Source organism: Nocardia sp. NPDC059180 (assembly GCF_042754945.1).
GTDB lineage: Bacteria > Actinomycetota > Actinomycetes > Mycobacteriales > Mycobacteriaceae > Nocardia.
The window spans coordinates 55102-107072 of the sequence record NZ_JBHZBU010000003.1; the positions used below are offsets into that span (position 1 = coordinate 55102).

At 65.7% G+C, this 51971-nt stretch carries 55 protein-coding genes, 1 tRNA gene and 1 other RNA gene (1 of these 57 running past the window's edge); 42 read left to right on the plus strand and 15 right to left on the minus strand.

All coding sequences use genetic code 11. The features are described 5' to 3' along the window. On the minus strand, positions 1 to 549 hold the 5' portion of the coding sequence (locus ACFXNW_RS10705) for a helix-turn-helix domain-containing protein (protein ID WP_379417435.1). Its footprint begins 303 nt before the window's first position; only the first 549 of its 852 coding nucleotides appear in the window; the start codon lies at positions 547 to 549; the stop codon falls past the left edge of the window. 143 nt (positions 550 to 692) lie between these two features. Between ACFXNW_RS10705 and ACFXNW_RS10710 the strand changes: the two genes are divergently transcribed. After that, entirely contained in the window at positions 693 to 1286 is a 594-nt protein-coding gene (locus ACFXNW_RS10710; protein WP_379417436.1) for an NADPH-dependent FMN reductase, read from the plus strand. A gap of 61 nt (positions 1287 to 1347) precedes the next feature. Next, positions 1348 to 2133 (plus strand): histidinol-phosphatase, encoded by a 786-nt coding sequence (hisN, locus tag ACFXNW_RS10715; RefSeq protein ID WP_379417437.1) that lies wholly within the window; start codon positions 1348 to 1350, stop codon positions 2131 to 2133. A 108-nt stretch (positions 2134 to 2241) separates the two neighbouring features. On the opposite strand, the gene ACFXNW_RS10720 is transcribed toward hisN, so the two are convergent. After that, the gene (locus ACFXNW_RS10720; protein WP_379417438.1) at positions 2242 to 3213 is read right to left on the minus strand and encodes an SMP-30/gluconolactonase/LRE family protein; all 972 of its coding nucleotides are present in this window, start codon (positions 3211 to 3213) and stop codon (positions 2242 to 2244) included. A gap of 268 nt (positions 3214 to 3481) precedes the next feature. Between ACFXNW_RS10720 and recQ the strand changes: the two genes are divergently transcribed. From recQ to ssrA, 7 genes are all read left to right on the plus strand, one after another. Next, positions 3482 to 5350, plus strand: coding sequence for a DNA helicase RecQ (recQ, locus tag ACFXNW_RS10725; protein WP_379417439.1), 1869 nt, complete (start codon positions 3482 to 3484; stop codon positions 5348 to 5350). A 151-nt stretch (positions 5351 to 5501) separates the two neighbouring features. Continuing rightward, positions 5502 to 6641 (plus strand): metallophosphoesterase, encoded by a 1140-nt coding sequence (locus ACFXNW_RS10730; protein ID WP_379417440.1) that lies wholly within the window; start codon positions 5502 to 5504, stop codon positions 6639 to 6641. Between the two features lie 80 nt (positions 6642 to 6721). Next, entirely contained in the window at positions 6722 to 6961 is a 240-nt protein-coding gene (locus ACFXNW_RS10735) for a hypothetical protein (RefSeq protein WP_379417441.1), read from the plus strand. A gap of 250 nt (positions 6962 to 7211) precedes the next feature. After that, entirely contained in the window at positions 7212 to 7703 is a 492-nt protein-coding gene (locus tag ACFXNW_RS10740) for a MarR family winged helix-turn-helix transcriptional regulator (RefSeq protein ID WP_379417442.1), read from the plus strand. Further along, on the plus strand, positions 7696 to 9339 hold the full coding sequence (locus ACFXNW_RS10745; RefSeq protein ID WP_379417443.1) for an MDR family MFS transporter: 1644 nt from the start codon (positions 7696 to 7698) through the stop codon (positions 9337 to 9339). The genes ACFXNW_RS10740 and ACFXNW_RS10745 overlap by 8 nt, the downstream gene beginning before the upstream one ends. A 107-nt stretch (positions 9340 to 9446) precedes the next feature. Next, positions 9447 to 9923, plus strand: a complete 477-nt coding sequence (gene smpB / locus ACFXNW_RS10750) for an SsrA-binding protein SmpB (protein ID WP_379417444.1) — start codon at positions 9447 to 9449, stop codon at positions 9921 to 9923. A gap of 88 nt (positions 9924 to 10011) precedes the next feature. After that, positions 10012 to 10381, plus strand: a transfer-messenger RNA (tmRNA) gene (gene ssrA, locus ACFXNW_RS10755). Positions 10382 to 10418: 37 nt separating this feature from the next. Here ssrA and ACFXNW_RS10760 read toward each other — a convergent pair. Beyond that, positions 10419 to 11582 (minus strand): tyrosine-type recombinase/integrase, encoded by a 1164-nt coding sequence (locus ACFXNW_RS10760; protein WP_379417445.1) that lies wholly within the window; start codon positions 11580 to 11582, stop codon positions 10419 to 10421. Between the two features lie 787 nt (positions 11583 to 12369). On the opposite strand from ACFXNW_RS10760, the gene ACFXNW_RS10765 reads away from it, so the two are divergent. The 6 genes from ACFXNW_RS10765 (at position 12370) to ACFXNW_RS10790 (ending at position 18002) form a co-directional block, all read left to right on the plus strand. Then, positions 12370 to 13170 carry a bifunctional DNA primase/polymerase gene (locus tag ACFXNW_RS10765; RefSeq protein WP_379417446.1) on the plus strand — a complete coding sequence of 267 codons (801 nt, stop codon included), beginning with the start codon at positions 12370 to 12372 and terminating at the stop codon, positions 13168 to 13170. Beyond that, positions 13170 to 14486: a hypothetical protein gene (locus tag ACFXNW_RS10770; RefSeq protein WP_379417447.1), complete on the plus strand. Its 1317-nt coding sequence runs from the start codon at positions 13170 to 13172 to the stop codon at positions 14484 to 14486. The genes ACFXNW_RS10765 and ACFXNW_RS10770 overlap by 1 nt, the downstream gene beginning before the upstream one ends. Before the next feature lie 239 nt (positions 14487 to 14725). Further along, positions 14726 to 15211 (plus strand): hypothetical protein, encoded by a 486-nt coding sequence (locus tag ACFXNW_RS10775; protein WP_379417448.1) that lies wholly within the window; start codon positions 14726 to 14728, stop codon positions 15209 to 15211. A gap of 458 nt (positions 15212 to 15669) precedes the next feature. Beyond that, positions 15670 to 16986, plus strand: a complete 1317-nt coding sequence (locus tag ACFXNW_RS10780) for a phage major capsid protein (RefSeq protein WP_379417449.1) — start codon at positions 15670 to 15672, stop codon at positions 16984 to 16986. 116 nt (positions 16987 to 17102) lie between these two features. After that, a complete protein-coding gene (locus ACFXNW_RS10785; RefSeq protein WP_379417450.1) occupies positions 17103 to 17630 on the plus strand; it encodes a hypothetical protein in 528 nt (175 codons plus the stop codon). 156 nt (positions 17631 to 17786) lie between these two features. Further along, a complete protein-coding gene (locus ACFXNW_RS10790; protein ID WP_379417451.1) occupies positions 17787 to 18002 on the plus strand; it encodes a hypothetical protein in 216 nt (71 codons plus the stop codon). A 558-nt stretch (positions 18003 to 18560) separates the two neighbouring features. Here ACFXNW_RS10790 and ACFXNW_RS10795 read toward each other — a convergent pair. Next, positions 18561 to 19766, minus strand: coding sequence for a helix-turn-helix domain-containing protein (locus tag ACFXNW_RS10795; protein WP_379417452.1), 1206 nt, complete (start codon positions 19764 to 19766; stop codon positions 18561 to 18563). A 438-nt stretch (positions 19767 to 20204) separates the two neighbouring features. Here ACFXNW_RS10795 and ACFXNW_RS10800 point away from each other — a divergent pair, with 438 nt between their 5' ends. The 5 genes from ACFXNW_RS10800 to ACFXNW_RS10820 all read left to right on the plus strand — a co-directional run bounded on the left by ACFXNW_RS10800 (position 20205) and on the right by ACFXNW_RS10820 (position 24430). Further along, positions 20205 to 20375: a hypothetical protein gene (locus ACFXNW_RS10800; RefSeq protein ID WP_379417453.1), complete on the plus strand. Its 171-nt coding sequence runs from the start codon at positions 20205 to 20207 to the stop codon at positions 20373 to 20375. Positions 20376 to 20992: 617 nt separating this feature from the next. Next, the gene (locus ACFXNW_RS10805) at positions 20993 to 21334 is read left to right on the plus strand and encodes an Imm21 family immunity protein (protein ID WP_379417454.1); all 342 of its coding nucleotides are present in this window, start codon (positions 20993 to 20995) and stop codon (positions 21332 to 21334) included. Between the two features lie 155 nt (positions 21335 to 21489). Beyond that, positions 21490 to 22620 carry a tyrosine-type recombinase/integrase gene (locus tag ACFXNW_RS10810; protein WP_379417455.1) on the plus strand — a complete coding sequence of 377 codons (1131 nt, stop codon included), beginning with the start codon at positions 21490 to 21492 and terminating at the stop codon, positions 22618 to 22620. Beyond that, a complete protein-coding gene (locus tag ACFXNW_RS10815) occupies positions 22617 to 22979 on the plus strand; it encodes a helix-turn-helix domain-containing protein (RefSeq protein WP_379417456.1) in 363 nt (120 codons plus the stop codon). Before ACFXNW_RS10810 ends, ACFXNW_RS10815 begins: the two co-directional genes overlap by 4 nt. Then, positions 22976 to 24430 (plus strand): hypothetical protein, encoded by a 1455-nt coding sequence (locus tag ACFXNW_RS10820; RefSeq protein ID WP_379417457.1) that lies wholly within the window; start codon positions 22976 to 22978, stop codon positions 24428 to 24430. The genes ACFXNW_RS10815 and ACFXNW_RS10820 overlap by 4 nt, the downstream gene beginning before the upstream one ends. Positions 24431 to 24513: 83 nt before the next feature. Here ACFXNW_RS10820 and ACFXNW_RS10825 read toward each other — a convergent pair whose 3' ends face one another. Further along, entirely contained in the window at positions 24514 to 25098 is a 585-nt protein-coding gene (locus ACFXNW_RS10825; protein ID WP_379417458.1) for a hypothetical protein, read from the minus strand. A gap of 134 nt (positions 25099 to 25232) precedes the next feature. Between ACFXNW_RS10825 and ACFXNW_RS10830 the strand changes: the two genes are divergently transcribed. Beyond that, complete coding sequence (locus tag ACFXNW_RS10830) at positions 25233 to 25442, plus strand: Imm21 family immunity protein (RefSeq protein ID WP_379418093.1); 210 nt, start codon at positions 25233 to 25235, stop codon at positions 25440 to 25442. Between the two features lie 91 nt (positions 25443 to 25533). Then, positions 25534 to 26457, plus strand: a complete 924-nt coding sequence (locus tag ACFXNW_RS10835; protein ID WP_379417459.1) for an ADP-ribosylglycohydrolase family protein — start codon at positions 25534 to 25536, stop codon at positions 26455 to 26457. Positions 26458 to 26718: 261 nt separating this feature from the next. Here ACFXNW_RS10835 and ACFXNW_RS10840 read toward each other — a convergent pair whose 3' ends face one another. Beyond that, on the minus strand, positions 26719 to 27900 hold the full coding sequence (locus tag ACFXNW_RS10840; protein WP_379417460.1) for a serine hydrolase domain-containing protein: 1182 nt from the start codon (positions 27898 to 27900) through the stop codon (positions 26719 to 26721). A gap of 341 nt (positions 27901 to 28241) precedes the next feature. Between ACFXNW_RS10840 and ACFXNW_RS10845 the strand changes: the two genes are divergently transcribed. Then, complete coding sequence (locus tag ACFXNW_RS10845; RefSeq protein WP_379418094.1) at positions 28242 to 29111, plus strand: DUF5995 family protein; 870 nt, start codon at positions 28242 to 28244, stop codon at positions 29109 to 29111. Positions 29112 to 29168: 57 nt separating this feature from the next. Here ACFXNW_RS10845 and ACFXNW_RS10850 read toward each other — a convergent pair whose 3' ends face one another. The 3 genes from ACFXNW_RS10850 to ACFXNW_RS10860 all read right to left on the minus strand — a co-directional run bounded on the left by ACFXNW_RS10850 (position 29169) and on the right by ACFXNW_RS10860 (position 31713). After that, a complete protein-coding gene (locus tag ACFXNW_RS10850) occupies positions 29169 to 29567 on the minus strand; it encodes a hypothetical protein (RefSeq protein ID WP_379417461.1) in 399 nt (132 codons plus the stop codon). Between the two features lie 363 nt (positions 29568 to 29930). Next, entirely contained in the window at positions 29931 to 30128 is a 198-nt protein-coding gene (locus ACFXNW_RS10855; RefSeq protein WP_379417462.1) for a hypothetical protein, read from the minus strand. Between the two features lie 238 nt (positions 30129 to 30366). Next, the gene (locus ACFXNW_RS10860; RefSeq protein ID WP_379417463.1) at positions 30367 to 31713 is read right to left on the minus strand and encodes a lipase family protein; all 1347 of its coding nucleotides are present in this window, start codon (positions 31711 to 31713) and stop codon (positions 30367 to 30369) included. Positions 31714 to 31902: 189 nt separating this feature from the next. Here ACFXNW_RS10860 and ACFXNW_RS10865 point away from each other — a divergent pair, with 189 nt between their 5' ends. The 10 genes from ACFXNW_RS10865 to ACFXNW_RS10910 all read left to right on the plus strand — a co-directional run bounded on the left by ACFXNW_RS10865 (position 31903) and on the right by ACFXNW_RS10910 (position 37529). Further along, entirely contained in the window at positions 31903 to 33105 is a 1203-nt protein-coding gene (locus tag ACFXNW_RS10865) for a PucR family transcriptional regulator (RefSeq protein WP_379417464.1), read from the plus strand. Between the two features lie 216 nt (positions 33106 to 33321). After that, complete coding sequence (locus ACFXNW_RS10870; RefSeq protein WP_379417465.1) at positions 33322 to 33882, plus strand: RNA polymerase sigma factor; 561 nt, start codon at positions 33322 to 33324, stop codon at positions 33880 to 33882. Continuing rightward, positions 33873 to 34544, plus strand: coding sequence for an Asp23/Gls24 family envelope stress response protein (locus ACFXNW_RS10875; RefSeq protein ID WP_379417466.1), 672 nt, complete (start codon positions 33873 to 33875; stop codon positions 34542 to 34544). The genes ACFXNW_RS10870 and ACFXNW_RS10875 overlap by 10 nt, the downstream gene beginning before the upstream one ends. Continuing rightward, positions 34541 to 34912 carry an Asp23/Gls24 family envelope stress response protein gene (locus tag ACFXNW_RS10880; RefSeq protein ID WP_379417467.1) on the plus strand — a complete coding sequence of 124 codons (372 nt, stop codon included), beginning with the start codon at positions 34541 to 34543 and terminating at the stop codon, positions 34910 to 34912. The genes ACFXNW_RS10875 and ACFXNW_RS10880 overlap by 4 nt, the downstream gene beginning before the upstream one ends. Further along, positions 34912 to 35229 carry a hypothetical protein gene (locus ACFXNW_RS10885; protein WP_379417468.1) on the plus strand — a complete coding sequence of 106 codons (318 nt, stop codon included), beginning with the start codon at positions 34912 to 34914 and terminating at the stop codon, positions 35227 to 35229. The genes ACFXNW_RS10880 and ACFXNW_RS10885 overlap by 1 nt, the downstream gene beginning before the upstream one ends. Positions 35230 to 35390: 161 nt before the next feature. Continuing rightward, positions 35391 to 35879, plus strand: a complete 489-nt coding sequence (locus tag ACFXNW_RS10890; protein ID WP_379417469.1) for an Asp23/Gls24 family envelope stress response protein — start codon at positions 35391 to 35393, stop codon at positions 35877 to 35879. Positions 35880 to 35912: 33 nt separating this feature from the next. Next, positions 35913 to 36101 (plus strand): hypothetical protein, encoded by a 189-nt coding sequence (locus ACFXNW_RS10895; RefSeq protein ID WP_379417470.1) that lies wholly within the window; start codon positions 35913 to 35915, stop codon positions 36099 to 36101. Next, complete coding sequence (locus ACFXNW_RS10900; protein WP_379417471.1) at positions 36098 to 36424, plus strand: Asp23/Gls24 family envelope stress response protein; 327 nt, start codon at positions 36098 to 36100, stop codon at positions 36422 to 36424. The genes ACFXNW_RS10895 and ACFXNW_RS10900 overlap by 4 nt, the downstream gene beginning before the upstream one ends. Then, positions 36421 to 36957 (plus strand): DUF6286 domain-containing protein, encoded by a 537-nt coding sequence (locus ACFXNW_RS10905; RefSeq protein ID WP_379417472.1) that lies wholly within the window; start codon positions 36421 to 36423, stop codon positions 36955 to 36957. Before ACFXNW_RS10900 ends, ACFXNW_RS10905 begins: the two co-directional genes overlap by 4 nt. After that, positions 36954 to 37529, plus strand: coding sequence for an alkaline shock response membrane anchor protein AmaP (locus ACFXNW_RS10910; protein WP_379417473.1), 576 nt, complete (start codon positions 36954 to 36956; stop codon positions 37527 to 37529). The genes ACFXNW_RS10905 and ACFXNW_RS10910 overlap by 4 nt, the downstream gene beginning before the upstream one ends. Positions 37530 to 37553: 24 nt before the next feature. On the opposite strand, the gene ACFXNW_RS10915 is transcribed toward ACFXNW_RS10910, so the two are convergent. Then, positions 37554 to 38057, minus strand: coding sequence for a GNAT family N-acetyltransferase (locus ACFXNW_RS10915; RefSeq protein WP_379417474.1), 504 nt, complete (start codon positions 38055 to 38057; stop codon positions 37554 to 37556). Positions 38058 to 38167: 110 nt separating this feature from the next. On the opposite strand from ACFXNW_RS10915, the gene ACFXNW_RS10920 reads away from it, so the two are divergent. Beyond that, positions 38168 to 38911, plus strand: coding sequence for an NAD-dependent deacetylase (locus ACFXNW_RS10920; protein WP_379417475.1), 744 nt, complete (start codon positions 38168 to 38170; stop codon positions 38909 to 38911). Positions 38912 to 38924: 13 nt separating this feature from the next. On the opposite strand, the gene ACFXNW_RS10925 is transcribed toward ACFXNW_RS10920, so the two are convergent. Both ACFXNW_RS10925 and ACFXNW_RS10930 read right to left on the minus strand, forming a co-directional pair. After that, on the minus strand, positions 38925 to 39872 hold the full coding sequence (locus ACFXNW_RS10925; protein WP_379417476.1) for an AraC family transcriptional regulator: 948 nt from the start codon (positions 39870 to 39872) through the stop codon (positions 38925 to 38927). A 137-nt stretch (positions 39873 to 40009) separates the two neighbouring features. Continuing rightward, complete coding sequence (locus ACFXNW_RS10930; RefSeq protein WP_379417477.1) at positions 40010 to 40960, minus strand: helix-turn-helix domain-containing protein; 951 nt, start codon at positions 40958 to 40960, stop codon at positions 40010 to 40012. 507 nt (positions 40961 to 41467) lie between these two features. Between ACFXNW_RS10930 and ACFXNW_RS10935 the strand changes: the two genes are divergently transcribed. Next, positions 41468 to 41767, plus strand: a complete 300-nt coding sequence (locus ACFXNW_RS10935; RefSeq protein ID WP_379417478.1) for a hypothetical protein — start codon at positions 41468 to 41470, stop codon at positions 41765 to 41767. Here ACFXNW_RS10935 and ACFXNW_RS10940 read toward each other — a convergent pair. Both ACFXNW_RS10940 and ACFXNW_RS10945 read right to left on the minus strand, forming a co-directional pair. Further along, a complete protein-coding gene (locus tag ACFXNW_RS10940; protein ID WP_379417479.1) occupies positions 41734 to 43032 on the minus strand; it encodes a D-arabinono-1,4-lactone oxidase in 1299 nt (432 codons plus the stop codon). The genes ACFXNW_RS10935 and ACFXNW_RS10940 overlap by 34 nt on opposite strands. Before the next feature lie 66 nt (positions 43033 to 43098). Beyond that, a complete protein-coding gene (locus ACFXNW_RS10945; RefSeq protein WP_379417480.1) occupies positions 43099 to 43773 on the minus strand; it encodes a TetR/AcrR family transcriptional regulator in 675 nt (224 codons plus the stop codon). Between the two features lie 113 nt (positions 43774 to 43886). On the opposite strand from ACFXNW_RS10945, the gene ACFXNW_RS10950 reads away from it, so the two are divergent. Then, positions 43887 to 45386, plus strand: coding sequence for an MFS transporter (locus tag ACFXNW_RS10950; protein WP_379417481.1), 1500 nt, complete (start codon positions 43887 to 43889; stop codon positions 45384 to 45386). A 61-nt stretch (positions 45387 to 45447) separates the two neighbouring features. On the opposite strand, the gene ACFXNW_RS10955 is transcribed toward ACFXNW_RS10950, so the two are convergent. Further along, positions 45448 to 46737 (minus strand): lipase family protein, encoded by a 1290-nt coding sequence (locus tag ACFXNW_RS10955; RefSeq protein WP_379417482.1) that lies wholly within the window; start codon positions 46735 to 46737, stop codon positions 45448 to 45450. Positions 46738 to 46943: 206 nt separating this feature from the next. Between ACFXNW_RS10955 and crcB the strand changes: the two genes are divergently transcribed. From crcB to ACFXNW_RS10985, 6 genes are all read left to right on the plus strand, one after another. Next, a complete protein-coding gene (gene crcB / locus ACFXNW_RS10960; RefSeq protein ID WP_379417483.1) occupies positions 46944 to 47372 on the plus strand; it encodes a fluoride efflux transporter CrcB in 429 nt (142 codons plus the stop codon). 93 nt (positions 47373 to 47465) lie between these two features. After that, the gene (locus ACFXNW_RS10965) at positions 47466 to 47828 is read left to right on the plus strand and encodes a fluoride efflux transporter FluC (RefSeq protein ID WP_379417484.1); all 363 of its coding nucleotides are present in this window, start codon (positions 47466 to 47468) and stop codon (positions 47826 to 47828) included. 47 nt (positions 47829 to 47875) lie between these two features. Beyond that, complete coding sequence (gene pgm, locus ACFXNW_RS10970; protein ID WP_379417485.1) at positions 47876 to 49516, plus strand: phosphoglucomutase (alpha-D-glucose-1,6-bisphosphate-dependent); 1641 nt, start codon at positions 47876 to 47878, stop codon at positions 49514 to 49516. Continuing rightward, complete coding sequence (locus ACFXNW_RS10975) at positions 49506 to 50849, plus strand: MFS transporter (protein WP_379417486.1); 1344 nt, start codon at positions 49506 to 49508, stop codon at positions 50847 to 50849. Before pgm ends, ACFXNW_RS10975 begins: the two co-directional genes overlap by 11 nt. Positions 50850 to 50919: 70 nt before the next feature. Next, positions 50920 to 51621 carry a DsbA family protein gene (locus tag ACFXNW_RS10980; RefSeq protein ID WP_379417487.1) on the plus strand — a complete coding sequence of 234 codons (702 nt, stop codon included), beginning with the start codon at positions 50920 to 50922 and terminating at the stop codon, positions 51619 to 51621. Between the two features lie 98 nt (positions 51622 to 51719). Continuing rightward, a tRNA-Ala gene (locus ACFXNW_RS10985) sits at positions 51720 to 51792 on the plus strand. Positions 51793 to 51971: the final 179 nt, after the last annotated feature.

Sequence of the window (51971 nt, forward strand, 5' to 3'; positions counted from 1 at the left end):
CAGGGTGGCGACCAGGTGGTCGGCGACGCGGTCCCAGTCGGGGTAGAAGACCTTGGCGCGCGGATCGGTGAAGGCGAAGCCGGCCAGGTCGGGCAGTTCGTCGTCGAGCTGTCCGGAGCCGCGCATCAGCGTGCGGTAGCCCTCGGTGCAGGCCAGGATCTCGGTGAGCCGGTTGACCACGATCGCGGCCGCCGGTTCCAGCTGCTCGAGGATCGTGCGCACCATCGGCCGCAGCTCTCGGTTCGGTTGAGCGCCGCCCATGCAGGTGAATCCGGAATCGGCCTTGGTGAGCCGGTAGAGATGGACGCGTTCACTCGCGGTGAGGTGCAAGACATCAGCCAGCGCCGACAACACCGGGGGTGAGGGGTTGCGGTCGCGGCCCTGCTCCAGGCGGGTGAGGTATTCGACGCTCACACCTGCCAGCGTCGCCAGCTCCGAGCGGCGCAAGCCAGGGGTCCGGCGCCGCTGACCGGTGGGCAGGCCGACCTCGGCGGGGGTGACCGCCTCGCGCCGAGTGCGCAGGAACAGGCCCATTTCGTTGGTGCTCACTCGCTAAAGGTAACCAGCTTCCCCGTGCGGAGGGTGGCCCTCGCACTACCACCCTCCGCGCGGTCTTCATCGGGGTCCGGATCTCGAACAAGGTTGTTACCGAGCGACCGCCACGGTCGCACTTCGATCAGAAGGAGAACGACATGACCTCGCCACTGAAGCTCGCGGTGATCATCGGCAGCGTCCGGGACGGACGGTTCGGCCCGGTGGTGGCGTCCTGGTTCGCCGGCCACGCCCGCGCCCACGGCGGATACGACGTCGACGTGATCGACCTCGCCGATTACGACATCCCAATGGCACTGCCAGCCGTCCCGCCGGCCATGAACCCGGATCCGGAGCGGCCCGCCGGGATGACCGAACTGACCGAGCGGCTTTCGGCTGCCGACGCGTACGTCATCGTGACCCCCGACTACAACCGCAGCTTCCCGGCCTCGCTCAAAGCCGCCATCGACTGGCATTTCACCCAGTGGAGCGGCAAGACCATCGGGTTCGTCGGCTACAGCGGTGGCAGCGGGGGGCTGCTCGCCATCGAAGGCTTGCGGCAGGTGTTCAACGAACTCGACGCCCACACCCTGCGTGAGTACGTCTCGTTCCCGCGCTACTACTTGCTCTTCGACGAGAACGGGTCGCTGCGTGATCCGGAGGAGTCGGTGGGGGCGGCGCGGACGATGCTGGATCGGCTGCACTGGTGGGCGTCGGCGCTGACGGTGGCCAGGTCGGTTCCGGTCGCCAGTTGATGTGTCGGCCCGGACTCGCCGCCGTGCCGGACAGTGAGGCAATACCGGATAAGGTTCGGAGGTGGCTGCGCACACTTCCGATCTCGAACTGGCCCTGCGACTCGCCGATGCCGCCGACGCGATCACCAAGGAGCGTTTCGGCGCGCTCGACCTGAAGGTCGACGCCAAACCGGATCTGACGCCGGTATCGGATGCCGATCTCGCGGTGGAGCGCCGGATCCGGCAGATGCTCGAACACGAGCGGCCGCAGGATTCGGTGCTCGGCGAGGAGTTCGGTGGTGACGCCGAGTTCACCGGCAGGCAGTGGGTGGTCGACCCGATCGACGGCACCAAGAACTTCGTACGCCGGGTCCCGGTGTGGGCGACGCTCATCGCGTTGCTGGAGGACGGCGTGCCGGTGGTCGGCGTGGTGAGCGCGCCGGCGTTGGCTCGGCGCTGGTGGGCGGCTGCAGGTTCGGGCGCCTGGTCCAGCTTCCATCCGGGCGCCCCGAAGCCGATCACGGTCTCCGCGGTCGCCGACCTGGACAATGCGAGCCTGGCCTTCTCCAGCCTGTCCGGCTGGCGCGATCGCGGACTGCGGGAGAAGTTCATCGACCTCACCGACGAGGTGTGGCGCGTCCGCGGCTACGGCGATTTCCTCAACTACTGCCTGGTCGCCGAGGGTTCGGTGGATATCGCCACCGAACCCGAGGTCTCCCTGTGGGACCTGGCCGCCCTCGACATCCTGGTCCGCGAGGCAGGCGGCACCTTCACCTCCCTCGACGGCAGGTCCGGTCCACATGGTGGGGACGCAGTGGCCACCAACGGTCGCCTGCACCAGCAGATCCTCGACCGCCTGCACCCCTGAGCCGGGCCCGGTCGAGCTGCTTCTCCAGGAGCACGGCGGTATCCGCGGAGCTCGGAGATATCCGGTGCGTCCACCGGTACGGCCGGGATCCTGTTGCGGGTGCATCGGCTACCGCTTGGTGGGGTCGGCAGGCGTGAGATCGATGTCCGCGGGTGGGCGTAGGCGGCGGAGGGTGCCGTCCATGGCGGTGATGAACAAGGACCAGGAGTTGCCGTCGCGGGCGATGCGGACCGACGTGGTGCCGTCGGGTGGGACGCGGATCGGGTCGGGGCGTTTGATCAGGCCGGAGATAACTGCGCAGCTGGCGCCGGTGGCGGTGTCGACTCGGTAGATGGCGCCGACTGCGTGGTCGGCGACGAAGAGGTCGCCGGTGCGGGTGGCCTCCATGTCGTCGGGCATCGAGATCAGGTCGGGGATGCCTGCCACCACGGTGGCTTGGGTAGGTGCGTCGAGCGGGATACGGAAGATGCGCATGGTCAGGTTGTCGGTGAAGATCGACTTGCCGTCCGGTGCGAGTGCCAGGCCGTTGGTCAGCGGCAGCGGTGACCAGGTTTTGGTGTACTCACCGGTCGAGGGCCGGTAGCGGGAGATGCCGGTGTGGGCACCCTGTGCGCCGATGTTGGTGAACAGCAGGTCGCCGTCTGGGAGTAGTAGTAGGCCGTTGGGCCCGTTCAGGTCAGTGAGCAGAACCTCCACAGCGCCGGTATCGATGCCGTAGCGCCGGAGAGTGCCGGGTGCTTCGGTGAGTCCGTCGCCGGTCAGGAAGTACACCGAACGACCCACCACCCGGATCCCGGCCGGTTTGTCGAGCCCGGTCACCAGCTTCTCGAACGTGCCATCCGCCGAGACATGGGCGAGAAATCCGTCGACGATGCCGGTGACGTAGAACCCGCCCGCACCGTCGGAGTCCAGGTTCTCCAGGTTGCCGACGCCCTCGACGATCGTGGTCGCCTCCCACCCGTCCGCGCACATCTTTGGAAACGTCTGCGCATGTGCGGGCGCTGCGGTCGCGAGCCCTGCCGCGATAGTCACCGCGAGCAAGGCCGACCAGGTGCGGGTTCTCCCCATCCCGAATGTCATGTCGGACAACCTAACAGCCGCCGATCGCGGGTGCCCGGCGCCGAATGCCGCACCTCGGTATCGACTCGAGGGGTGCCGATACGAATGGCGCGGGACCCCTGAACTGCGTATACGTCGAGGATGCGCGGACAACGACGGCTGTTTGCGGCAGGTCGGGGGTGACGCTCCGGGATCGACGTTATCCACATGTGCGCAACTTTCGATTTCGGCCCAGGTCGCGCTCGGATGCCACCCGCGACTGTCGGGCGGTCCTCGTAGGATGGGCCGCGTGGAAACACCCGACGCCCCCGCCGCCGTAGACCGCGCCGTCATCGGTGCCGAACCCGATGCGGCGCAACAGGTTCTACGTCGGGTGTTCGGCTACGACAGTTTCCGCGGCGATCAGCAAGACATCGTCGACCATGTAGTAGCCGGCGGTGATGCCCTGGTTTTGATGCCGACCGGTGGTGGTAAATCGCTCTGCTATCAAGTGCCCGCGCTGGTGCGGCCGGGTGTCGGCGTGGTGGTATCGCCGCTGATCGCGCTCATGCAGGACCAGGTCGACGCGCTGAGCGCCCTCGGAGTGCGGGCCGGGTTCCTCAACTCGACCCAGAACCCGGACGAGCGCCGCACGGTGGAGGCGCAGTACGTCGCGGGCGAGCTCGACCTGCTGTATCTGGCGCCGGAGCGGCTGCGCCTGGAATCCACCGCCAGGCTGCTCGACCGCGGCCGTATCGCGCTGTTCGCCATCGATGAGGCGCACTGCGTGTCGCAGTGGGGTCATGACTTCCGGCCGGACTACCTGGCGTTGTCGCTACTGCACGAACGGTGGCCGGATGTCCCGCGCGTCGCGCTCACCGCGACCGCTACCGAGAAGACCCGCGACGAGATCATCGAGCGGCTCGACCTGGGTGGAGCTCGCCGATTCGTGGCCAGCTTCGACCGCCCCAACATCCAGTACCGCATCGAGCCCAAGAACCGGCCCGACCGTCAGCTGCTCGATTTCATCCGCGCCGAACATGCCGGTGACGCGGGCATCGTCTACTGCCTGTCCCGCAATTCGGTGGAGAAGACCGCGGCCTTTCTCACCGAGAACGGCATCCGGGCCGTGCCGTACCACGCGGGCCTGGACAACCGCACTCGCGCCGAGAATCAGTCGAGGTTCCTGCGCGAAGACGGACTCGTCGTGGTCGCCACCATCGCCTTCGGTATGGGGATCGACAAGCCGGACGTCCGGTTCGTCGCCCACCTGGACCTGCCCAAATCAGTCGAGGGCTATTACCAGGAAACCGGCCGCGCCGGCCGCGACGGACAGCCCTCCACCGCGTGGATGGTCTACGGCCTCAACGACGTGGTGCAGCAGCGCAAACTCATCGACTCCTCCGACGGCGACGCCGCCCATCGCAGGCAGTTGCAACTGCATCTCGACGCGATGCTCGCGCTGTGCGAGACGGTGAGCTGCCGGCGCACCCAGCTGCTGGCCTACTTCGGGCAGCGCGGCGAACCCTGCGGCAACTGCGACACCTGCCTCACCCCGCCCGAATCCTGGGATGGCACCGTCGCAGCGCAGAAACTGCTGTCGACCGTGCTGCGGTTGAAACGCGAGCGCGGGCAGAGTTTCGGTGCGGGCCATCTGATCGACATCCTGCTCGGTAAGAAGAACCCGAAGGTGCTCCAGCACGACCACCATGAGCTCTCCGTGTTCGGTGTCGGCACCGAACTGCGCGATGTCGAATGGCGCGGAGTGGTGCGCCAATCACTGGCGCAGGGCCTGCTGGCGGTGCACGGCGAGTATGGCGTGCTCACGCTCACCGAGGCCGGTGACGGCGTGTTGTTCGACGGTCAGAAGGTGCTGATGCGCCGCGAGCCCGAACGTCCGGAGCCCACCCGGGCGCGCTCGGCGAAATCCGCGAAGAACCCGCCCGCCGATCTCGCGCCCGGGGATGTCGCGCTGTTCGAGAAGCTGCGGGAATGGCGTGCCGCGACCGCCAAGGAGCAGGGCGTGCCCGCCTATGTGGTCTTCCACGACGCCACCCTGCGCGATATCGCCGCACGCAAACCGGCCGATCTTTCCGGTCTGGGCGCCGTCGGGGGAGTGGGCGAGAACAAGCTCGCCAAGTACGGCGAGCAGGTGCTCGAGGTCCTGGCAGCGCAGTGAGCGCGGCCGCCGCCGGCGGGAAGCTCGCGACGAACGGAATGTGAAATTTCGACCCCTCAGATCGACCGGCCCGATCGAATAGTCCAGGATGGCTGGCAGAGCTTCATCGGACCATTCCACGGATCCAGCAGACAGTAGACGGAGGCGCGGCATGAGCGGGTCGGCACCCGGAGGCGGAAACGTGCGTGACCACGGAGATCGGCTCGACCGCGGCGGCTCATCGGGCATCGGGCGGCGCGAACTGCTGACCGGTGCGGCCGCGGCGGCCGCCGGACTCACGCTGGTCGGGCTCAGTCCAGCCCAGGCCGTTCCCGTGGCCGAGGACGTCACAAAATTCGCCTTCCCGTCCGGCGGAGACCGCGTCCGAGTGCTCCTGACCGGGGACGCAGGCACCGGCACCCGCTCCCAATGGGCGGTCGCCGACGCTATCCGAGCATTCCATCGCCGCGAACCCTTCGGCATGGCGCTCGGGCTGGGCGACAACATCTACGAGAGCGGCCCGAACAGCACCGAGGATCCGCAGTTCGCCGAGAAGTTCGAAAACCCCAACACCGGCCTGGATTTCCCGTGGGCGATGGTCCTCGGCAACCACGACAACAGCTCGGTCTTCCCCGGCGATGGCGGCTGGCTGCTGCGCGGCGACCACGAGGTGCGCTACCACGCGAACTCCCCGCGCTGGTGGATGCCGAGCCGGTACTACTCGGTGCGCGTGCCCGAACATAATCCGGTGGTCGAGTTCTTCGTGCTCGACGTCAACCCGCTCGCGGCGTACCTGCCGCCGCTGTTCACCCCGTACTGGGCTGTCGACGGCCAGTTCATGAACGAGCAGCGCGCCTGGCTGGACCGCGCCATTGCGGAATCGCCTGCCACCTGGAAGATCGCCTGCACCCACCACCCGTACCTGAACAACGGGCCGCATGGTGATGCCGGGCATTACGAGGGCCTGCCCATCGAACCCATCAACGGCGTGCACGTGAAGCGGTTCTTCGACGACCATGTGATCGGCCGCTGCCACCTGATCCTGTCCGGTCACGATCATTCGCTGCAGGTTCTGGAACAGGCGCCGGAGATGAAGGGCACGCGTCAGATCGTCTCCGGCGCCGCCGCCAAAACGGTCGGCCCCCAGCCGCGGGACCTGCCGGATACGGCGCACAACGCTCAGTTCCAAAGTTTCCACCAGCTCGGCTTCATGGTGCTCGACCTCGCTCCCGGCTCGCTCGATCTGCGGGTGCACACAGTCGACCCGGCGTCCGGCACGTCCACCGAGGAATTCGGCCGCAGGATCGCCTGACCCGGTCGGAGGGAACCCAGACGCGCCGCCACCGGCCCGAATTCCCGCGCACCCGTGGCGCGCGGGTTACCGTGCACGCCATGGCATCCGGTGACGGCTCCGAAAACGGCGAGGTCTCGGGCGGCTCGTCGAACTCCGAGGCGCCTGATGCGGCACCCGCGACGCATCGTCGCCACGACCCCGCCGTCGAGACCGTCTGGCTGGGCCGCCGCCATGCCGAACCGCGCCGTCACCCTGGATGGCCCCGGGTCTCCACAATCGCGCTGACCTTTGTGTTCATCGCACTTCTCGTGCTCTACGTGATGCTGCGTCCGAACTGAGCTGACGATCTGATTCTGTCCTTCGCTGCGCCGGTTATCCGGCGCGGCACCCTGCCGAGTCCTCGGCCGCCTTGCGGAACACCGCCGGTCGAGCGTTCGCTGATCGTCCTCGACGGCGAGTGCACTGCCGGGCTGCTCGAGCCTCATCCACGAAGTGTGATCCAGTTCGTGCGAGAACTAGTTGATTAGCGAAAGCAACTAATATAAAGTTGCTTACTGCAAGCAATCATTCTCGTGTTGGGAGTCCGACATGGCAGTGTCACCCGATACCGCCCAGGACCTGACCAGGGAGCTCTATCTCATGGGCCGCGCGATCCGCGCGGCCATCGCTCATCCGGAGGAAGGCCAGCTCCTTCCCGGTGGGATCGGCGTCCTGGTGGTGCTGGAGGGAGCAGGGCTCATTCGTCAGGTCGACCTCGCATCGCACCTGTGCATCAGCCCATCGGCGCTGAGCCGTCACGTCACCGATCTGGTCTCGGGCGGCTACGTCACCAGGCAGGCCGATCCCCATGACGGTCGCGCCACGCTGCTCCAGGTCACCGATGAAGGCCACGACCTGCTGCTGCGCATCCGGGCCTCGCGGGCCAAGCGCATGCAGGAGGCACTCGCCGACTGGGACGAAGCCGAGGCCGCACAGGCCTGTGTCGCCATCGAGAAACTCCGAAACGCACTGGTCGCGCGCGTCCAGCACACCATGGCCGACAGGCCGGTTATCCAAGAGAGTCAGGAAGTAGATGTCTGAATCAACCGAGGCGGTGACCCAGCGGGATCCGTACGCGATGACCCATCGCGAAGTCCTCGAAGCAATGACCGGCCTGCTGGCGGCGCTGTTCACGGCGCTGCTCAGCACGACGATCGTGGCGACCGCGCTGCCGACCATCATCGGTGATCTGCAGGGTTCGCAGACCGCCTACGCCTGGGTCATCACCGCCGCGCTGCTGGCCACCGCCGCATCCACCCCGATCTGGGGCAAGCTCGCCGATCTGTTCAACAAGAAGACGCTGGTCCAGATATCCATCGTCATCTTCGTCGCAGGCTCCGTGCTTGCGGGCTTCGCCCACAATGTGGACCTGCTGCTGGCCGCGCGCGTCGTCCAGGGCATCGGCATGGGTGGCCTGACCGCTCTCGTGCAGGCCATCATCGGCAGCATCGTCGCCCCCCGCGAACGCGGCCGGTACTCCGGCTACATGGGTGCCGTCATGGCCGTGTCGATGTCGGGTGGGCCCATCCTCGGCGGCGTGATCGTCGACAGCCCGCTCGGCTGGCGCTGGTGCTTCTTCGTCTGCGTGCCGCTGGCCGTCATCGCGCTGTTCCTGCTGCATCGCACCTTGCGTCTGCCCACCGAACGCAAGGACGACGTGTCCATCGACTGGCTCGGCGCCGTGCTCTTGACCGCCGGCGTGTCGATCCTGCTGATCTGGGTGTCCTTCGCGGGCAAGGCCGACTACTACGACTGGGTCTCGCGCGAATCGGCGATCTACGTCGGTGCCGGTCTGCTGCTGCTGGTCGCCACCGTCTGGGTCGAGTCGAAGGCGAAGTCGCCGATCATCCCGCTGCCGATCGTCACCGAACGCACCACCGGACTGGCCATCATCGCCTCCATCGCCGTCGGCATCGGCATGTTCGGTGCGACCACCTTCCTCGGTCAGTACTTCCAGACCGCGCGCGGCTACTCGCCGACCGTGGCAGGCATGCTGACCATCCCGATGGTCGCAGGCATGCTGATCGCATCCGTCGGCTCCGGGCAGCTGATCACCCGGTTCGGCAAGTGGAAGGGCTTCGTCGTCGGCGGTGCGATGGTGCTGGTGGCAGGCTTCGGGCTGCTGTCGACTCTCGATCACGCGACGAACCTGTGGCTGGTCTCGGTCTACATCGCCATCGTCGGCCTCGGCGTCGGCAGCCTGATGCAGAACCTGGTGCTGGCCGTGCAGAACACCGTCAGCGTGCACAACATCGGTTCGGCATCGAGTGCCGTGGCCTTCTTCCGGACCTTCGGTGGAGCGATCGGTGTGTCGGTGCTCGGTTCGGTGCTGGCCACCCGGGTGGGCGACCTGTCGGCCGAAGGGTTCGCCAAACTCGGCCTGCACCCCGCGTCCTCCGGGGGCAGCAACCTCGACCTCGATGCGCTGCCTGCCCCGATCGCGACGATTGTGCGTACCGCCTACGGCGACGCGACCGGGCGCATCTTCCTGATCGCCGCGTTCGCCACCGTGGTGGCCTTGGTCGCGGCGCTGCTGCTGCCGAACCGTCCGCTGCGGACCACGATCGATATCGATCCCGCGCTCGACCCTATGCGGGACTCCGAGGAAGTGAAGGCGGACACCGCCGAGCTTCTCACCGATCCCGCGAAGCAGCCCGAACGAGTTCTGCAGAAGTAACCCCGCACGCGCACGGCAGGCCCCGGTTCGCCCGGGGCCTGCCTCGTTGTCTGTACCGTGGCGACCTGGGAATAATCCGGTTGCTTCCTCACTTTAAGGTTGTCGTTATGAAGGAGAAGGGGCGCAAGGTCATCGCGACCAACCGCAAAGCGCGGCACAACTACACGATCCTCGATGTGTACGAGGCCGGGATCGCGCTGGTCGGTACCGAGGTCAAGAGCCTGCGCGAGGGCAAGGCATCGCTGGTCGACGCCTTCGCCACAGTCGACAACGGCGAAGTGTGGTTGCGCGGCCTGCACATCCCGGAGTTCAGCCACGGCACCTGGACCAACCACTCGCCGCGGCGGGTACGCAAGCTGCTGCTGCACAAAAGCGAGATCGAACGACTGGTCGGCAAATCGCGCGAAGGCAACCAGACGCTGGTGCCGCTATCGATGTACTTCTCCGACGGCAAGGTGAAGGTCGAACTCGCGCTGGCCCGAGGCAAGCAGGACTACGACAAACGCCAGGACCTCGCCCGCCGCACCGCGGAGCGCGAAGTCACCCGTGAGCTCGGCCGCCGGGTCAAGGGAATGAGCCGGTGATCGGCCCCCGCAAGGTGCCGGAAAATGGGAATGAACACCGGTTGCCGAGGTGTTAACATGACTAGCCCGGCAAGGTGCCGGGACGTACGGGGCTGAACGGTTTCGACTGCGTACGTTGATTCAGGGGAAGCGTGTCGGTGCAGGCAAGAGACCACCGTAAGCGTCGTTGCAACCAATTAAGCGCCGATTCTCATCAGCGCGAGTACGCTCTCGCTGCCTAAGCGATAGCGTCTCTGTCGGCCCGGGATATTGCCCTCGGTCCCGGTGCCGGCATCAGCTAGAGGGCTCACCGTTCTACTCGGTCGCGGAGTAGTTCGGGACAACTCACAGCGACTGGGATCGTCATCTCGGCTTGTTCGCGTGACTGAGAGATCCGAGTAGAGACACAGCGAACTGCACACGGAGAAGCCCTGAAGACACGACGGAGGACCCGGGTTCGATTCCCGGCAGCTCCACTAAGGCCCTTCACTTGTTAACGCAGGTGAGGGGCCTTTTTCATGCCGCTTCGGCGGTCTGATCAACCTCTGTGGACACATTTTGGACACCAGCGGCAGCGCGCAGCCCTTCGCCCATCCGATCGGCCACGTCGTCTAGGTCGTCCTCGAACAGGTGCCCGTAGTTGTCGAGCGTCATCGTGGCCGTCTTGTGGCCCAGCTGGCGTTGCACGGTCTTCACATGTGCCCCGCTGGCGATCATGAGCGAGGCCGCCGTGTGCCTGAGTTGATGAGCCGTCACGCGGGGGAAGGTGGCTGGGCCGGTCGGGTTGCCGTCGTCGTCGCGTGGAGTGGAAGCCTCGATGCAACGGCGCACCGCGCCCCCGAACCAATGCGTAGTCGTCGGCGGTCGTAGCGGCTCACCATCCGGCCGTGCCCACAGCAACCCGTTCGGGTCGGTCTGAGCCTCCACCTTGGGACGCAGCATCTCGGACACCTCCGCAGGGATTGCCACCGTGCGAACCTCCCATGTCTTCGGCGCGCCGATCACGCTCCGCGAATTGACCTTGGAGGCCGACCGGACAACCCGGACGCGGTTTCGGTCCAGACTGATGTCTCGCGGCCGTAGCGCTGCCATCTCGCCCCACCGCAGACCGCTGTACGCGAGCAGCATCACGATCTCCGGGTGCTTCGCTTGCGCAGCGAGGTCGGCCACCTGGTCGTGCGTGAGGTAGTTGTGTTCGACCAGTTCGCGGCGGGGGAGCTGGACGCCAGTAGCAGGGTTCGCCGGTATGCGCTTCTCCTCCACGGCCTCTTCGAGAATCATGGACAGGACGGTGTGGATGTCGGCCACGGTGGACGGGGCGCGCTTGATGGACGCGATCCAGTCCCGCACTTCCGGCCGCGTGATCGAGGCGAGTTGCCTTGCACCCCAATAGGGTTCGATGTGCACGCGCCAGATCGAATCAATGCGCTCAGCCCACGATGGCTTGACATGGACTTGACGCGCAAGCCATGTCGGACCCAGTTCGCCTACGGTCATTCGACCCATGGACGGCGCGATGTACTCACCGCTCAACTTCTTGACTTCTACGGTGTTCAGAAATTCGTTGGCATCGCGCTTCGTCCGAAATCCTCTTTTTGCGGTCTGATTGCCGTCCGGCTTTCGGTAGCGGACTCGATAGCGCTTGCCCTTGGCGGTGTCGTAGCTGTCGATTGTGGCCATGGCCTTGGTCTGTCCTCTGGGTCACTCGGGTACGCCAGTGCTGAGAAAGTGGCTCAGCGTGGCTTCTAGGGGGTGTTTTTTGTGGGTTGTCGGTGCTTCCATGATGCCACCGGGGGTGGATGACCTGGCATTAGGTATCAATCTGATAACCCCAGCTCCTCATTTCTCGAGGTCGGAGCGCTGAAAATGTCTCCTGGGTGGCTCTCTGGCGGACGAACAGATATCCCCCGGTACTGGGGTACGGGCAGGAAACCGTTCCTATACCAAGGCTTGTATCAGGTTGTGTCATCTTTTGTATTAGGCATGGGTAGCGGGATTCTGAATCGGTGCTTGAATCAAGAGCAGGGGGTAGAAACCGGAACTCCGAAGGATCAACCAAATGAACACAGTCCCAAAGGTTCTCAAGCCTGCCGACCTCGTTGCCATGGGGATTGCCCCGAGTGAATCAGCGCTTTCTGTAATGCGGCACAGGGGAATTGGCCCCGCATACGTCAAGCTGACCGAATCCAAGTCCGGCCGGGTTGTATACCTGGAGGCTGACGTACTGGCCTGGATTGCCGAACGCCGGATGATTCGGACCGATCGCAAAGCGCCGAAAGCTTCCTGATCTATCCCGTCAACAGCGAAACGGCCCCAGGGCTACCGCGCTCCGAGACCGTCTCACCAGTAACAACAACATCAATCCACAGCAACCCCGGAGAGGACAAGGCTCCGAGATCCCTTGTCAGCCACAAAGCGAGACACTCCAATGACTAGTTCAAATCCTACACCGCACGACCGACCCGACGTGTTCAGCACCGACCCGCGACTCTATGACGGGCGAAATGGCAAGGCGCTGCCCATCTTCCACCTAGCACTCGACTACGCAGCGATCAGCATGGAAGTGTTCCCGCTGAAGCCACAAAGCAAGGTGCCAGCAACGAGAAACGGAATGCTAGACGCGACAACCGATCCTGCGATCATCCGCGCCTGGGCTGCCGAGAACCCTTGGTACAACATCGGTGGCAGACCAGCACCGGGGATTGTGGTGCTCGATATCGACATTCAGCACGGCGGCAAGGTAAGCGACCTCGGAACTATCCCGTTGACGCTCACACAGCGGACAGGAGGTGGTGGTTATCACTTCTGGTTCCGAGCAGTAGGCGAAGCCCGTGGAAAGTTGTTGGACGCCACGGGCATCGACATCAAAACTCGCAACGGGTATGTGGTGCTGGCACCATCGCTGCACGAGTCGTACTACCGCTATCAGTGGCTGTACGGATACGTCCCCATTGCCCCACTGCCGGACCATCTCTGGGATCGGGTGATGAGGACACCCCCGCCGCCGATACTGCCCACACGGCCCACAGCGCGCGGATTCTTCACGGACACGGGCGGCTCTGTACACGGTCTGGTGCGGACAGTCGAGGGATTGACTGAAGGCGATCGAAACAACGGCGTGCACTGGGCGTTTCAGAGATGCAAGGAAAGTGGATACGCGGCGCGCGGTGAAGAGGTGGAAGCAGTGTGTGAGGCAGCTAGACGAGTCGAGTTGGACGACAACGAGATCCGGGCGATCCACCGGTCTGTGTTCGGCGGTGAGGCGTGATGTTCAACTACGCGGATGATCTGCCGGATGGTGTTACACAGGACGACATTCCGAACGCAGATAACCGACCGGAGACCAAGCCCGTACCGCCACACTTGAACCCGGCCATGTACCTACCGGACGAGTTCTGGGAATCACATGGGATTCTGCGCCACGTAAGGGATTACTCGTTCGCTTTGGGGGCTTCACCCGACGCGGCACTGTATGTAGCACTTGCCAACCTGGTCGCCAACGTTTACCCGGAGGCAAAGATCAAATCGCCGCTGGGCGACGCATCCATGAATCTGTATGTGGCGGTAGTGGGTTCATCGGGACACGGCAAGGGTAAGGCGGATGGCGCGGGACGGTCGGCCCTGCAAATCGTGAAGAACATGGACGAACTGACACCGTGGCGCGGGTTCGGTACCGGTGAGGGCGTTCTGAAAGAGTATGCCGAGCTGAACAACGGAAACCGGCTGTTCTTCCATGCCCCCGAGGCGGATCAAATGATCTCCGTCGGTAGCCGGAACAGCGCAACCCTGAATTCTGTTCTGCGGCAAGGCTGGTTGGCAGAGGGTATCGGGTTCACGAACAAAGGTACTGCCTACCGTGAACCTCCGCTGGACGAGCACAGCTACAGGATGTGCATCTCGGTCGGCTTGCAACCGGAGAAATCCGGCCCGCTGTTCGCTGACGGCTACGGTGGTCTGCCACAACGGTTCCTGTATGCCCCGGTAAGCGCTCCCGGCTTGCTGGCACTGGGCGAGATCCCAGAGGAGATACCCAACGTGGCTGTGTGGCAAGGGTTCGGCAACCGGCACCCTTCAGTGACGTTGGAACAGTCGATCCGCACCGAGGTTCGTGTCCAGCGATTTCTGATGAACACCGGCCAGCTTGAAGTTGATCCGCTGGACACACACGTGATGTTGAACCGACTGAAAGCCGCTGCGGCGCTTGCCTATCTCATCGGGAAGGAACCGCACGTAACCGAGGAGATTTGGGGGCTCGCCGGGTTGATGATCGAACGGTCGTGCGCCACCCGTGATTACGCACTGAGCGTCTTGCACGAGAAGCGGATGACCGCCGCGAGCGCCGACGGAAAAGTACTAGCCCACCGCGACGACGTACGGGACGACGCGAGAGAGCTGAAGCTCAAAGATCGTACGTATGAACGGGTTCGGGCTGTGCTCGCACCAGATGGGACCAAGATGACCGAAGGTGCGCTCGCCCGCAAGATCAGCACGGCCCAACGTGAAGTGCTCCCAGAAGTGCTCGACGTGCTCGTTGAACGTGGTGTTTTGGGCACATCCGAGGGCGAGTTCTGGCTGAAGTCCTAGCCAGCGTGGCGCGTGGCGGTGTGGCAGTACCCCAGCGCTCACAAGCCTGTTTTGCGGCAAATACACCCCCCAGAAAATTTATAATTCCATATTTTTTTATATCTACCAGGGGTTTTGCAAAAAGCAGGCGTTGGGCTACTGCCACACCGCCACGCGCCACAATCGCCACGTTCGCCCTGCGTGGCACTTTTTCAAGATCAAAGTGAAGATCAACTACTACACACGGTAGGACAAGCAAAATGAGCAAGGAACTCTCGACCTTCATGCACGCCAACGTCACCGACTACGACCGTGCCTTGGTGCTGCACGAGATGGTCAACACGTTCCGCCGAACCTCGAAGCCACACGGCGCGTTGGGACACATGCTCGCAAAACGACTGACTTGCCCGGACGCACAACTTGAACCAATCGGCTTGCAAGTCGCCCTCACCGGACCGGCCTTGGTAGGCCAGATCATCCACACCGCAACGTGTTTGGTCCTGGCAACCCCCAGGCTAGACGGACGCGCATGGACCGAGGACGAGCTAGAAAATCTGTACCAGCGCACCAAAGAAGCGGCCGACATCTTCCCTGCTCCGAGAAACGCGCTTTGCCCTCCACGTTCTCGTTTCGTAGTCCGGCTAGGTGATGAGTTGGCCGCCGAATGTGCACGCGCCCATTGGGCTCACATGACCAAGCAGCTGGACGGCGGAGTACCCGAAGAATGGCCTCCAGCTGGCCCGTAGAGCGACGAACACGCCATCCGGCTACCCGAGGTACCCCTGAAAACCCTTAACGGCCCCAGAATCGAGCACAGCCGATGTCCAATCCTTGGCACAAGAACCGCCCAGAGATCTACGACCAACTACCGAGCAATGATCATCTTCCACCTATCCCACCGGCACGGAACAGCAGAGCATCGGCGGGCCGTAGCAACCGAACACAGTGCCCGACCCATCGCAGCAAAAGAGCGCAGCGTCGACACCCACCGAAGTAGATCGAGTCTCGTTGTCGCACACCAGGGCTAGACTGACATCAGAACGTGGATCGGATCGTGGCTCACTCAAAGGTTGAGACTGGTTATCCGGTACTGGTATTCAGCGACATAGCCCCAACGGGTCGGCGCTTCTCTCACACTCAAAACTTGCTGTGCGCCTTCGGTGTTCGTCAAGGATGTGCAGCCGACCCCGTTAGGAACAGACCGATGGCAACAAACAAACAGATCGAGTTCATGCGTTCGACCCTCGAACTCGGCCAGGTCGATATCGAAAAGCTCAACGCCCGCAAGGCTTCCGGTACGCTGACTCCGTTGGAGAAGCGGCAGCTTGAAGCGCTGATCAAGTCGAACGAACAGCTCGCCTCACGTATTGACGAGGCCGTGGAGAACGCCGACCGAGACGACCGGGCAGCAGAAGTACGTAAGAACCTCATCTACGGTGGCGCGAAGGTGCGAGACGCTGGAATCTACCGGCAGGACAACGCACACGAGCTGAGCTACTTCCGGGATCTCTACAACAAGCAGCGCGGCGATTTCAACGCCATCGAGCGCTTGCACCGAAACAACGCTCACGTCATGGAATCCCGTGCTCTGAGCACTGCCGCTACCGATGGTGGTGAGTTCGCCCCGCCGTTGTGGCTGACCAACCGATACGCCGAGTTCGCCCGTGCGCGTAGGCCGTGGCTGGACTACCTCAATGCCGACCCGCTCCCGAGTGGCCAATCAAGCATCAACGTTCCCAAGGTCACCAACGGCGCAACCGTCGCAGTTCATGTGGAGAACGGTCTGGTCAGCAACAACGATATGGTTACCGCTGCGGTCAGTTCTGGCATCGTGACTGTCGCTGGCGCACAGACGGTTTCGCTTCAATTGCTCACCCAGTCCGGCACTCCGATCGACCAGGTGATCTTCCGTGACTTGTCGAAAGCTCATGGTGCGCTGGCTGATGCTCAGTTCCTCACCGGCTCGGGTGCTGGCGGCAACCTTCGTGGTGCTCTCACCGTGGCAACGCTTCAGACCTTCACTGCTACCAACCCTGGTGGCGCAGCGGTCATTACGGAGATCCTGAAGGCTGCACAGACTATCTCGACTACCCGTTTCGAGTGGCCGAACGTGATCGTCATGCATCCGCGCCGGTGGGTCCATCTGGTGAACGCCAAGGATACCCAGGGCCGCCCGATCATCGGTGTCGAAGAAGGTGGCCGGAACGTCCAGGGTGTGAGCCTCGAATCTCGTGCGGATGGGATCGTTGGAACCATCTACGGCATCCCGGTATTGATCGACGCGAACGTGCCGACCAACCTTGGTGCGGGCACCAACCAGGATCAGATTCTGGTGGCCGTATCCGAAGATGTCATGGCGTGGGAATCACCTGTTCGCGCAGAGGCTTTCGATTCAACGCTGGCCGACCTCGCTCAGGTGTACTTCCGTTTGCTGAACTTCAATGCGTCCATCCCTGACCGGGATACCAAGGGGCTCGTGAAGATCGACGGAACTGGCCTTACCCCGCCGACCTTGACGTAACCGCAACAACTTCCGGTCTTCATCCACCGGAAGATCGAAAGCCCTTGGCTTGCTGTGAGTTCCAATCCTCCGGTTGGCCAAGGGCTTTCAACTATCACAGACTTTTGGAGCACACCATGACTAACGGACTACCCGCCCACTGGTTCTCCGGTGCTGGACCCATGCCGCCGTTGTGGCATCTAACGTTGGGCGGCAAGACGTTCCACAACGGAATCGGACCTCAAGCTGTAGCCAACGGCAACGCATTCAAGTTCGGCATAACCAACCCTGTTGGCTCAGGTCGAAACCTGTACATCACGCGATTGCGTTACTACTCCAATGCTTTCGACGACTTCCTACAGGTGAGGATCAACCCAACGGGAAACCTGCCTACCACGCTCATCCCATCCCATGCTCAAAAGTCTGGGTTGCCCGCAGGGTTGGCCGAACTCCGGTGGAGTATCAGCACCATAGCCAATGGCATCACCGGCGGTACGATCCTGGACTGGTCTCTACCGTTCACCAAGAACACGGTCTCAGAGTTCGACATCCCATCCAGTCGTGTGCTCGCGCCTGGTTTTTCGGCAACCGTGCAGCTGTCCAACAATGCGGGTGCGTCGACCAACGTGTGCGCGGCTCTGGACTGGTGCGAGCTGGAGATATGAAGTGGCTACACGGGCCTATCCAACCCTACGGCTGCCGAGAACGTGGCTCTACGTGGCGAATAGAGGCTAGTAATGCGTTGCCAACACAGAGAGCACCCACGCCAGCCGAACCGAGTGCCAGCACACCCCGATGTGTCAAAGCAACAGGACATACCGGTGATCATGTGGCGTGGATCGGTGCTCCGACTCAGATCATCGATGGGCGGTACCGGTTGGCTGATCGTGAACGTCTGGTGTGGTGAACTCGAAAACCAATATGCCACAACCGAATTGGCCATCATGGCTAACGCATCATCGGATCTGGCCAATCCTGGTAAGGCACAACGGCATCTGGCCTGCCCCTATCGCTCACTCGGCTACCGCTTTCACTAGCTACCTGAGCCGGCAAGAGCTTACTGCTGCTAACGACGTACCCAATACCTGTGTGCCGTACCATCATTGAAGGCACAGACCAGATCTGGTGCACTACACCACTACTCACCCGACACGCAACACGCCTCCGTCGGTGTACACCCACCACGCACCACACACATGTTGAACGTTGTTGAGACACAAGTGCATCACTACTACTTACTCATGATCATGTGGTGTGTGGTGGGTGTGCCTTGGGGGGTGTGCTCGGGTGCGGTGCAGGGCCGTCCAGGTGAGCGCGCGAGAGTTGTTGTAGGCCAAGGCACCTGGTCGTCAGCCATTAGAACGCACGTTCGATTTTTTGATCCGTCTTCATCTCCGGACAGCTTCGCGTGTGCATTTTCCCTCCCTTGAAGATTTCAAGCCGAGGGGTCCCTGTTGGAAAGATTCCGTTGGATGAGCCGAAGCGCTGGAATCTGTCCTGCTCAACCGATGAGTGACTGGACATCTTCCTCCGGTTGGTGTGCCAAGTATGACCGGCTCCGAAACGTGATGCCAAGGGCCAATTTTGGGGTCTGCCTAGGTGGAGTGAATATATCCGTCCAGAGTTGCGCGCATCTCGGTAGCTACTGCCGAATCCGGGAAGTGTTCACCCAGCAGACCGGCAAGCTGGCTCAATCGCTTACGGACCCATGAGAAGTGAGCTGAAATCGGGTTCACCAGAACGGGATTCACCGCTGCGATGCTGCCGTCGAGATCACCCAGCCGGGCGCGTGCAGTAGCAAGGTAAATCTGACTCAGAATCTCGTCACCCGGTGATCGCTGCACCTGCCAAGCGTCGATGGCCAACTCCGATGCCTTGGCCGAACGCTTCAACACCCGTTCGTCGTCGGACCACATCAGCGAAAACCCGTGGTAGTAAATCTGTTTCGCTGCGGTGAAGGTGAACAGTCCGGGGATCTCGTCGGGTCCTGCACTGTCCCGTACCCGATCCGCCTGGTCCAGCAGTTCCACAGCACGCGCCGAATCACCGAGGTTGGCAACGGAAGCGGCCAGACTGCACAGCAATCGGGGCTCCGACGTACCAGTCGAGGCGTTCACGTACCGAAGGCCGTCCTCCGCAACGTTTTTGGCCTGCTCGAAATCCTTGGTGAATCGGTGCGCCAATGCCTGCGTTCCGCGTGACCATGCCCGCAGCTGATCGTGTTCCGCCCTGTCACCGAGCGAGAAGGCCGCTTGCGCATGAACTTTCGCCATGTCGGCTTGTCCCAAATCCAGTGTCAGATAGGACAAAACACCGCACACGCGGCCGAGGGCTACGTACAAATCGCGAATCTCGTCCGGTCGATACGCACCCGATTTCACCCGGCGCACGAGTTCGGTCCGAAGGTTCATCGCATGTCGGAGTGTTGCGTCGTAGGACTCGTGCCGTGCCTTGGTAGAGATGTCCACGATGTCATCGGAAATGCTGTCGAGGTCCGCCCCATCGGGAGCTATCAGCAAGGCTTCGGATTCTCGGCGCGCGATGTCCAAGGCTCGCAATGTATCTGAACGCTTGGCCTGTTCGGCTTGGTCCTGGTCCCATGCTCGGGTCAGCTCGCCCCCGGCGTTCAGTGCTCGGTCGACCCGTTCGGCCCAACCCCGATCACGTGGCCAGCGTCGCCCGGCTTCGACGTTCGACAGGTAGGAGTGATCGCAGAACACGAGTCCGGCCAGCTCCCGCAAGCTCAGCCCGCGAACAGTGCGAATCCTCCGCAACGCCTGCCCGATCCGATTCGGTGCCATGTCGAGCAAGCCTGTAGGTAGAGCCACCACACCACACCCCGCCGCGTGTTTTCAAAGCTCGGTTCGCTGGTCTGGAACCACCATAGCCCTTACGACCGGTTACCCCGCGTGATGGTCTGAAAGGGCATCGGGAGACGGGAAAGCCGCTTTGCTGGAGTGGACATCGTGCGGGAACCAAGGGAGCGTTCAGCGCATGGTGGCAAGGGCCGGTGACCCCTCTACCGCCCCCAAGGCCCCGTCTCCCGATGCACACCAGACAGTGGGAGCTGATGTGAGGATGTACGACCACCTAGACCCACCACGGAGCAGGGAGGGGAACGTGCTCCCACAGCGGACACCGAAGACCAAACGCCCGTACCCGGTAGAGGTTGCGCCACCGACCGTGATTCGGCGACTGCTCGAGGCGTTAGAGCGCTGGGAACCGAAGCGGCAGGGATCATGACCAACACGACCCGGATAGACGCGCTGACCGAACGCGCGGCGAAACGGTCTATGAGCATCCGGCCCGCGCCGGAAGGCTGGCAGCTCGCGAACCCGTGGCGCGTGGTCTGCACAGGATCGCTGGACAACGTCGACGCTTGGTTGACGGCAGCAGAGGGCCGCGACTAGTGATCGTGGCCGGTTGGGTGGTCGCGTTCGGAATCCCGCTCGCGGTACTGGTCGCTGCCATCGTCTGGCCTGGTGACTAGAGCCCTGGTCAGCACCTTGATTTCTGAGCATGTTGTGGACATATTTTGGACACAATCGGGGCTAAAAGTGGGTCATTTGGCGTAAGAGCAAGACATGTGTTTTCCCAGGTAGGGTCCACTTTCGACCCTCTCACCAGGGTGTCGGAACGGGTTCGATTCCCGGCAGCTCCACCAATGGGAGGCGAGCGCTCGCACAGAGCGCTCGCCTTTTTGGTGGAGCTGAGTGTTTTTGTGGGGGCGAAGCCCCCACGCCCCACCCGGAGGGCTTCGCCCCCGGACCCCCGACCTGGTGTGCCTTCCCGCTGCCGCTTCGCCCCGGACCCCCACCCTGGATTGCCTATCCGCTGCTGCTTCGCTCCGGACCCACCAGGGTGCCTACCCGCTGTCGTTTCCCCCAGGCACCCCTACCCTGGGTTTGCCCACCCGGTGCTGCTTCGCCCTCAGGCTCCACCAGGGTTCGCCTGCGCGACGCGGCGTCGCCAGGACACCGGGTCCGTGCCAACTGGTCCATCTCAAATGAACAAGGAGTGAGCTGTCGTGCTCTACACATGGGTCGAGTCCGCCGGAGGCCCCCTACTGATCGCCCCTGAATCAGAACTTGGTCACTGGCGCGGAGCGTCCGACGTGGACGGACCCGTAGAAGCATGGGGCGACTACGGCCGAGCCTGCTCGGTCGAGGGATACATCGGCTTGGTCACGATCGGCACTCAGCAGGCATTGGTCCTCGGCGACGAGCCCGCTCGCACGACATATCTCCCTGCCGAGCGGATGTTCCTGCGATGGGCAGCGGCAGACTCCGAAGATGAACTCGTCGCCGCGGCGCGACAAGCTTTACAAGAACACATCACATGGGATCCGGACGATAACTTCGACTATTGACGGAAAAGTGACAGGTAGGACCTGGTCCAGGTGGACTATCGGAGGTGGCTCGATCCGACACGCCTGAGCCGACCGGGGAGTCGTTGACGCGACCGTGTCCGCGGCTACGGTGAGGCGACAATGTCACCTTTCCGTTGACGGTCTGGAGCGGATTCTTGGCGAAGATCCCTGGTTCTGCAGGGCTGGTTCTCGTTGAGGGTGTGCGGTATCTCGACGAGCCAGTGGCGGTGTTCGAAGGCATGCTGACGGGCTGGGAGAACCAGCAGCAATCGCGGCTGCTGGCGTCGACGACGATCGTGCCGCGTGTCGCGTTGGTGCGCAGGTTCACCGAATTCGCCGGTTCCTATCCGTGGGCTTGGACGGCGGCCGACATCGAGGACTTCACGGTCTCGCTGACTTCCGAAACGGGTGGGCGGTTGGCGCCGGCCACGATCCGTGGCTACCACCTGGTCCTGCGGATGTTCTGTGACTATCTGACCGACCCGCGCTACGAATGGCTACGCCAGTGCCGAGATCGGTTCGGGCAGATCCCGAGTCAGGTCTGTCACGAGTGGAACACCGTCGCGCACCTCGCCGACTACGAGGGCAGGCCCGGCCGGCGCCCGTTCTCCTACGACGAAGTACAGCAGTTGTTCGACTGTCTCGACAATCGTGTCGAGCGGATCGCGACCTCGGGACGTAAGGGTGCGCTGGCGGCCCTGCGGGATGCGCAGATGATCAAGACCGCCTACGCCTACGGGCTGCGCCGCAACGAGCTTTGCCGCCTGGAGTTGGTCGATCTCCGGCCGAACCCGCACGTGTCGGAGTGGGGGACCTACGGGTCGCTGCACGTGCGCTACGGCAAGGCCACCCGCGGCAGTGCGCCGCGGCGCCGCACTGTGTTGACGGTTCCCGAGTTCGACTGGGTCGTACCGGGAATGCGGCAGTGGGTGGAGCAGGCCCGGCCGATCCTCAACGCTGCCGACCACCCCGCGCTGTGGGTGACCGAGCGGCTGACCCGTGTCGACGGCGGGTTCCTGGAGAGACGCTTCTCCCGGATCCGCGCCGAGGCCGGACTGTCGGCGGACCTGACATTGCACTGCCTGCGCCACTCCTATGTCACGCACTTGATCGAGTTCGGCTACCCGGAACGGTTCGTCCAGGAACAAGTCGGCCACCACTACGCGTCGACCACGGCGATCTATGCCTCGGTCAGCAACGACTTCACGAAACAGACGCTGCGCACGGCATTGCATCGGGTCTACGCCCGCGCACCCAAACCCACCACCACGGAGGCGAACCGGTGACCAGTCGACGGGTCGTGATGCGCTGGCATCTTCGTCAGGTGATGGCCACGCGCGGCATCTTCCAGACCAGCGAGTTGGTGCCGCTGCTGGCCGACCGCGGGGTCAACCTGACCCGGCAGTACGTCCACAAGCTGGTCACCACCGCACCGCAACGGATCAACACCGACTTGCTGGCTGCACTGTGCGACATCCTCCACTGCCAGCCCAATGACCTACTGCAACCGGTCATCGCGCAGGCCGAACAGGCCGACACCGACACCGACACCGGCACCGACGGCCGCGCCGACGAAGGACTCGGTATCGGTGAGCTGCGACCGATCCGCGCCGTGGTCCGCAGGCCACACGAGCCGGGCGATTGACCAGGCGACTACCGCGCACCGTCTGCCCGCGATGCGACCGCCGCGACCGCTGCATCCAGCCGATCCTCGACGAACTGGTCTGCGCTATCTGCTACCTGCGGGCTCGTCGTGATATCCAGCCCTGCCCGGGGTGTGGTGAATCGAAGGTACTGGCCTTCTACGATCCTCAGCGCCGCCCCGCCTGCGCCGCCTGCACCGGCAACCGGCCGGTCTTCGCATGCCCGCGATGCGGGCGCGAGGACAACCCCTATGGCCGGTTCTGCGGACCCTGCACGTTGCGGGAACGCGCCACCGAACTTCTCTCCGACCACAGCAAAACCATCCACCCAGGCCTGCAACCGCTCTTCGACGCGTGGATGACCGGCAACCGGTCCCAGACCACCCTGGTATGGCTCGCCAAACCCTCCAGCAGCACCGACATCCTGCGCGCGATGGCGCTCGGCGAACTCCCGATCTCACACGCCGCGTTCGATGATCTGCCCTGCAACCGTCGCGTCAACTACATCCGGGATCTGCTCGCTGCCACCGGCGTAATCGAGCCCTATCAACCGTTGATCGCCCGGACCACACACTGGCTCAACGACATCCTGGACCAGCTGCCCAAACATCACGGCGAGGTCATCCGCCCGTTCGCGCAATGGCAACTGTTGCGTCGCCTCCGGATCCTCGAAGCGCAGGACCAGGTCACCCGCGGTGCCGTTCAACGGGCCCGGGCAGACATCCTGACAGCCGTCCGGCTGCTGGGCTGGCTCGACGAACACGACATCGCGATCGATCGGGTAACTCAATCCGACCTCGACCGCTACCTGGCGCGCTATCCCGGCCGCGGGCCCGTCCTGAGCCGATTCCTGAAATGGACCAACCACACCCAACTCACCGACGGCTTGCAGATCCCCACGCCCGACCGAGCCTCCCCACAGGTTCTGCTCTCCGACGACCGACGGTGGCAGCACGTCGAGACCCTGCTGCACGACAGCACGATTCGCAGCTACACCCGCATCGCGGGACTGTTCATGCTCCTGTTCGCCCAACCACTGTCCCGGATCTGCCGAATGCGCCCCGACCAAGTCTCCCTCTTATCCGACACGGTCACTGTCACCTTCGACACCGTCGCGGTCGAAATGCCCGAACCACTCGACCAACTGCTGCGTCAGCACCTCACCGCAAACGGTCCGGCCTCCCACGCCAACCGCGGCATTTGGCTCTTCCCCGGCCGACTGCCCGGCAAGCACCTTGTCACCGAGAACATCCGAAGCGAACTCGTCGCCAACGGCATCCACCCCAACCACGCCCGCCATGCAGCGATGTTCCACCTCGCCGCCGAGATCCCCACTCCGGTCCTCGCCGAATTACTCGGACTCTCCCCCTACACAGCAAACCGCTGGGCCGCCCTCTCCGCGCGGTCGTGGGGCCAATACACCGCCATGCGCCGCACTGCGCGCAGGGAATAGCCCGGGGTCCGAATAGATCCGGTTCACCGATACAAGAGTGAAGGTCGTGGCGGGAACCACCAAGCAGCTCGTGTGGCCGCCTGTCAGTCGCTCGGCGTCCAGGCCGCAGAGGCAGGGTCGAATCGGATCAACTCCGTGAGGAACGGGTCGTCCCCACTCAAGGCGCGGATGAGCAGCGCTACTGTCCCGGGGCCATAGTGATACCACTCGGCCTTGTCCCATATCACGATCGGCCAGGCACTGGGATCGGGATCCTCTGTCAGCCAGAAGCACTGCTCACCGCCGACAGCCGAAGCCCAGTTGAGCAGGCCGCCAGATTCGGGATGGAAAGCATAGGGAAACTCCGCGGGCCATTTTGACCGGTGTCCGCGCAGGATCGAGCCGATCTCGGCGGCCACGTCCCGCCAGCCTCCCAGGACCGGTTTCCCAGTTCCGAGCTCGGGCCAGGGCGTCAGCAGTGTGAGTCGATCACCCACTGTTCCGGCACCGAAGGCGTCGACAAAAGCTCGGTAGTCTTCCGGCAGCGCAACGCCGAAAACGGACTGGGACTGCTCCCAATCACACGCCCGGCCTGTCGTGGCGCAAGAGACGCCAGCAAGCTGGGCGAAGGCGGCGATATCGCCACGAACTGCTGCCTCACTGCCGTTCAGATGTTGGTGATCCGACACGAGAGCATCTCACCAAACCGGCGATCGATCGGCTATCCCCAGCACTGGGTATCGCAAGCCCCCGAGCGGCGCCAACTACACAACCGTGCTGCCCGCCAACTAGCCACTGGCTACGCGGAATAGTCCCAGGATCAATACAACCGGTCCACCAACAGGACCTCGTCTGGGAAGTACGAGGGCCCGTCATGCTTTTCGACTCGGCCTGGCCGGGAGCTGAGATCGAACTCGACAACCAGCTCCACATCGCCCTCGATCCAGGCCAGTACCGAGTCCGGGCAACCTACGTCAAGAACTCGGGCAACTGGATGATCCTCGTTCAACTCCAGCCGCTCCATGTGGGCTGACTCGAAGGGCACGGGATGTTGCGGCTACAGGCGTCGATGGTGACGGCCGGCCGATTGCCGAAATAGCCTGTGGTTCGGCAAGATCAGACCCATGAACGCTGACCGCCGCACCCGTGCCGTCGCGTCGCTGCACGGCGTGGCCGTCGGCGACGGATTCGGCTCATCCTTCTTCGTCCCCGGCAACTTCGGGGGCCTGCACACCCGCACGTTGCCGCGCGCGCCGTGGTTCTGGACCGACGACACCGAGATGGCCTGTTCGGTGTACGCGGTGCTGGTCCGGCGCGGGCGCATCGACCAGGACGCGCTGGCCTCTTCCTTCGCCAGGCACCACGATTTCGATCGCGGCTACGGCGCCGGGGTGAACCGCATGCTGCGCCTGATCCGCCAGGAGAACGGCGACTGGCGCCAGCTGGCCGGTGCCGCTTTCGACGGGCGCGGATCCTGGGGCAACGGCGGCGCCATGCGGGTCGCACCACTTGGCGCGTTCTTTGCCGGTGACCTCGATCGGGTCGCGCACGAGGCCGCGCTGTCGGCGGAGGTCACCCACACCCACCCCGAGGGTGTGGCGGGTGCGATCGCGGTGGCGGTGGCCGCCGCGATCGACCTGCGCGGCGCCGACCTGCTGGCCGCGGTCGGCGAGCACACGCCGCCGGGCCTGGTCCGCGACGGCATCGAGACGGCTGCGGGGCTGCTGCATCTCGCTGATTCTCGGAGTGCAGCAGCCACACTCGGCACCGGGCGCGAGATCTCCGCGCCGGATACCGTCCCGCTCTGTCTGTGGGTAGTCGCGAAGTACCCCTACGATTTCGCCGAGGCGCTGTGGGCCACCGCGCTGGCCTCCGACGACGTGGACACCACCTGCGCCATCGTCGGCGGCATTCTCGCCGCCCGCCTCGGCATCGAGGCGATCCCGACGGATTGGCTCCGCAGCTGCGAACCGCTCCCGAAATGGGCAGATGTCCCAGCCGGAAAGATCGAGATGTGGTCCGGCTGGAGCGGTTACGCCGTCGACTGAACGTTCCGGAACGCCATCGCGAGCAGTGGACACGGCACATCGCCTGCATGCGAGTGTCGGGGAGTTGATCTTCGGGCTGGTGGAGATACGAGGTAGTGACGGTGGTTGGCCCGGTTGGCGCGACCTGTGGTCGGGGCGTGGAAATGGTCGCGATGGCGCGCCCAACATCGTGAGCGTGCGCCGCTGCGATGTCGAACGACGGGCTCGTTTGGCCTGATCTACGACCGAACTACGGATCCACCCGGTGTCGGCTACCGATGCTCAGAGCGCCGGTGGTGGGCGGTCGGGGACCAGGAGAGCGGCGATTTGTCTGCCGATGTCGATGGCGTTGTTGCGGTTGGCATCGGAATTGGGGCCGAGGGTTACGTAGGCGACGACGGTTGTCGCGGTCTTGGTGTCGTAGTACGCGACGCCGTTGTAGCCGCCGTAGGACGGGTTCATGAACAGCCAGTCGCCCAGGTGGACGACGCCGAAGGCGAAGTATTTCTCGGGGGTCAGGGGGCCGAGGCCTGCGGTCGAGGGCTCCATCATTTGCCGGAACTGGTCGGGGGTGAGCAGTTCACCTGTGCCGAGTGCCCGCACCCAGCGGCCGACATCGGCGACGGTGGAGTTCATGTTGCCGCTGTGCAGGAATGCGGTCGGGTTCCAGAATGTCGAGTCCTCGAACACGTTTCGTTCGTTGGTGTAGCCGTGGAGGATCGGGTCATCTATCTGCGGGTCGAGCACCACCTCGGTCGAGCGCATACCGAGCGGATCGAGGATGTGTTCGGCGATCAAGTCGCCCAGCGGTTTGCCGGTCGCCTTCTGCAGCACTTCGCCGAGGACCACCAGGTCGCTGTGCGCGTAGGCGAAGCTCGTGCCCGGTGGGAACAGGGGTGGCCGGGCATTCGCGCGGGCGAGCAGCTCGTCGGCCGTCCAGGTGCGGAAGGGGTTGTCGGCGAAGATCCTCAGGAACTCCGGCTCGGTCACATAGTCGGAGATGCCGGAGGTGCTGTCGGCGAGCATGCGCGGGGTGATGGCGTCGGCGCGGGGGAACTCGGGCATCCAGCGGGCGATGGGTTCGTCGAGCGGCAGCACGCCCGCACCGTCGAGGCGCCACAGCACGGTGGACAGCATCGGTTCCATGGGCTGGCCGACGCGCAGACGCATGTCGGCGGTCGCAGGCACGCCGAGCGGTGAATCGCCGAGCGCGCCGAGGGCGAGCTGTTCGTCGCCGCGCCACACACCGAACACCGCGGAGGTGAGGTTCAGTTCGGCCATCCGGTCGCGCACGATGTCGGTGACTTTCGCGGCTTCCGAACTGTCGGCATGCGTGGTCACCGACGCGATCGTGTCCGACCCGGTATCCCGATCCGTGCCACATCCGGCGGTCGCAATGGCGAGCACAATCGCGAGCACCGCACACGCTCGGCGGTGCCGCCGAAACCGGAGCGACACGCTCATGACGGCGATCCCTTCGTGGCGGAAAACGGCCCGAGCAGCGTCCTAGCAATCTACGCCAACCCTCCCACCTGCGGTAGAGCTCACCGAGCCGGCCAGTGATGCCGGGGTGACGAAATGGCCTTGCCCTCGGCCCGGCGGCCACCGTCCTATTCGGCCACGGAGTCGCTCGGGACAACCCACGGCGGCCGGGTTCGTCAGCGCGGTACCGGGTACGTCGTGAGCGGGGACGATGAGAGGAGACGGCCGTGGAGAGTCTCGCCAAATTCTTCCTGGAAGAAGCCCGCGTCGACGCCGCGGCGGTCTCGCTTCCGCACCTCTCGTTCCGGTACCTCCTACGCGCGGTGACGACACTGCTTGCGAGTGCGGTCATCGCGGTGGGGTTGGTCGTCCCGTCGACGGCGTCGGCCTCGCGGCTCGATCTCGCCTGCGGAGCCCCGCTTTCGGCTGGCGCGGTGGCCGACATCGTGCGGCTCTCGGATACGGCGACATTGACGGGAACCACGCTGCAACGCCTGGAGCAGGCGGTCGAGCAGCACCGCCAGATCACCGAAATCCTTGTACTTCATCGTGATCGGCGTGGGTTGCTCGCTCTCGGGCTCGACACCGTCGAACAGGCAGCCGTCATGCCGCTGCAACGTGCTCCGGCAGCCTTCGACGACCCTGAGTTCGCGCACCGCATCAGTCTGGATTTGCTGCTGCGGTTCCTGCGCAATGTGCACGCCGAATTCACCGGGTCCGCAGCCCAGCCGCACTGGGCGCACTACTTCGCGCTCACCCGCGACTGCGGGCTGTCTGCGGCACGGGTGGCCATGGCGGGCTACAACGCCCACCTCACCGTCGATCTGTCCAATGCGGTGGCCGCCGTGCGCGCCACACCTGCGAACGCGCCCGATTACTTCCGGATCGTGGATGCGATCGCGACCAAGGGATCTCTCATCGTCGAGGCGACCAAAGCCGTCTACGGCGGCGATCTCGGGCCGCTGTGGCGGTTCTATTTCGTGGGCGAGGGTCTCGACGCTGTGCTCGGCGCCGGCGTGGGCTCGGCCGCATTGCTGCGGTTGGCCGACGCCGGCGCGAACGTGGTGATCTTCGGTAACGGTCTGGCGTTGCAGGATCCCGCTCTGGCGCCGGCGACCAACGCTGAGATCGATGCGCTCTGGCGCAGTGCCGACGCCGCGTTCGTGGTGCTAGCCGCCAACGGCGGACTCTGACTATGCGGCTGTGTCACCTGCTCATCGACGGATCCGGCTCCACGTACGCCGACCCCGTCACCGGGTGAAGTCGAGGCCGGCGCCGGCGACGAACGTGGCGGTGAGGGAGCCGTCGGGGTGTTTCGTGCCGTAGGCGGCGATGACAGCGCCTGCCGAGATGTCGGCGACGCGGGAGCCGAAAAGGACGTGGACCTTGGTGTCGGGGGTGGTGTGGACGGTGGTCGTGGTACCGAAGAGGCTTTCGACCTGCAGAGTTGTGCCATCGGTCGCGGCGACTCTTCCGACGGCGACCATCCGGCCCAGAGCGCCGGCGAGGGCGGGCGCCGGGGCTGGTGCGGGTCCGGGTGCGGGTGCGGGCATTGTGGCGGCCGGGGGTGGATCGACCTCGGGTGGGGGCGTGGTCGGCGTGCGATCGCCGGTGAAGAGGGCGATGAGCATTGCCAGGAGGGCGATCACGGTGGCAGTTCCGCCGACAAGGAGGTTCGATTCGCTGTATGGGGCTGAGTTGGATACGGCGGGTTGCGGCGCGCGTCGAGCGGGCGGGTCGCAGGAATCGTCCGGGCGGGTGCTGGGCGGCGCCTGGGGAAGGCGGGACCACGGCGTGCTCGGATGGGACATAGGTCACAGCGTAAGGGCGTACTCGTGGGTACCTATCGCCACTGGCGGTGAGCGACCGCCGCCGGGATAGCCTTCACGTTTCCGGTTGGGCGAGAAGAGGTTTCACGGTGTAACCGGACGGCGCCGACCGGCCCGTCGGCGGTCTCCGCATCGGTGGCCCGGGTTCGGACAACGCCCGAACTCGAACTGCTCGAGCCGGTGTCAGCGCACAGGCCGCAGAATTCGGAGCGTGACGACGAGCCCGATGGCCAGGGCGACGGCGGAGGTGATGGCGGTGCTCAGGGTGTGGGTGAGGGTGGCGATGCCGGCGGTGAAGATGAGGCAGGTGGCAATGGCCAGCAGTGCGGTGCCCCATTCCATGCCGACGATCCGGGTGGTTCGGTGACGCATTGCTGTCATGACCGGGGAGTACCCAGCGTTTCCAGCAATCAAACCGTTATCGCCTACCCGGTGTCCGTTATGTGCCGCTATCTGCGGTTTGTCCAGGTAGTTCTCCCGTTCGAAAGCCATGATCGAGCCTTTCTCGGCGGTAACGCACCCTCATGGGCGGTCTACCGATAACGACCCGGCAACGACTCGGATGGCACGCAGCAAACAACGAGACAACCGTCACGCCCGGGAGGCGGGCTCCTGGTGATCAGCGCTGGTAGGGGATCGGGCGAGCGGCCATCATCCGCAGCACCTGTGCGGCGAATCGCCGCAATCCACCCGCGGGCCTGCGGCCGCGAGCAACCGACCAGACGTCGGTGGTGGTGGGCGCCTCGAGCGCCTGCCCGGCGAAGCGATCGTCGAGCCAGTCGGCCATCGTCGGTGTGCCAAGGAATTCCAGCGGCAGATGCAGGGCGAGGCGATCACGTAGGTAGTGCACCTGTGCGCCGGCCGCACGATAACGGGCGACGAGGGCATCCACATCGGCGACGGCAATGACTTCATCGGGGATCGCCTGAAGGATCAGCATCGGCGCATGCGGGGCAGTGGCCCCGGGACGGATGTGATCGAAGATCGCCCGCAGCTGCGGTTGCTCGACCAATTCGGCGATACCGCGATCGCTGTGCCGGTCGACGTTCTTGCGGGCGAACTTGGCCAGCAGCGGGAAGGTCGCCCGTGATTCGGCCTCGGTGAGCAGACGCAGGAATCCGGGAGAGAGCCGCTCGGCCAGCAGCGCCTCCAATTCCGGGTAGGCGCGCCGCAATCCGGCGGTGTACACCGCGGCGAACCCCGCGTACATCGTCCCGTTCAACCGGACGAACGCGGCCGCGGGATCGCCGACCGGTGACCCGGCGACCGCGCCGACGATGTCGATTTCGGGCGCATAGTCGGCCGCAACTTCCGCCGCCCACGCGGTCGCCAGCCCGCCGCCGGAATAGCCCCACAACCCGACGGGTGTCGCCGCGGACAGGCCGAGCGGCGCGAAATCGAGTGCCGCGCGGACCCCGTCGAGTGTGCGGTATCCGGGTTCTCGGCCTGCTCCGAAATGACCACGCATCCCCTCGTGGTCGGGTACGGAGACGGCCCAGCCCCGGGCCAGCGCATGGGCGATGAGTGGGAACTCCAGTTGCGGAATCGCCCCGAACACCCGTGCACCGCGCCGCAACGCGTATGACGGGAAGCAGGTGGAGGCGACGGCGTCGATGGCGCATTGGAACGAGACCAGCGGCCGACGGAGGTCGGGTTCGGCGTCGTAGGGCAGCAGCACGGTCGTCAGCGCCACTTCGGCGTCGCCGTGCCGATCGCTGGTGCGGTAGAGCAGCTGCCACGCCTGCATGCGCTGCGTGATTCGGCCGAACCAGGCCAATTTCACTGTGCGGGAACGGATGACGGTGCCGGGCGCGGCTGCGGCGAAGTTCGGGGGCGGCACACAGAACGGGTCGTGCTCGACGCGCACCGGCGGCCCGGAATCCGGATACGGATCCGCCGAGCCCGCGTAACCGCGGGTCCTGCGGTACCCCTCACCCCCGGCGCGAAACGCCGCCTCGGTACTCATCGCGATGGTCCTTCCGAGGCGAAATCGAGCTGTCGGCACAAATCTAGGTCGGTGGCGAGGGCTCGTCACTACGTCGGCGGTACCAAGTGTGCGCGCCGAACTTGTCTCCGGAGACAGATTCCTAGACGAGGTTCGTCTTCTCGACCGGCGGAATTGCCGAAGCCGTAGTCGTCAGCAACAATCCGCGGCATGGTTGTCGATCTTCCCCCGCTGGCCGCAGACGCCGCGATTCTCGACCGGCTCGGCCGCGGCCTGCCCGCTATCGCCGACCGGATGCTCGCGGCGGGGCTCGGTTCGACACCACCCGCCGCCGACCTACCCGACGACCACTTCCACGAAGTGCTCCCGGCGATCCTGGCTTGTGGGCACGCCTTCCTGCGGGCGCTGCGTGAACAGCGCGAGTTCACCGACGCGGACGTGGCGCTCCATGTCGCGCCGGTGGTGCACCGCCATGCGGCCGAACGGATCCCGCTGCGGCTGCTGGTGGATGCCGTGCACGGTTCGGCGCAGCAGCTGCTGCGGGAATCGGCGCGCTCGGCCACAGCGGATGAGCTGGACGATCTGGTCGCGTTCGGCGCACACCTGCTCGATTTGCTGCGGCGCATCAATATCGTGGTGTACGAGGCATATTCGGAGCTCGAACAGTCGGTGTACCAGCCCGACCGGGAGGCGCGGCGGGCGCTGTGCTCGGCCCTGCTGCACGGTCTTGCGGTGACCGAACTCGCCGCCCGCGCGGATATCGCGCTGGCGCAGGACTATCGGGTGCTCGCCGTCCTGCTTCGGCCCGAGGAGCAATCCGCGCAGGTGGCGACCATGATCGCCCGGCGTCGGATGCGCGTATTGCAGTCGATCCTGGACGATCTCGTCGGCGTCGCGGCCCTGCACACTTTCGACGGCTCGGCGGGAATCGCCCTGCTGCCCAGTTCCTCCGCGCTCGACCTGGCCGATCACCTGGCGGTCGCCGCGGCCGCACGCATGGGCGCCCCGGTATTCCTCGCCGACGCGGGCGCCGTCGCTCGCGCGGACCTGCCGGACGCCGCCGCCGAGGCCGCCGAACTCGCCGAGCTGGCCCGTGCACTCGGCCGCCCAGCGGGGGTCTACCGCCTCGACGACCTGCTCCTGGAGTATCAGCTCACCCGTCCGGGCCGGGCCCGTGACCGGCTCGCCGGACGCATCGAACCACTATCGGCTCGCCCGCATCTGCTCGCGGCGCTGGACGCCTATCTGCGGCACGGCACCGACCGTAAATCCGCCGCCGCAGAGGTCCATGTCCACCCCAACACCTTCAGCTACCGGTTGCGCCGGATCGCCGAACTCACCGGCCTCGACCCCGCCGATCCCACCGACACCCGGCTGCTCGCGGCGGCGCTGACTGTCGATCGGGCGGGTTGATTCGCGCGCGGTATCGCCGACTCGCATGCTTCGACCCGGCCGGGCCCACCGGCACCCGGTTGCTCGCTGAGCGCTCACCGTCGATCGGTCCGGTTGACTCACACGCAGGATCGCCCGGGACTCATACCTCCACCACTGAGACGACGATCACGGGATAATCGACCGTGACGATTCCCGATGCGCGGTGTCCAACACAGGAGCGGCGAGGAGGTGGGTGTGACCGCGACCGAGACGACGACCGTGCCGGACGATGCGACCCTGGTCAGCAGGTCCAAGGACGGTGACGTACGGGCCTACGAACAGCTGGTGCTGCGGTATCAGGGTCGGATGTTCCGGCTCGCGTCCAAGATGCTCGCCGACCGCGCCGAGGCCGAGGACGTGGTGCAGGAGGTCTTCCTCGCGGCCTGGCGCCGGCTGCGGCAGCTCAACGATGACGCGGCGTTCGTCGGCTGGTTGTACCGGATGACCACCAACCGCTGCTTGAACGTGATCCGCGGTCGCCGCCCGCATGTCGAGGCGGACCTGGATCTGACCGAGTCGCCGCGTTCGGACATCCAGCCCGAACACGCCACCCAAGTGAACACCCAGCTCGAAGCGCTGAACGCGGCGCTACAGGATCTGACGCCCGAGCAACGGGCCTGCTGGCTGCTGCGCGAAGTGCACGGCCTGTCGTATGAGGAGATCGGAGACATTGTCGGCGCGAACACAACAGCGGTCCGCGGTCGCATTGCCCGCGCCCGAGCCCAATTGTCCGAGGTGATGAAGCCATGGCGGTGAACGAGACGACCGAGCAGGACTATGTCCTGCCGTGCGGCCGTGAACTGGAACAGGTGTGGGATCGGCTCGACGCCGTCGAGGCCGGTGGCGCCGATGAGCACGAGCTGAGCTGCCCGCATTGCGCCTCCGCGCGCGACAGCCTGCTGGCCCTGCGCGCGGCGACCAGGCAGATGATCGAGGAGCCGGTCACGCCGCCGCCGGATCTGGTGGGGCGGATCATGTCGGCGGTGCGGGCCGAGGTCCGCCGTGGTCGCACGCTGGAATTGCCGACACCGGAGCCCGGCGCGGTGGAGGTGAGTGAACAGGCCGTGAGCACGGTGCTGCGCTACGCCGCCGATTCGGTGCCCGGCGTGCGTGCGCGCCGCTGCCGGGTGCGTCCGGCCGGGGTCGGCGCGGACGGCGAGCATCTGGTCGACGTCGAACTGTCGGTCGCCGTACGTTTCGGCCCGACGGCGGTGGCCGAGTTGATGCCGATCGTGCGTGAACGCGTCACCGCGGCACTTCCAGCCCGGATCGGGTTGACCCTGCACCGGCTGGACCTGACCATCGCCGATGTGTATGAGGATCCATCGACCGGATGGACCACGGTCGACAACAGGGACGGTTCCAGCGAGACCGAAGGGGATCCGGGCGCGGAAGAATCCCGGGGAGACCAGCGATGACCAGTTCGGTATCTGTGTTCATCGAACCCCCGGTAGTGGCCGCCGTCGCCGCACACGCCGCCCTGTCCACGCCCGGTGTGGTGCGGCTCGAACCGGGCGTGCGCGGCCTGGTCACCACCTTGGTGCGGGCAGGCAGGCAACGCTGGCTCGGTACGGACCCGGCATCATCGGAAGGTGTGCGCGTACGCCGCACGGAGCAGGGGCGCCTGCTGGTCCAGGTCGATGTCGTGATCGCAGGCGACCGGCACGCGGGCGAGGTGGGCCGTGCCGTACAGCGGGAAGTCGCCACCGTGGTGCGCGCGCAGACCGGACAGAACGTGGACGAGGTCGTGGTGTCGATTCTCGATATCGAACCGGAGCCGCGCTGATGGCAGACGAGGAAACGATCGACAAGATCATCGGTGCGGTAGAAGGGATCTCCGGGCTGCGGCCCGCGACACCGATCGTGCGCGAGAACGCGAGCTGGTGGCCGTGGGACGCCCGCAAGTACGCGGTCGATCTCACCGACGACGCCGTGCAGGTGCGCGTCGTCGCGGCCGCGCTGCCACTGCCTCCGCTACTCGAACTTGCAGGCGAAGCGATTCGGCCCGTCCTGACGGGTACTCCATGGGAGCAGGCCACGCTGCGGCTGGTGGTCACCGAACTCGACGCAGCCGCTTTCGCCGAGGAAGGAACTGTGGATTAGACGCACCCCTTACATGCTTCCGGCCGCGCCGACGGCGGGCGAACGGCGTCCCCAGCTGTTGTCCAGGTCACACAATGTCGCCCGTGACGAGCGCACCCACCGGGTGTCGATCAGATTGCGGGACCGAATCCGCTGCATCGCAAAGGAATCAGGAGAACAGCATGGCCGCCACGACCACTGACAAGACCACCCCCAACAACACCCCCGCCGAGGCCAACAACATCGAGAAGCCCACGGTCAAAAAAGAACACGCGCTGGTCAGCGAGCTCGGCACGACCACGATCTCCGACATCGTTGTGCAGAAGGTGGCCGGTCTGGCCGCCCGCGAGGTGCGTGGCGTGCACAACCTCGGCGGTAGCGCGGCTCGCGCCTTCGGCACCCTCCGCGACCGGATCCCCGGCGCCTCCGCCAGTATCGGGCAGGGCGTTTCGGTCGAGGTCGGCGAGACGCAGGCCGCCGTCGATCTGGAGATCGTCGTCGAATACGGCGTCGCCATCGCCGAAGTCGCGCGTGCGGTGCGCCGCAATGTGATCACCGCGATCGAGCAGATGACCGCGCTGCATGTGGTCGAGGTCAATATCAATGTCAACGATGTGTTCATCCCGGGTGACGACGATGACGCCGACGCGCCCGCCGCGCGCGTGCAGTAGCCGGCGACCGGACTCAGCGAAGAGGAGTCGACTGTGAACGCCACAACGATATGCCTGGCGATCGGTATCGCGCTCGGATTCGCCGCCGCGTTCGGCGGTTTCGGCGCGTTCCTGATCGTGCTGGTGTTCGCCGCACTCGGCCTGGTGGTCGGCCGCTGGCTCGACGGCGAACTCGACCTTGCCGGGCTGGTCCGGTCCGCCCAGGCCAAGGGCAGGCGATGACGGCCGCCGCGGTTGCGGTCGAGCTGCCCGGCCGGACCACGGTCAGTGAACGTGCGGTCCGCAGGATCGCCGCGCACGCTGCCCGTGAGGTGCCGGGTGTCGATCGCGGCGTCAAGGTCGAGGCCACCGTTTCCGGTGATCGGGCCGCTCTGGCCGTGCGGCTGCCGGTCCGCTATCCGGAACCGGTGGGCCGGGTGACCGAGGAATGCCGCACGCATCTGCGCGAGCGCACCGCCGAACTGACGGGGATCGGAGTCTCGCGGGTCGACATCGTGGTCTCGGAGCTGACCACCGAAACCGTTGTGGCCGGGAGGGTCCGGTGATCCGCAGGCCGCGGCGCGCGTGGCCTGCCGTCGCCATCGCGGTGGTAGTGCTGGCGGCGTGTGTCGCGGTGACGGTGTCGTTGGTGCAGCGGCTGACCGGCACACACGAATACCTGTCCTACGACAGCGTCGCCGGCGAGGTGCACGGCATCACCTGGAACGAGCTGCCGGTGTTGGTCGGCGCGATCGTGGCACTGGCCATCGGCGTGTTGCTGCTGGTAATCGCCTTGCTGCCGGGGCGGGCAAAGGTGCTGCCGTTGACCGGGGACGACGGTATCGAGGCGGGGGTGAGCCGGTCGGGTCTGCGAACCTTGTTGTGTACCAGCGCCACCGGGGTCGACGGGGTGAGCTCGGCGCGGGTGAAGGTGCGCCGCGACGTCGTCACGGTGATCGCGCGCACCGACCGGCACGACAACGCAGGGCTCGCCGACACGATCTGCGATACCGTCACCGGCCGCGTGCAACAGCTCGGCCATCCGGTGAAGCGGGTGAAGGCGAAGCTGCACGGGCCCAAGGCCGGAGGTCCACGATGAGCAAGCTCAATCGGCCCGCCGGAGTGAACCGGACATTGATCGGCCTGATCGGGTTGATCTCGCTCGCGGCCGGTGCCTACGCGCTTGCCGCCTACTTCGGGCAGCTCGGCTGGGTGGACCGCGATTCGACGCTTGTGCCCGGGTCGGCCGCACCGCCGACCTGGGTGTTCTGGGCGGTGATCGCGGGAGCGGTCTTCGTCGGAATGCTGTGCCTGCGCTGGTTGTTCGCGCAGATCTTCCGGATGCCCAAGGCGCAGTCGTGGCGGTTCGAGGCCGACGCGACGACTGGGAGGACCGTCATGGCATCGTCGACCGCGGCGGCACCGATGGCCGCCGATATCTCCGCCTTCGACGACGTGCGTTCCGCCTCGGCCTGGCTGACCGGCACCCGGTGGGCGCCGGAGCTGCACCTGACCGTCACCGCGGAACCGCACACCGATGTGGGGCTGCTGCGAGGGCGCATCCTCGACGAGGCCGTGCCGCGGCTGCGGCAGGCGCTCGAAGTCGAGACCATCCCGGTGACATTGGAGCTGAGCTTCGCCGACGCGGGTAAACGTCCTCAGCTGCGCTGATCCGGTGGCAGGGCCAGGTCGTGTTCAGCCCAGCCGCAGCACCATGGTGAGACTGGTCGTGCCCGCCCGGTTGACGATTCGCGAGCCGTCGACGTCGACGAACCCGAGGCGCTGGTACAAGCGACGCGCGGGGTTCTCCTCGCGCACACTGAGGCTGATCGCGGCGTATTGCCCGGTCGCATCGTCGATCAGTCGTTCGAGCATCGCCGTGCCGAGCCCGGTGCCGCGGGCCGTCGCGGCGACGGCGATCGCGAGTTCGGGGATCGTGTCGTCGAGGTAGCCGTAGCCGGCGTCCGTGCCGGTGAACAGACGTAGCCAGGCGGCGCCTTCCGGCGCTGCTGCCGGACCGCCGATGACACCGAGGTCGCCCGTGGCGCCCCAGTTCTCGACATACCGCGACAGCGCGGAAATGGTTGGCAGGTCGGCGACTGTCAGACCCTGCTCGCCGGCATGTGACGCCTCGAACAGCATGTCCCAGAGCAGAGGTTCATCGGCGGCGACGGCCGGCCTGAGGAGCGTGGGTCTCACGGACCCGACGATAGACGAGCCCGCAGCGGCGTATCCACCCTGTTTCGTGCGATGAGCCGCGCCCGATAGCCTGACGATATGACGAGTTCGGTGGCGAGACGGAGGCCGCAGTGACCACGGACTGGCACGCCCGTCCCGGACGGATCGCGGTGCTCACCGGTGCGGGCATCTCCACCGATTCGGGGATTCCGGATTTTCGCGGCCCGCGCGGGGTCTGGACGAAGGATCCGATCGCCGAACTGCTGTCGACCTACGACAACTATCTCGCCGACCCCGAGCTGCGCGAACGTTCCTGGCTGGCCCGCCGCGACAATCCGGCCTGGCAGGCTCGGCCCAATGCCGCGCACACCGCGCTGGTCGAACTCGACCGGGCCCGCACCGTCACGATCATCACCCAGAATGTGGATCGCCTGCATCAGCGTGCTGGTTCCCCACCGAGCGGGGTGATCGAGATCCACGGCAATATGTTCGACGTCGTCTGCGTCGGCTGCGACTACCGATCCACCATGGCCGCGACCCTCGAACGTGTCGCCGCGGGCGAGGCCGACCCGCCGTGCCCGCAATGCGGTGGCGTTCTCAAAGCGGGCACGGTGATGTTCGGGCAGGCGATGAACCCGCGCACCATGTTGAAGGCGACGATCACCGCAGAGTCCAGCGATATCTTCCTCGCGGTCGGGACCTCGCTTCAGGTCGAACCGGCGGCTTCGCTGTGCGCGCTCGCGGTGGACAACGGGGCCGACCTCGTCATCATCAACGACGAGCCCACCCCGTATGACGGCCTCGCCACCGAGGTCATCCGCGAACCCATCGGTACCGCACTGCCCGAACTCGTCTCGCGCATTCTCGGCTACTAGCGGCCGGCTCGTCCTAGCCGCCGCGAACGCTGCTCGGTGTGGCGCCGAACCGCTGCCGGAAGGCGGTGCTGAAGCGGCTCACGGAGCCGAAGCCGAGGCGGAGCGCGATATCGGTGATGCTCGAATGCCGATACGCGGGGTTGCGCAGTCGCCTGTGGGCGAGTTGGAGCCGCTCTTCCTTGATGAGCTCACGCGGCGTCGTGCCCGCCTGTTGCAACGCCAGCTGGATCTGGCGTACGGACCAGCCGAGCGCGTGAGCGATCGACGCGGTGGCCAGTTCGGGGTCCTCGGCGTGCCGGACCACGTACCGGCGCACAGTCTGCTCGATCTCCGCGAGATGTCCGGGCCCGGAGGGTGGTTCGCCGAGGATCAGCATGCAGACCAGATCCACCAGTCGCTCGGAGACGGCATCGAACTGGGCCGCGGTGAGCGCGGCGGCCTCCGCGTACAGTCCGGTCGCGAGGTCGGCGGCGACCCGGCCCAGCCCCGCGGTCAGGTCGAGCGGCCGGCCGGGTAGTTCGGTGCGGTTGAGCCGGTGCCGGACTTCGCGGCGCGGGATCGTCATGACCAACCCTTGGCTACCGCCCGCCACCTCGAGCATCAGTGGCCGGTCGATGGTCACCAGGCTGCTCATCCCGGGGGTCAGGACGCCCGCCTCGTCGTCGTATCGGAGGTCGAATCGCCCGGTGAGCGGTACGACCAATCGATAGTCGTCATCGGGGTCGGCACGAATGTCACGCCTGCCGCGCACATAGACGATCGGATCGGATTCCCATCCGACGATTTGATAGTTGCCGGTACGGCGCCGCAGCATACGTCCGTTGAAGTCCTGGTCGGATGGGAATTCGTAGCTCAGCCTGCCCTGGAAGGAATCGGTCAACTGGGCCCAATAGTCGACCCGCTCACGCGGGTTCTCGACCTCGGTCGTCGTCGCTATGTCGACAGCCGCCACTCCCACCATCAAGGCTCCCGATCCTATGCCGCCGGGACCCGGCCTCGCCCCGGGTCTGTGGAGCCGAGGATAAGTCGTGTCCTTCGATTTCGTGGCGAGTCCGGGGAGGGACCACCAGCGCCGGTGCTCGCTGTGCACCGGGGAGGTCAGCCGCCGCGGACGCTGCTCGGTGTGGCGCCGAAGCGCTGCCGGAAGGCGGTGCTGAAGCTGCTCACGGATCCGAAGCCGAGGCCGAGTGCGATATCGGTGATGCTCATGCCACGGTATGCGGGGCTGCGAAGCCGAGAATGGGCGATCTGCAGACGCTCTTCTCTGATGAGTTCGCGAGGTGTGGTGCCGGCCTGCTGGAGGGCAAGCTGCACCTGCCGTACCGACCAACCGAGGCCACGGGCAATGATTGCGCTGGTCAGGTCCGGGTTCTCGATATGGCGGCGAATGTAGTGCCTGATGGTCGATTCCACCTCGCCGAGGTGGGACGCGGTGGATGGCACCTCGCCGAGGATCTGCATGCAGAGCAGGTCGACCACCCGTTCGGACACAGCATCGAATTGGGCCGATGTGAGCACGGACGCCTCGGCGTACAGTCCAGTCATCATGTCTTTGGCCACCCGCCCCAACCCGGTGGTCAGGTCCAATGGGCCGGCAGGAGGATCGGCGCGGTTGAGTCGGTGCTGGATCTCGCGACGTGGGATGGTCATGATCAGCCCGTGGCTACCGCTGCTCGCGCTGAACGCCATCGGACGATTGATGGTCACCAGACTGCTCATTCCCGGCGCCAGTGAGCCGGCGCGGTCGTCGTAGCGCACGTCGAATCGCCCGGTGAGCGGGACGACGAGCCGATAGTCGTCATCGGGGTCGGCGCGAACGTGCTTGGTGCCGCGGGTATAGACGATCGGATCGGATTCACGCCCGACGATCTGGTAGTTGTCGGTGCGATGGCGCCGGATACGGCCGTAGAAGTCGCTGGATGAGGAGAATTCGTAGCTCAGCCGGACGCCCTGGAACGAGTCGACCAGGTCGGCCCAGTAGTCGACACGCTCTCGGGGGTTCTCGACGTCTGTAGTAGACGCTTCCTCGACTACCGCCTCACCTGCCATCACAGACTCCCGATCTCATGCCGTGCGGATCCCGGACGCGGCCCGGACCCGTGGAGCCGAGGATAGGTTGTCTGCTCGGATCCCGTGGTCGACTCGCGCGGGCTGGTTGTGCGCCCACCAGCAAAGTTCGTGCGTCCGGAAACAACCGATCTGTGCGGGGCGTAACTAGATTTTCGTCTGTCCGGCGTCCGAAGAGCGACGAGGGGTCGCGCGGTAGGGGTATGGATGAGAATTATCAGTAGTCGTTGGCACTGTTTCGAATACACACCGGTCGCCCCCGGGCTCTGTGCCCTCGCGATGGAACCGGGCGCGGGCGCATCGGCGCGCACATTCCACGACTGTCTCCTGCTGCACATATACGTCGAGCCGGGCGAATGTGGGTCCTCAGCAGATGTCGTTCGGTCGATTCGGCTCCAGATGGCGCAGACCGGGGCAGAATACGTGGTCATCAGTGGATCGCCGGTGCTGCCGGCCGGAGACGGCAGATCGGCCATGGACGGTCCGGACATGCTGGCACACCTGGCGGACACGCTCGATCTCATCGAGGAGATCGGTGAGCGGCTCGAGGAGCGCGGCGAGCGTGTTCATCTGCTGCCGTTCGGGTGGAGTCTGTACTGCGGCCCGGCCTGCGTGTTCGCGGGCGCGGTCGAGGTCGTTCGGGAAGCCGAGCCGAACTCGGCGCGCAGGCGGCCACCGTCCGCGTCCACCACGATCGGTGTGACTGCGGCGAAGCCGTCCGGATGGGCGACGACGCGGCTGATGCCACCGAGACGTCAGCCGATCGGGCCGAGCACGCGGTCGAGATAAGGGTTGGCGAAGACGCCCTTCGGGTCGAAGCGGCGGCGCACCTCGGCGAATCGATCCCAGTCCGGGTAGCGGCCACGCAGGGTTTCCGCGGTCTGGAAGTGGCGTTTACCCCAGTGCGGGCGGCCGTCGAACCGGTCGAAAACCGCCTCGCAGGCGCGGAAGTAGGGCTCGTAGTCCATGCCCTGATACATGTGCACGGCGATGTAGCAGGTGTCGCGGCCGCCGGCGGGGGACAGGAACGCGTCGTCGGGGGCGACCCAGCGCACCTCGATCGGCATCGGGGTGTCGAAGCGGGTCGAAACATCCTTGATCGCGCGGATGGCATCGACCGAATGCTCGCGCGGGATGGCATATTCCATCTCGGTGAAGCGGAACAGCCGGGGGGAGGCGAACACCCGGTAGGAGCGCTCTACCTGACGGCGATAGCTGCCCGCATAGGCCGCGCCGCGATGGATCCACGGGACCAGCCGCGGCTGCCAGCGACCCAACTTGCACAGGGCGTCGAAGGTGTAGTTGGACATCAGGACGTCGGCGAACCAGTCGACCGCCTGCGGGCGCGGCTGCTCGGCGAGATCGACCCGGTTGTTGCGTTTGGTCATGGCCAGCGGGCTGTGCGCGAACATGTAGAACTCGAAGTGGTCGTTGCCGTCCACGTAGGTGTCGAGATCGTCGAGCACCTCCTCGACGGGAACCGGCCGCTCGATGCCCTCCAGTACGAAGGAAGGCACCAGCTTCAGCGTCATCTCGGTGATGATTCCGAGGGCGCCCAGATTCACCCGCGCGGCCCGCCAGCCGTCCGGATCGGACTGTTCGTCCAGCTCGACGACGGTGCCGTCGGGGCGCATCAACTCGACCGAATGAATTGCCGCCGAGAGGTTCTGCAGGGTAGCGCCGGTGCCGTGGGTCGCGGTCGCCGTGGCTCCCGCGATGGTCTGGACGTCGATATCGCCCAGGTTGGGGAAGGCCAGACCGTGGTTGTGCAGTGCCGGGCTGGCTGCGTTGAGCGTCAGGCCCGCCTCGACCCGGACCAGCCCGCTGGTGCGGTCGACGTCGAGCACGCGGTTCATCCGTGAGAGGTCGAGCAGCATGCCGTCGGTCAAGCAGATATCGGTGAAGGAATGCCCGGAGCCCGCGACCCGGACCTGTTGTCCGGCGTCCGCGGCGCGGCCGAGTAGATCCGCCAGCTCGGCCCGGTTGCGCGCAGCCGCGACGGCGGCCGGCGCACACTGCTGATCTCCGGCCCAGTTCACCCACGAATTGGTCACATGTCCAACTGTAAGGGATGGAATGTGACCTGCGCTACCTGTGGTGCGATTTCTACAGGTGGGGGATCAGCGACGGCGAGGGGTGCAGATGGCGGTCTTGGCGCATTCGACTTCGCCGTCGTTCAGCGGCGGCACCGACAATGGCTGGCGCGGAACGAGTTCGGTGCGCACGCCGTTGAGGACGAGCGCCATATAGCGTCGCCAGACCTGATCGTTGACCGGACGTGCGAACTCGGCCAGTCCGTCGACCATGTGGATCATCGCGAAGAAGTCCGAGGCGACCACGTCGGGCTGCAGCGCCCCTGCTTCCCGTGCGCGATCGATGATCCTGGCGACGACCGGCTTGATTCGATCCCGCACAAGAGTGAACTGCTCGAGATCGTCCTCGAACTCCAGCATGACCTCGCTGAAACCGCGGTTGGTCGCCATATGCCTGCAGGCGTACTCGAAGAACTGGACCAATCCCTGCCAGGGGTCGGGATGCCCGACGCATTCCTCCGCGGTCTCGGCGAACTCGTCGAGATGCTGCTGGAAGACCTCGGAGATCAGTTCCTTCTTGTTCGCGAAGCGCCGGTAGACCGTGCCGACGCCCACGCCTGCGCGCTCGGCCACGTCGTCGAGGGTGATCTCGAGTCCGTGGTCGGCAAACAGCTCGCGTGCGGCCTCGACGATGCGCTGCTGATTGCGTGCGGCATCAGCCCGCAAACGCCGGGTCGGGGGCAGGGTCGTGGCGCGATTCACACCCACATGCTAGCAAGCGGCGGGATTAAGTGGAGGCGGTCCCTCCGTTACTGTGATAGCGTTTCGAATAACCGGAGGAACTGCCTCCGTTTAAATCTTCAACTAGGGGCGACGTGACCACCACACTCGAGCGCGGGGCATCCCCGCAGGAAAAGCCGACGTCAGGCAGGCGTGGTTCGCACGCGCTGCGCTGGTGGGTGCTCGCCGTCCTCGGCGTCGCCCAGCTCATGGTCGTGCTCGACGCGACCATCGTGAATATCGCGCTCCCCGAGGCGCAACGGGATCTGGGATTCAGTGACGCCGACCGTCAATGGGTGATCACCGGCTACGCGCTGGCATTCGGTAGCTTGCTGCTGCTCGGCGGACGGCTCAGCGACCTTTTCGGCAGGCGTAACACCTTCATCGTCGGCCTGGTCGGCTTCTCGGTGGCCTCCGCGATCGGCGGCGCCGCAACCAGCTTCGAAATGCTGGTCGCGGCCCGCGTCGGACAGGGTGTGTTCGGCGCGCTGCTGGCGCCTGCGGCGCTGTCGCTGCTGACGGTGACCTTCACCGAACCGTCCGAACGGGCCAAGGCCTTCGGCATCTTCGGTGCCGTCGCCGGTACCGGTGGCGCCCTAGGCCTGCTGCTGGGCGGCATGCTCACCGAATGGGCGTCTTGGCGCTGGGTGATGTTCGTCAACCTCGCCTTCGCCGCCGTCGCGCTGGTCGGTGCCGTGCTGCTGCTGGCCAAGCACACCGTCACCGAACGGCCCAAGCTCGATATCCCCGGCACGCTCGCGGTCACCGCGGCGCTGTTCGGCATCGTTTACGGCTTCTCGCACGCCGAATCCGACGGCTGGACCAACCCGGCCACGCTGGCCTTCCTGATCGGCGGTGCCGCACTGCTCGCGGTGTTCGTCTGGCTCGAGACCCGGGTTGCCAACCCGCTGCTGCCGCTGCGCGTCGTGCTCGATCGCACCAGGGGCGGATCGTTCATCACCGTGTTCGTGATGGGTATCGGGATGTTCGCGATCTTCCTGTTCCTGACCTACTACATGCAGCTCACCCTCGAGTACTCGCCGATCATCACCGGTGTGGCGTTCCTGCCGATGGTGGCCGCGATGATCGTCTCCTCGACGACGACTCCGTCGCTGCTGCTGCCGAAGTTCGGGCCGAAGATCATCGTCAGCTCGGGATTCCTGATCGCGGCGGCAGGCATGGCCTGGCTGACCCAGATCGGGCTGGACACCGGCTACGCAACCCACATCCTGCCCGGCCTGATCCTGATGGGCCTCGGACTCGGTGGCGCCATGGCGACCGCGTTCCAGGGCGCCACGGCAGGCGTGCACCACGAGGACGCCGGTGTCGCGTCGGCGACGATCAACACCAGCCAGCAGGTCGGTGGTTCGATCGGTACCGCGCTGCTGAGCACCATCGCGGCCTCGGCGGCCAGTGACTACATGGTCGGTCGTGCGCCGGACCAGCTGACCGTCGCGCAGTCGGCGATCGAGAGCTACACCACCAGCTTCTGGTGGGCCACCGCGATCTTCGTGATCGGCGCCGTGGTGACGGCTGTGCTGCTGCCCAATGCCGCGCCCGAGCCGGCCGAGGGCGAGTTGGTGCTCGCACACTGATCGTCGGTTCTGATCAACGCCGCCCGTGAACTTTCCGGTTCGCGGGCGGCGTTCTATGTGCTCAGCAGTTCTCCGGCGGCGGTGTCCCCGCGAAACGGCCTGCGAGATAATCGAGTGTGCGCATCGCGCCGGGAAGAATCGCTGCGGAGTGATCGGCGCCCGCGATCAGGTCCAGCTGCACCGGTACGCCCGCCGCGCAGTAGCGAGCGGCCACCTGCTGCACCGGCTCCGCCGAGATCATGTCGGCTGTTCCGTGCCAGAGATACAGGGGCGCGGTCGGAACGCCTGCGAAGGTTTCCAGGCTGTTGTCGCGCAGGATCGGGGCGGCGGCGGGGTCGTCGGCTGGTGGCGTGGTGAAAACCTCAGCGGTACTGAGGCCGGCGGCGACGTCGACGATCTCGTCCATGCAGGCGTCGTCGATCCGGTCGCGCAACGCCAGCCCGGCCGGATTCAGCACCCGGTCCAAGGAGATCTGCTCAGGGTATTCGCGTTCCAGTCCGATCGCTGCCGCGAATCCGAGACCGAACAGCTGGTTCGAGCGGGCACCGAGATCGTTGGCGAGCCTGCCGAGGTTCATCGGCACCCCGCCCGCAGCGGCACCGGCAATAGGCAGCTCGGGTGTGTACTGCGGAGCCAGCGCCGCCGCGAAACCGGTGGCCAAACCGCCGCCGGAATATCCGACCAGCGCGACGGGGCTGTCCTCGAGGTCGGCCGGTGCGAACTGACGGACCGCGCGAATGCCGTCGAGGGTTATCCGTCCACCCAGCTGTGCCGCGCCGTAGGCACTGTCCGGGCCCAGATGATCCGGCACCGCGACCGCCCAGCCTTGCGTCAACAGCAGATTCAGCGCCCCCGCTTCGCGCATGGTGCCGTCGAACAGCGAATGAGATGGTGCGCAATCGGTTCCGAGTGAGTTGACGAACGGCTGGTAGGACACCAGTGGACGGTCCGGCACATCGCCTGCGGGTAGCAGCAGGGTGGTGACCGCGGCGATCGGCTCGTTGCGGGAGTTCGTGCTGCGGAAGGCCAGCTGCCAGGCAGTCGAGCCCGCGAACCCGGCCGCGGGCACCGGTCTGCTGCGGATGACCTCGCCGGGCCGGTACTCGCCGATATCGGCCGGCGCCGCGTAGAACGCATCGCCTTCCGCGGCCGGCCCGACGGGAGCAACCGACGGCACCGTATTGCCGAGTGCCAGGACACCGGCGATGGAGATCCCCAGGACGAGGCGGCGTATCGCGAGACCCGCACGACGCGCCCGCGAATGCCGTATGCTCAACGTTTGCTCGGGCGCGGTGTGGCGCTCGGACCGCTGCTGGCGGCGCCGTATTCGAGTACTTCGCTGTGCCGCCATCACCGGCTCCAGGACGTGGCTGTCGACTGCGTTCGGTCTTCGGCGAAGACCTCAGTCGATTCGTACTGCGCGGTGGTCGGTGTGTCAACGATCGGCCTCGCCCGTCCTGCCGCGCCGTCGGCGGACGTCGTTGCTACCGATAGCGTTGCGGTGAGCGCGGCGGGAATCATGCGGCCGGTAACGGGCTGGGACAGGAGGTCGGGGACATGTCATCGCGAGCCGAAGCCCGAATCGCCGATCCACTGGTGCTGCTCGTGGTCGCGCTGGGCGGCGGCCTCGGTGCGCTGCTGCGCTACGGTTTCTCGGTCTGGCTGCCGACGCGGCCGGATGCGTTCCCGATGGCGACGTTCGCCGTCAACGTGATCGGATGCGCCGCGATGGGTGTCCTGATGGTTCTCATCACCGAGGTTTGGGTAGCCCACAGGCTGCTACGCCCCTTCTTCGGCGTCGGTGTGCTCGGCGGATTCACCACCTTCTCCACCTACAGTGCCGAGATTCGTACACTGCTCCAATCGGGGGCCGTCGGCACCGCACTCGGCTACCTCGGGGCGACGATGGTGTTCTGCCTGGCGGCGGTGGTGGCCGGGATGGCGGGTGCGCGGTGGGTAACTGGAAGTGTGCGGAGAACTGGGTGAACGGCACGGAAGGGGGTCAGCGATGACCGAGTCAGCTCGCAGCGCGGGGCAGTGGGTGCCGGATGCCGGACTCCGGCGGCCGGAGGTGCGCCGATGACGGCGGTCTGGGTGATCGTCGGCGGGATGTTCGGTGCCCCGGCTCGGTACCTCATCGATCGGGCCGTTTCCGCCCGTGGGGAATCCAGGCTGCCCTGGGGGACTTTGACCGTTAATATTGTCGGTTCGGCGCTGCTCGGTGCTCTGATCGGGGCGGGGACGAACGGCTGGCTGCTGTCAGGCGCGGGAACCGGGTTCTGCGGCGCGCTGACCACATTCAGCACGTTCGGCTACGAGACGGTCAGGTTGGTGTCCGATGGCGCCTACGGCTACGCCCTCGGCAACATCGTGCTGAGTGTCGCGACCTGCCTGGCCGTGGTGTACGCCGCCGCGTCCGTGACCGAATGGCTGTTCACATGATCCTGATGACGAGCCGGGCGCAGCCGACCCGGAAGGGAGATCCGAGCATGGCGCACGATCGAGCCGGACGGCCGGCGCGGCCGAGCGATCTCGTGGACGTCCCCGGACTGGTGACCGCCTACTACACCCGCATCCCGGACCCGGCCGAACCGGCGCAGCTGGTGTCGTTCGGCACCTCGGGACATCGCGGGTCCAGCCTGGACACCACCTTCAACGAGGCCCATATCCTCGCCATCACCCAGGCCATCGTCGAATACCGCGCCACCCGCGGCATCACCGGACCGGTCTACCTGGCGCGCGATACCCACGCGCTGTCGGAGCCCGCATGGACCACGGTGCTCGAGGTGCTGGCCGGCAACGGTGTCACCGCGGTGATCGACTCCCGCGACCGCTACACCCCCACCCCCGCGCTCAGTCACGCTGTGCTGCGGCACAATCGCGGCGGTACCAAGCACCAGGCCGACGGCATCGTCGTCACGCCTTCGCACAATCCGCCCCGCGACGGCGGCATCAAATACAACCCACCGCACGGCGGTCCCGCCGACACCGTCGCCACCGACGCCATCGCCGAGCGCGCCAACGAACTGCTGCGCGGCGGGCTCGCGGAGGTCGAGCACGGCACGCTCGCCCAGGCGCTGCCCACCGCGCAGCGCTACGACTATCTCGACCACTACATCGCCGACTTGCCCAGCGTGCTCAACCTCGACGCCATCCGAGGTGCGGGCATCCGGCTCGGCGCCGACCCGATGGGCGGGGCCAGCGTCGACTACTGGGAGGAGATCGGCCAGCGCTACGACCTGGAGCTCGAGGTGGTCAACCCGCTGGTCGACCCCACCTGGCGGTTCATGCCGCTGGACTCCGACGGCAAGATCCGGATGGATCCGTCGTCGCGTTTCGCGATGAACTCGCTGGTCTCCATCAAGGACGACTACGACATCTCCACCGGTAACGACGCCGACGCCGACCGGCACGGCATCGTCACCCCCGACGGCGGGCTGATGAACCCCAACCACTTCCTGGCCGTCGCCATCGAATACTTGGTGGCCAACCGGATGGGCTGGGACGCGCTCACCAAGATCGGCAAGACCGTTGTCACCTCGTCGATGATCGACCGGGTGGTGAGCGTGCTCGGCCGCGACGTGTACGAGGTGCCCGTCGGGTTCAAATGGTTCGTGCCCGGATTGTTCAGCGGCAGCCTCGCTTTCGGTGGCGAGGAGAGCGCGGGCGCCTCGCTGCTGCGGATGGACGGCAGCGTCTGGACCACCGACAAGGACGGCATCGTGCTCGCGCTGCTTGCCGCGGAGATCACAGCGGTCACCGGGCAGAGCCCGTCGGCGCGGTATGTGGAACTCGAGCGCCGCTACGGCAGTCCCGCCTATGCGCGCGTCGACGCCCCCGCCACCGCCGCGCAGAAGAAGCTGCTGTCGAAGTTGACGCCGGAGCAGGTCACCGCCTCCGAGGTCGCGGGCGAGCCGGTCACCGCGGTACTCACCCGAGCCCGCGGCAACGGCGCGACGTTGGGTGGACTCAAGGTGACCACCGAGAACGCATGGTTCGCGGCGCGGCCGTCGGGCACCGAGGACAAATACAAGATCTACGCGGAATCGTTCCACGGTCCCGAGCACCTCGAGCAGGTGCAAGCGGCCGCGGAGGAGATGGTGGGGCAAGCTCTATCCAGTGACCGTTAGTTCGAAAGCCCTGCCCCGCGAGATCTGGGTACTGGTCGGGGCCGCATTCGTCATCGCCATCGGATTCGGCCTCGTCTCGCCCGTTCTGCCGCAGTTCGCGCGCAGTTTCGGCGTCGGGTTCGCGGCGGCTTCGGCGATCGTCAGCGCGTTCGCCCTGATGCGGCTGCTGTTCGCGCCGATGAGCGGGCGGCTGGTACAGAAACTCGGCGAACGCTGGGTCTACACCAGCGGGCTGCTCATCGTCGCGGTGTCCACCGGTGCCAGCGCGTTCGCACAGACCTACTGGCAGTTGCTGGTGCTGCGCTCGGCGGGCGGTATCGGGTCGACCATGTTCACGGTGTCGTCGCTGGCGCTGTTGATCCGCATGTCGCCGTCGGACCAGCGCGGACGCATCTCTGGGCTGTGGTCGACCAGCTTCCTCATCGGCTCGCTCGCCGGGCCGTTGATCGGTGGTCTGCTGGCCGAGTTCGGGCTGCGGGCGCCGTTCCTCATCTACGCGATCGCCTTGCTCATCGCCTGTGCCGTCGTCCATTTCAGCCTGCGCGATTCGCATCTGGCCGCGCCGGAAACCGCGGACACCGCACCGCCGACGATGAGCTTCCGCGAGGGACTCGCGCGATCGGAGTACCGCGCCGTGCTGTGGTCGAATTTCGCTAACGGCGCCGCCGTGTTCGGGGTGCGGATGGCGCTGGTGCCGCTGCTGGTGGTGGAGGTAATGTCGCAGCCCGCCGGGATGGCAGGTGTCGCGCTGACGGTATTCGCCGCGGGCAATGCCGTGGTGCTGTTCTTCTCCGGACAGCTCTCGGACCGGTTCGGACGCAAGCCTTTTCTCATCATCGGCACGGCCGTCTGCGCGGTCGGCACCGCGGGGCTCGGCGTCGCGCCGAACATGATCTGGCTGCTGGTGTTCTCCTTCATCGCAGGACTGGGGTCGGGCATGTTCACCCCCGCCCAGCAGGCCGCGGTCGCCGACATCATCGGGCCCAAGGTGCGTGGAGGACCGGTGCTGGCCGGGTTCCAGATGTCGGCCGACCTGGGCGCGGTGCTCGGTCCGATCGCTGTCGGTTTCATTGCCGAGCGGTTGAACTTCGGAGTGGGACTCACCGTGACCGGCGGTCTGCTGGCTGTCGCCGCTGTTGCCTGGCTGGTGGTGCCCGAGCCGATGCGGCGGGGCGAGGTACGGGTGGAGAAGCGGATCGAGACCGTCGACGAAGAAGCCGATCAGTTGGCGGCGCCCTGTACCTGTGACGGCGGGCCCGGCGGGGGAATGGCGGCGAGCTCGGTGATCGAGCAGGTTGTGCACGCGGAGGGTGAGGGAAAGGCGTCGCGGTAACCCATCGCCCGCGACTCGAGGCAAAGTGGTTCGGGTGAGCAAACCGCCGTCGAACTACACACCCCGGCCGATGTCCAGCAACACCACCTACGCGCTGGGCGCCGTCGCGCTGGTTCTCATCGCACTGGTCGTATTCCTGGCCTACCGCTGGACCCAGGACCCGATCGAGGTGCGCAACGACGGCTACGGTTCCGTCCGCGAGCCTGCGGTGGTGGTGGCGATGCAACCCGACGGCGCCATGGTGCTCGGAAAGCCCGGCGTGACCAAGATCATCGACGTGTACGAGGACCCCATGTGCGGCGCGTGCGGTGCGCTCGAGCACACTTTCGGCCAAGAAATCGCCCAGAAGGTCGACGAAGGCAAGCTCGCCATCCGCTACCGCTTCGTGAACTTCCTCAACCCGAAATCCGACAGCGGCGACTACTCCACCCGCGCCATCGCCGCCCTCCAATGTGTCGCCGCCGACGGCTCCGGCCCCACCTTCTCGAAGTTCCACGACGCCCTGTTCACCGACCGCCAGCCCCGCGAAGGCAGCTCCGACCTGAGCAATGACGAGCTGGCCGGCATCGCGAAGGAATCCGGCGCCCCCGCCACCGCCGCCGAATGCATCACCTCCAACGCCCAGCTCGACGCCGCCACCATCAACGCGGTCAAAGCCGACGCCGCCCTCACCACCCTCCTCGACGGCCCCGCCGCCACCCCGTCGGTCTTCGACGGCACCACCAAACTCGACACCACCTCCGCAACCTGGGTCACCGACCTGGCCCCCTGACCTGCCGTTCAACCCCCAAATCGAGGCGATTTGGCGCCCGGTCCCCAGGTGGTGTAACTTCGTTCAGGCAGCCGGGGAACACCGGCGGCAAACCACTCGGGGCTATGGCGCAGCTGGTAGCGCACCACACTGGCAGTGTGGGGGTCAGGGGTTCGAGTCCCCTTAGCTCCACTTAACTCGATATACGGCTCATGCTCATGGAGAGCATGAGCCGTTTCTCGTTTTCGTCATGTTTCGTGGGGGGGCCGGCCCCCCCCCCCCCCGCGGGGGGGGGGGGGGCGCGCGCGCCCCCCCCCCACCCCCCCCCCCCCACCCCCACCCCGCACCCTAACACAGACCACCAGGAGAAC

Coding starts and splice junctions, on each gene's coding strand:
- ACFXNW_RS10935 (WP_379417478.1), top strand. CDS start 41,468: ATGCTGGCACACCTGGCGGACACGCTCGATCTCATCGAGGAGATCGGT.
- ACFXNW_RS10875 (WP_379417466.1), top strand. CDS start 33,873: ATGGCGGTGAACGAGACGACCGAGCAGGACTATGTCCTGCCGTGCGGC.
- ACFXNW_RS10730 (WP_379417440.1), top strand. CDS start 5,502: ATGAGCGGGTCGGCACCCGGAGGCGGAAACGTGCGTGACCACGGAGAT.
- smpB (WP_379417444.1), top strand. CDS start 9,447: ATGAAGGAGAAGGGGCGCAAGGTCATCGCGACCAACCGCAAAGCGCGG.
- ACFXNW_RS10910 (WP_379417473.1), top strand. CDS start 36,954: ATGAGCAAGCTCAATCGGCCCGCCGGAGTGAACCGGACATTGATCGGC.
- ACFXNW_RS10860 (WP_379417463.1), bottom strand. CDS start 31,713: ATGAGTACCGAGGCGGCGTTTCGCGCCGGGGGTGAGGGGTACCGCAGG.
- ACFXNW_RS10930 (WP_379417477.1), bottom strand. CDS start 40,960: ATGGCAGGTGAGGCGGTAGTCGAGGAAGCGTCTACTACAGACGTCGAG.
- ACFXNW_RS10840 (WP_379417460.1), bottom strand. CDS start 27,900: ATGAGCGTGTCGCTCCGGTTTCGGCGGCACCGCCGAGCGTGTGCGGTG.
- pgm (WP_379417485.1), top strand. CDS start 47,876: ATGGCGCACGATCGAGCCGGACGGCCGGCGCGGCCGAGCGATCTCGTG.
- ACFXNW_RS10885 (WP_379417468.1), top strand. CDS start 34,912: ATGGCAGACGAGGAAACGATCGACAAGATCATCGGTGCGGTAGAAGGG.
- ACFXNW_RS10980 (WP_379417487.1), top strand. CDS start 50,920: ATGTCCAGCAACACCACCTACGCGCTGGGCGCCGTCGCGCTGGTTCTC.
- ACFXNW_RS10800 (WP_379417453.1), top strand. CDS start 20,205: ATGACCAACACGACCCGGATAGACGCGCTGACCGAACGCGCGGCGAAA.
- ACFXNW_RS10795 (WP_379417452.1), bottom strand. CDS start 19,766: ATGGCACCGAATCGGATCGGGCAGGCGTTGCGGAGGATTCGCACTGTT.
- ACFXNW_RS10785 (WP_379417450.1), top strand. CDS start 17,103: ATGACTAACGGACTACCCGCCCACTGGTTCTCCGGTGCTGGACCCATG.
- ACFXNW_RS10955 (WP_379417482.1), bottom strand. CDS start 46,737: ATGGCGGCACAGCGAAGTACTCGAATACGGCGCCGCCAGCAGCGGTCC.
- ACFXNW_RS10865 (WP_379417464.1), top strand. CDS start 31,903: ATGGTTGTCGATCTTCCCCCGCTGGCCGCAGACGCCGCGATTCTCGAC.
- ACFXNW_RS10890 (WP_379417469.1), top strand. CDS start 35,391: ATGGCCGCCACGACCACTGACAAGACCACCCCCAACAACACCCCCGCC.
- ACFXNW_RS10760 (WP_379417445.1), bottom strand. CDS start 11,582: ATGGCCACAATCGACAGCTACGACACCGCCAAGGGCAAGCGCTATCGA.
- ACFXNW_RS10775 (WP_379417448.1), top strand. CDS start 14,726: ATGAGCAAGGAACTCTCGACCTTCATGCACGCCAACGTCACCGACTAC.
- ACFXNW_RS10770 (WP_379417447.1), top strand. CDS start 13,170: ATGTTCAACTACGCGGATGATCTGCCGGATGGTGTTACACAGGACGAC.
- ACFXNW_RS10855 (WP_379417462.1), bottom strand. CDS start 30,128: ATGACAGCAATGCGTCACCGAACCACCCGGATCGTCGGCATGGAATGG.
- ACFXNW_RS10835 (WP_379417459.1), top strand. CDS start 25,534: ATGAACGCTGACCGCCGCACCCGTGCCGTCGCGTCGCTGCACGGCGTG.
- ACFXNW_RS10740 (WP_379417442.1), top strand. CDS start 7,212: ATGGCAGTGTCACCCGATACCGCCCAGGACCTGACCAGGGAGCTCTAT.
- ACFXNW_RS10900 (WP_379417471.1), top strand. CDS start 36,098: ATGACGGCCGCCGCGGTTGCGGTCGAGCTGCCCGGCCGGACCACGGTC.
- ACFXNW_RS10880 (WP_379417467.1), top strand. CDS start 34,541: ATGACCAGTTCGGTATCTGTGTTCATCGAACCCCCGGTAGTGGCCGCC.
- ACFXNW_RS10780 (WP_379417449.1), top strand. CDS start 15,670: ATGGCAACAAACAAACAGATCGAGTTCATGCGTTCGACCCTCGAACTC.
- crcB (WP_379417483.1), top strand. CDS start 46,944: ATGTCATCGCGAGCCGAAGCCCGAATCGCCGATCCACTGGTGCTGCTC.
- ACFXNW_RS10925 (WP_379417476.1), bottom strand. CDS start 39,872: ATGGTGGGAGTGGCGGCTGTCGACATAGCGACGACGACCGAGGTCGAG.
- ACFXNW_RS10965 (WP_379417484.1), top strand. CDS start 47,466: ATGACGGCGGTCTGGGTGATCGTCGGCGGGATGTTCGGTGCCCCGGCT.
- ACFXNW_RS10735 (WP_379417441.1), top strand. CDS start 6,722: ATGGCATCCGGTGACGGCTCCGAAAACGGCGAGGTCTCGGGCGGCTCG.
- ACFXNW_RS10710 (WP_379417436.1), top strand. CDS start 693: ATGACCTCGCCACTGAAGCTCGCGGTGATCATCGGCAGCGTCCGGGAC.
- ACFXNW_RS10720 (WP_379417438.1), bottom strand. CDS start 3,213: ATGACATTCGGGATGGGGAGAACCCGCACCTGGTCGGCCTTGCTCGCG.
- ACFXNW_RS10745 (WP_379417443.1), top strand. CDS start 7,696: ATGTCTGAATCAACCGAGGCGGTGACCCAGCGGGATCCGTACGCGATG.